The sequence below is a fragment of the Mesorhizobium sp. P3_A8 genome (assembly GCF_056402995.1).
On sequence record NZ_JBFUGI010000002.1, the window covers coordinates 617582 to 672243 of the forward strand.

Below are 54662 nucleotides of genomic sequence, written 5' to 3' on the forward strand. Positions count from 1 at the left end.
CGCGGGTCACGTCGCTGATCGAGGCCTGATAAATGATCCTCTGGGAATCGTCGGGTGCGGCAGCAGCGGCGGCGGCGTCGGCAGCGGCCTGTGCCTGCGCCTCCTGCGCCTGCTGCTCGGCTTCGGCCTGGTTCCTCGGCTTGCGCATTGGCTTGGACTTCGGCTTGGCCTTCTTGACCTCATTGACATAGGTGTTGAAGAAGGCCGTGCCGTCACGCACCGTCACCCGCGGGCAATAGGCATTCAACTGGCTGGCCAGCACCCTGGGATCCTGCGGAGGTGGCGGCGCGGTCGGATCCTTCTTGCCGCCCAAGCCGAGGTTCAGGATGCCATTGTCGCCCGATTGGCAGCCGGCGGCGGCGAGCATAAAGCCGGTGAGCGCAAGACCCGCCAAAAAGCGACCACTGAATGTACGAAACGCCATGAAACTCCCACTTCCCTCTCGCAAAGCTGGTGACGTATATCAACGGCGCGGCAAAAATGCGACTGGAGCCGGCACAGAAATTAACCACCTTGTGGTGAACGCAAAAGCCAAGCGGCAACGGAACTGAGACATGCAATATGTGAGTACGCGTGGGGAAGCACCCGCGCTTGGATTTTCCGATGCCGTGCTGGCGGGGCTGGCGCGCGATGGTGGGCTTTACGTGCCGCGCGAGTGGCCGCAGTTTTCCGCCTCCGAGATTCGCGCCATGCGTGGCCTTGCATATCCCGACCTTGCCATCCGTGTGCTGTCGCCGTTCCTTGGCGGTGAAATCGCAGCACCGGTCTTCGAACGCCTGGTCCGAGAAGCCTACGCCACCTTCCGCCACGAGGCCGTCTGCCCGCTGGTGCAGACCGGCTCCAACACCTTTGTCCTAGAACTCTTCCACGGGCCGACGCTGGCGTTCAAGGATGTGGCGATGCAGTTGCTCGCCCGGCTGATGGACCATGTACTTGCCGAACGCGACCAGCATGCCACCATCGTCGGCGCTACGTCGGGCGATACCGGCGGCGCGGCCATCGACGCCTTTGCCGGGCGCAGCCGCACCGACATCTTCATCCTGTTCCCGCATGGCCGCGTTTCGCCAGTGCAGCAGCGGCAGATGACGACGTCGAAGGCCGAGAACGTCCATGCGCTGGCGATCGAAGGCAATTTCGACGACTGTCAGGGTCTGCTCAAGGACATGTTCAACGACCACCCATTCCGGGATCGGGTGGCGCTGTCGGGGGTCAATTCGATCAACTGGGCGCGTATCATGGCCCAGATCGTCTACTATTTCTCCTCGGCGCTGTCGCTCGGCGCACCGGACAGGCCGGTGTCGTTCACCGTGCCGACCGGCAATTTCGGCGATATCTTCGCCGGCTACGCCGCCAAGAAGATGGGCCTGCCGATCGAGCGGCTGGTCATCGCCACCAACGACAACGACATATTGGCGCGCACCTTCGCGACCGGCGAATACCGTACCAAGGGTGTCTTTGCGACCACTTCGCCGTCGATGGACATCCAGGTTTCGTCGAATTTCGAGCGCCTGCTGTTCGAGGCCTCGAACCGCGACGCGGCGACCGTGCGGCGCTACATGGATGGCCTGAAGCAGTCCGGCGCCTTCACCATAGAAGCCCGCGAAATCAATGGGATGCGGTCCGAATTCGACGCCAGCCGTGCGACCATGGACGAGGTCGCCGCCACCATCCGTTCGACGCTTGCGGCCAGCAATTATCTTCTGGATCCGCATACGGCGGCAGCCGTGCATGTGGCGGCGGGCAAGGCGTCAGGCGCGGTGCCGATGGTGGTGCTAGGCACTGCCCATCCGGCAAAATTCCCGGCCGCCGTCGAGGCCGCCAGCGGGGTTTCGCCTGCCCTGCCCGCATGGCTAGGGGGATTGATGACATTTGAGGAAAAATACACGGTACTTCCATCCGACCTCAAAATGGTGGAAGATTACGTCAGCCGCCGCGCGCGGGCGGCGCGTTAGGGAGTACGAGCCATATGGGTGTTGAGGTAAGCCGTCTGTCGAACGGCCTGACAGTCGCCACCGAAACCCTTCCAAGTATCGAATCGGTTGCCTTGGGTGCCTGGGTCAAGTCTGGTGCCCGCAATGAACGTGACGACGAGCATGGCATGGCCCATCTGCTCGAGCATATGGCGTTCAAGGGCACGAAGCGGCGGACGGCCTTCGAAATCGCCTCGGAAATCGAGGATGTCGGCGGCGAGATCAATGCCGCCACAAGTGTCGAGACCACCTCCTACTATGCCAGGGTGCTCAGCGATGACGTACCGCTGGCGGTGGATATTCTCGCCGACATCCTGCAGGAATCCGAATTCGACCCGCAGGAACTCGAACGTGAACAGCACGTGATCCTGCAGGAGATCGGCGCCGCGCACGACACACCAGACGATATCGTCTTCGACCGTTTCACCGAGACGGCCTTTCGCCACCAGACAATCGGCCGCTCGATCCTGGGCACGCCGGAAACCGTCAAATCCTTCACCTCCAAGCAATTGCACGATTTCATCGAACGGCAATATGGCGCCGAGCGGATGGTGATCGTGGCTGCCGGCGACATCAAGCACGACAATTTCGTGCGCGAGGTCGAGAAGCAGCTCGGCGGTTTCCGCAGCAAGGCCGACAGCACCATCCCGCAATACGCACAATATGTCGGCGGCGATTTCCGCGAGGACCGCGACCTGATGGACGCGCAGATCGTGCTGGGCTTCGAGGGCCGTGCCTATCATGTGCGCGATTTCTACGCCTCGCAGGTGCTGTCGATGATCCTCGGCGGCGGCATGTCATCGCGCCTGTTCCAGGAAGTCCGCGAGAAACGCGGCCTGTGTTATTCGGTCTATGCCTTCCATTGGGGCTTTTCCGACACCGGCATCTTCGGCGTCCACGCCGCGACCGGGCAGAGCGACATCGCCGAACTCGTGCCTGTCATCATCGACGAGTTGCAGAAGGCCGGCGAGAACATCCTGCAGGAAGAACTGGACCGCGCGCGTGCCCAGTATCGCGCCGGGCTGATCATGTCCGCCGAAAGCCCGGCCAGCCGCGCCTCGCAGATCGCTCGGCAGCTGCTTTTGTTCGGCAGGCCGATCGCCAAGGAGGAATTGATGGAGCGCCTGTCGGCGCTGACGATCGAGCGGCTGACCGACCTGTCGTCGCGGATGTTCTCGACCAAGCCGACGCTTACCGCTGTCGGGCCTGTGGGTACGCTGGCACCATATGAGGCGATCCTCGATTCGCTTCCGGGCACGCAGACCACGGCCCGCAAGCTCGCCGTCTAAGCCCCCCAAGCGTCGTGTTCGCGCTCCCTTTCTTTCGCCGTGACCTGCCGGCGCTGAAGGGCAACCTTGTCACGCTGCGCGTGCCATTCACCAATGACTTCCGGGAATGGTCGACGCTGCGCGGCGAAAGCCGGGGCTTCCTGGAGCCGTGGGAGCCACGCTGGACCCCGGATGAACTCGACCGCACGGCATGGCGCCTGCGCATCAGCCGCTACCGCGAAGACTATGCGCAAGGGACGGCGATTGCCTTCTTCATCTTCGAGAAGTCGAGCGGCAAGCTGGCCGGCGGCATCACGCTCGGCAACATACGCCACGGTGTCTCGCAAAGTGGCCATGTCGGCTACTGGATCGGCGAGCGCTTCGGCGGGCGCGGGTTGATGACCGACGCGGTCAAGGTGGTGGCGCGCTTCGCCTTTGATACGCTGAGGTTGCACCGGATCGAAGCGGCCTGTATTCCCGACAACATCAGGTCGATCCGCGTGCTTGAAAAAGCCGGATTCCGGCGCGAAGGACTGTTAAGATCCTATCTCAGGATCAACGGCATCTGGCAGGACCACTACCTCTACGCCCGGATCGCGGACGATCCGCTGGGCGGCGCAGGAACGAAGGACTGATTTTTGACGAATTTCCTGCGAAACGGGCCGCTGTTCGCCTTTGTCCTCGCGGCAATCCTGACGCTGTGCGCGGCTTCGTCGGCCTTGGCCGTCGAACCGATCAAGATTGCCCGCGACGATGTCGCGCTCGACCTGTCGCGCGCCTTCGAGATCTACCGCAACCAGGGCGAAAACTTCCAGGTATCGACCGCGCCCGGGCCGGACGGCATCGTGCGGCGCATCGAGGTCGAGGCCAATGACGCCCGCTCGACCGGCGACTGGGCGGTGTTCGCGCTGGCCAACACCACCGACCAGCAGCTCGACAGGCTGATCGTGGCGCCGCATTTCCGACTGGTCAATTCCGGCATCTTCTGGCCCGATCTCGGCGCCACCCGCATTGCCGCGATCACGCCCAGCGAGGGCTTCGCGCTCGACCGCCAGACCAGCCCCGACGCCGATGTGTTCCGGGTGACGCTGAACCCGGGAACGGTGATCACCTTCATCGCCGAACTCGCCTCACCCAAGCTGCCGCAGGTCTATCTGTGGGAGCCGGAAGCCTACAAGGACTCGGTCAACTCCTACACACTGTTTCGCGGCATCGTCATCGGCATCGCAGGGCTTCTGGCGCTGTTCCTGACCATCCTGTTCGTCGTCAAGGGGACCTCGATGTTCCCGGCGACCGCGGCACTTGCCTGGGCAGTGCTTGCCTATATCTGCGTCGATTTCGGTTTCCTCAACAAGGTCATCGAGATTTCGCCCGGCAATGAGCAGATGTGGCGGGCGGGAACGGAGGTGGCGCTGGCAGCGACCTTCGTGGTCTTCCTGTTCGCCTATCTCAACCTCAACCGATGGCACGGCCATTTCAGCTATGGCGCCCTGGTCTGGATCCTCGGGCTGGTGCTGATCGCCGGCGTCGCCATCGTCGATCCGGCGGTCGCCGCCGGCATCGCCCGCATCTCCTTTGCCGCCACCGCGTTGACCGGGCTCGGCCTGATCATCTTCCTCGGCATACGCGGCTATGATCGCGCCATCATGCTGGTGCCCAGTTGGGTCATGGTGCTGTTGTGGCTGTGCGGGTCGTGGATGGCGATCACCGGCATGCTCGACAACGACATCGCCCAGCCGGCGCTCGGCGGCGGGCTGATCCTGATCATCCTGTTGATCGGCTTCACCGTCATGCAGCACGCCTTTGCCGGCGGCGCGCTGCACCAAGGGCTGTTCTCCGACCTTGAACGGCAGGCGCTGGCGGTTGCCGGATCGGGTGACACGGTGTGGGACTGGGACGTGCTGCGCGACCGCGTCGTCACCAAGCCAGATGTCAGCATCCAGCTCGGCCTTGCGCCCAACAGCCTTGGGGGTGCCGCGCGCAACTGGCTGCCCGTGCTGCATGCCGACGACCGCGACACGTTCCGGACGACGCTCGACGTGGTGCTGGAACACCGGCGTGGCCGGGTGTCGCAGAACTTCCGCCTGCGCGGCGCCGACGGGCATTATCACTGGTTCAACTTGCGCGCGCGGCCGGTCATCGGATCGGACGGCGAGGTCATCCGCTGCGTCGGCACCATGGTCGACGTCACCGAGCAGAAGAAGTCCGAGGAGCGGCTGCTGCACGACGCCGTGCACGACAATCTGACCGGCCTGCCGAACCGCGAATTGTACATGAACCGGCTGGAAGCGATCATCTCGATCGCCCGCACCGAGGAGAAGGTGCGTCCGACCGTCTTCGTCATCGACATCGATCGCTTCAAGCAGGTCAATGACGGGCTCGGCATCTCGGCCGGCGACACCATCCTGCTCACCATAGCGCGCCGCCTGCACCGGTTGCTCAAGCCGAAGGATTCGCTGTCGCGCTTTGCCGGCGACCAGTTCGCGCTGATGCTTTTGTCCGAACAGGACCCTGCCCGCATCGCCGGCGTCGCGGATGCCATCAAGCATGCGATCAACAACCCGATTACCTTTGCCAAGCGCGAGATCGTGCTGACCGCTTCGATCGGCCTGATCACCTGGACTTCGGCGCAGACCTCGGCCGAGGACATGGTCAAGGATGCCGAGCTCGCCATGCATCAGGCCAAGCGTTTCGGCGGCGACCGGATCGAGCCGTTCCGCCCGGCGTTCCGCACCGTTGGCACCGATCGGCTGCAGTTCGAATCCGACCTGCGGCGCGCCATCGAGCGGCGCGAATTCACCCTTGCCTACCAGCCGATCGTGCGTCTGGAAGACGGCAGCGTCGCCGGCTTCGAAGCCTTGCTGCGCTGGGACCATCCGCGCCGCGGCATGATCCCGCCGGCCGATTTCATCCCGGTCGCCGAAAGCTGCGGACTGATCGTGCAGCTTGGGCTGTTTGCCATGCAGCAGGCGGCCGAGGACCTGGCCGGATGGCAAAAGCAGATCGGCGACGCGCCGCTATCGGTCTCGGTCAACTTGTCCAGCCGCCAGCTCATCCGCCGCGACCTGGTCAGCGACGTCCGCTCGGTCATCGCGCGGGCCAATCTGAAACCGCGCTGTTTTCGGCTCGAACTCACCGAGTCCCTGGTCATGGATAATCCGGAACAGACCGCGCATGTGCTGACCAAGCTGAAGCAGCTCGGCATCGGCCTGTCGCTGGACGATTTCGGCACCGGCTATTCGTCGCTCGCCTATCTGACGCGTTTCCCGTTCGACACGATCAAGATCGACAAGAGCTTTGTCGACGACAGCACGCCCAAACGCGCCGTGCTGCTCAAATCCATGGTCAACATGGCGCATGAGCTCGGCCTGTCGGTGGTCGCCGAGGGTATTTCGGACGAGCGCGACGCGCTGGAGCTGCGCCAGATGGGCTGCGAATATGTGCAGAGCTTCATGTTCGGCGCACCGATGCCGGGCGACCAGGTGCTGAAGACGCTGAAGGAGCAATATCCGCTGACGCAGGCTTAGAGGCCGTTTCGAAACTCTACTCCTGCGGCCATCTGATGGCGCTTTCTGCGCTTCCGGTGCTCACGTACCAAAGACGCTCCGCTCCGGTTCTCGAAATCACCATCATATGACTCGCATGAGCGAGTTTCGAAACGGCCTCCGCGTCGGCTTGACGGCTCAGGCGTGTCCGGCGGCGAGGCTGAGATGGGCGAGGTCGATGCCGATCGAGGCGAGGATGCGATCGTATTTGCGCTCGATGTCGGCGTCGAACAGAAGCTCGGGGCTGGCCGGGCAGGTCAGCCAGCCATTCTCGGCGATCTCGGTTTCCAGCTGGCCCGCACCCCAGCCCGAATAGCCCAGCGCCATCAGTGCGTGACGCGGGCCGCGGCCCGACGATATGGCGCGCAAAATGTCGACGGTCGCGGTCAGGCAGATATCGTCGGAAACGGTCAGCGACGATTCCACGCGATAGTCGCCCGAATGCAGGACGAAGCCCCGGCTGCGATCGACAGGCCCGCCATTGCGAACGACGAAGTCGCGCGCCTGCGCCGGCAAGCGGATCGCCTCCTGCTCGTTCATGATGCCGAGTTGCACCAACAGGTCCGGAAACAGCATCTGCTGCGTCTGGTTGATGATCAGGCCCATCGCGCCTTCGTCGCTGTGCGCGCAGATGTAGATGACCGAGCGCGTGAAACGATCGTCCTTCATGCCGGGCATGGCAATCAGGAACTGATCGTCGAGAAAGCCGCCTCCAGCAGCCGTCTTTTTGTGGCGCAACAAATCCATGGCAGGGAAGGTACCGTGTTTCCCGGGCGCCGAAAAGATGCGCCGCGCCGGATTCGACCAAAGCCCATGAGGCCAGGCCGCGTGGCTTGCCAGCAGGGGTCACGCAAATATGATACCGGGAGGGCTATGAAATCATTGCGAAGCCACGAACGGACGATCAAATCACCGCCATGCAAAGCTTGAAAATCCTGCTGCTCGGCGCCGCCATCGGATCGACGGTCGTCCTCCCCGCCTCCGCCTCCTCGTCCGCCTGGTACAACAGTGAAGGCGGCAAGGTGCGGCTGGTGACATCAGGCAAACCCGACGAGGCCGGCCGCATCCAGGGTGTTCTCGACATCGCGCTCAAGCCCGGCTGGAAGACCTATTGGCGCGATCCGGGCGACGCCGGCGTGCCGCCACAGCTCGACATTTCGGCCAGCACCAACATCGCCGATGCCAAACTCTCGTTTCCGGCACCCCAACGCCACGACGATGGTTATGGCAAATGGGCCGGCTACAACTATCCGATTTCACTGCCGGTGACCTTCACGCTGGCGACACCGAACCAGCCGGCTGTCATCGATGCCGATATCTTTCTCGGCATTTGTGAAACGATCTGCATCCCCGTGCAGACACGGCTGACCGTCGACCCCACTTCTGATCCAGACAATGCCGACGACGCAGCCCTGGTGAAGGCTAGTTTCACGGCGTTGCCGGCGCCGGCAAAACCTGATTTCGGCATCAACGTGCTGCCGGGCGATCACGAGACGCTGGTTGTCGAGGCAAGCTTTCCCGGTGACCCGGAGGCAGCGGATTTCTTCGTCGCCGGCGAGCGGGACTACATGTTCGGCACCCCTGCCCGTAGCGAGAAGGACGGCAAGCTGATCTTCACCGTGCCGATCCTCGACCGCCCTTCGACAACGCCCACGGATGGCGGGCTTCACTACACGCTGACCAGTTCGGCGGGCGCCGTCGAAGGGCTTTTGCCTTTCCCTTGATCCAGCTTGCCCGAACGGTTGCAGGACGCCGCTGAGTTCGCTACGCAAGCATGCATCCTTCCCATTCCCCAAGCGAGGAACTCATGACCATTTCCGTTGGCGACACGCTGCCCGAGGTAACCTTCAAGACGATGACCGACGATGGCGCCAAGGCGATCACGTCTGCAGAGATCTTCCCGGGCAAGAAAGTGGTTCTGTTCGGCGTTCCCGGCGCTTTCACGCCGACCTGCAGCAACAACCATCTGCCCGGCTATCTCGAAAACCATGACGCCATCCTGGCGCGCGGCGTCGACACCATCGCCGTCGTTTCGGTCAACGACGTCCATGTCATGGGCGCCTGGGCGCGCTTCACCGGTGGTGAGGGCAAGATACTGTTCCTCGCCGACGGCAGCGGTGATTTCGCCAAGGCGGTCGGCCTCGACAACGACCTTTCCGCCGCCGGCATGGGCCTGCGCTCGAAGCGGTTTTCGATGATCATCGACGACGGCAAGGTCACCGCGGTCAATGTCGAGACCAAGCCTGGCGTCGACGAGTCCGGCGCGGCTCATATTCTCGGGCAACTCTAAGCTTCAACGGCCGTGTCGGGCGAGGCCACAACGGCTGGCCTCGCCAGACAACCGCTTGCACTCCAGAACTGCCGGCTTTCGGGGGATCCAACGATGTTTGACGTCTTCTGGCGTGCTGTCGCGATAGGCGTCGGCGCTACCGTGCTGATGGATCTCTGGGCCATCTTCCTGCACAAGGCGTTCGGCCAGCCACGGCCGAACTGGGGACCGGTCGGGCGCTGGGTCTGGCACCTCGGCGACAAGGTCTTTCATAACGATATCGGCGAGGCGGAGCCTTACGCGCATGAAGTGGCGTTGGGCTGGGCGTTTCACTATTTCGTCGGCATCGTCTACGGCATCATCCTGATCGTGGTGGCCGGCACCGGCTGGCTTGCCGCGCCGACCTTCCTGCCGGCCTTCATCCTCGGCATCGTCACCGTCGGCGCCGGCTGGTTCCTGCTGGCGCCCGGCATGGGCGCCGGGTGGGCAGCTTCGAAGCGACCCAATCCAATGCAGATCCGGGCGCTCAACCTGGTGGCGCACACAGTGTTCGCGCTCGGCCTTTGGGGCACGGCGTTACTGATCCGTTAGACAGCTAGAACAGACGGTTCAGATCCCGCCGCCCGTCCACCACACGGACGATTTCAACCCACTCAACAGGGCCATCGTCGGTGTCCGGAATCGTTTCGTAGAGCAGCACAAACGGCGCCTCCACCAGCATTCGTGCGGAAGACCTGATATCCGGTCGCCTAACGCCCATGCGCGGCTGCTCTGCAAGCTGCATAGCCCGCGCTTCCAACCGGTCATAATAGCGGTCGGCCGCGCGTATGTTTTCGCTGCCTATCATCACGTAGATGTCGATCAGGTCCGCCTTGGCTGCGGGTGACCAGACTAGCCTAACGGCCATTCGGCGGGGCTTCCGTCAGCTTTCGCCGAGCTTCCTTTCGCAACGCGTCGAAATCCACAGGCTCCGGTCTCCCGCTTGCCTTGCCCTCATCCCACAGCTGCCTCAGCCGGCGGATGTCGTCGTGCCGCAACTCGCGCTTGGCCAGCCAATCCCGCACCGCTTCACGTACAATCTCGCTTGCAGTGGCATACTCGCCCGCCTCCACAGCCTCTCGCATGACGGCTGCTTGTTGCGAGGTCACGGCCACGCTCATTTTTTCAACGTTTGCCACGCTGCTACCCTCGTCGGATTGCTCTATGGTAGGAAATATTACTCCCATCCATGTCCTTGAGCAACGATGCTGCGCATCGTAGTCGATCGGCATGACAGAGGGCTCCGTTTGGTCGAAGGCGGAGCCGGGCCTCAGTAACTCTGGGTCGAACGACGCGCCTTCGTAGCCGCCGGCTGCTGGACATCCGGCTTAGGCGCTGACACTGCTGGCTTGAAGGAGCCTTTCTTGAACGGCGCCATGCCTTCCCGTGCCAATTCGTCGGCGCGCTCGTTCTCGGTGTGGCCGGCATGGCCCTTGACCCAGTTCCAGGTGACCTTGTGGCGCCGGTTGGCTTCATCCAGCGCCTGCCAGAGCTCACCGTTCTTGACCGGCTTCTTGTCGGCGGTCTTCCAGCCGTTCTTCTTCCAGCCATGGATCCATTTGGAAATGCCATCCATGACGTATTTACTGTCGGTGTGAAGCTCGACCGTGCAAGGCTCCTTCAGCGCATTGAGCGCCGAGATGGCAGCCAGCAGTTCCATACGGTTGTTGGTCGTCTCGGCTTCGCCGCCGGAAAGCTCCCTGGTGGTGCCGTTGAAGCGCAGGATGGCACCCCAGCCACCAGGGCCTGGATTGCCCGAACAAGCGCCGTCGGTGAAGATTTCAACCTGTTTGCTCATGATACCCCATATCAGGCCAATCCATATTCCGAAGCCGATTTGATTGCCCGATGGAACCGCATCCGCCTGATATATTCGGTCGGGTCGCGTTTCATGACCAGGCCGCCATCGGGAACGGTCAGCCAGTCGTAGAGCCGGGTCAGCATGAAACGCAACGCCGAACCGCGCGCCAGCATCGGCAACGCCGCCTTTTCCTCAGCGCTCAAGGGACGCACGCTTTGATAGCCCTCAAGGAGTGCCTTGCCCTTGGTGAGATTGAAGGAAAAATCCTTCTCGAAGCACCAGGCGTTGAGACAGGTGGCGACGTCGTAGGCATAGAGGTCGTCGCACGCGAAATAGAAGTCGATCAGGCCGGAGAGCTTTTCGCCCAGGAAGAAGACGTTGTCCGGGAAAAGATCGGCATGGATGATGCCCTCGGGTAGGTTTTTCGGCCAATTGCGCTCGAAATCGGCGAAGTCGGCGTCGACCTCGGCCGCCAGTCCAGGCTCCACCTCGTCGGCCCGGGTGCGGGCTGCGTCCCAGAGCTTGCGCCAGCCGTCGATGGCGAGCGCGTTGGGACGGGTCATCGGAAAATCGGCGCCGGCCAGGTGCAGGGCGGCCAGCGCCTTGCCGACCTCGGCGCAGTGCATTGTCGTCGGCCGCCGCAGCGAAAGCCCTTCGAGGAAGGTGATGATGACCGCCGGCCGGCCGGCCAGCGTGCCGATGACGCTGCCGTCATGCGCGATCACCGGCAGCGGACAGGACACGCCTTTGTTGGCGAGATGCCCCATCAGCCCGAGGAAGAACGGCAGATCCGCTTTCTCGACCCGCTTCTCGTAAAGCGTCAGGATGTAGGAGCCACTTGAGGTGTGCAGCAAAAAATTCGAATTCTCGGTGCCCTCGGCGATGCCCTTGTAGGACAGCAGATCGCCGACCGGGTAGTGCTTCAGGAAAGCGCCGAGTTCGCCCTCCGCAACGTCGGTATAGACCGCCATCTGGCTTACGCGGCCCCATTGACGAAGGCCATGTCGGCCGGCGTCAGTTCGACATCGCGCAATACCCGCATGACCGGAAAATCCTCTGTTTCGGTGGCCGTGATGGCGAGGTCAATGGTGACATCGAAGCGCTGGCGGAACGCGTCGATGATCTCGTCGACGATGATCTCCGGCGCCGATGCCCCTGCCGACAGGCCGAGCGTCGAAATGTTGCCGATGTCATTCCACGGAATCTCGGCGGCGCGCTGTACGAGAAGCGACATGGTGGCGCCGGCACGTTCCGCCACTTCGACAAGGCGGCGCGAATTGGAGGAATTGGGAGCGCCGACGATCAGATAGAGGTCAGCGCCCGGGGCGGTGTCCTTGACCGCCTCCTGGCGGTTGGTGGTGGCGTAGCAGATCGATTCCGCCGCCGGCGCCTGCAGGGCGGGAAAGCGCTCTTTCAACGCACGGATGATGCCGGCGGTGTCCTCGACCGACAGCGTGGTCTGAGTGACGAATCCCAGCGCTTTGGGATCGACAGGTTCAAGCCTGGCGGCATCGGCCTCGGTCTCGATCAGCGTGACCGCGCCCTCCGGCAATTGCCCCATCGTGCCAATCACCTCGGGGTGCCCGGCATGGCCGATCAACAGCACGTGGCGACCAAGCCGCTGATGGCGCATCGCCTGCTTGTGGACCTTGGAGACCAGCGGACAGGTGGCGTCGAGATAGAACAGGTTGCGCGCCTGAGCATCCGCCGGCACCGATTTCGGCACGCCATGCGCCGAGAAGACGACTGGTGACTGCCGGTGTTCGGCCGGGATTTCGGAGAGCTCCTCGATGAAGACGGCGCCAAGGCTTTGCAGCCCTTCCACGACATAGCGGTTGTGGACGATCTCGTGGCGGACATAGACCGGCGCGCCATATTTTTTCAGCGCCAGCACGACGATCTGGATGGCACGGTCGACGCCGGCGCAAAAACCGCGCGGCTGGCAGAGCCGGATCGTCAGCGGAGGCTTGGCAATTGTCTGAAGCATTAAATCCTGGCCGGTTCGTCAGCGCCGAAATGAGGTGCCTACCCCTGTTCTGTCAAGAGCGGGCCCTGTCAAGGGTGTTGGTGGAAAGGCGCGCGCGTTCATTCCTCTTTCGCGGGACGGCGAAGCCGCAGGATGAGCACGGCGGCGAGTGCTGCCGCAAGCCCATACCAGGTGACGGCATATTGCAGATGGCTGTTCGGCAGGTCGATGATGGTGACGCCGCCGACCGGCAGACCGCCGGGATTCGGTGTCTTGTCGGCATCGATGAAGATCGGCACCAGCGTGAACCCGGCCGGCAGGCCGGCGCTCGCCGCCATGACGTCGCGGTCCTTCCAGTAGAAGATGTTCTTGGCCACATCATTGTCGGGAAGCATCATCGACGGCTTTGCCGGCAGCGGATTGCGGGCAAGCCCGGTGATGGTCACCTTGCCTGTGATCTGCCCCGTGGCGCGCTTGGCGGGGTCTTTCAGATCATAGGGTATGAAACCACGGTTGATCAGCACGAAGCGGCCGTCGTCGAGGGCAAGCGGCGTATAGACGTTGAACCCGGCCTCACCTTCCCAGGTCGCATAGAAATGCCGCTCGCCCGAGTGCAGGAACGTGCCGGAGACCGTGACTGGCGTGTAGTCGACATCCCCCGTCGAGGCGAAGTCCTTCTCGACCTCGGCCAACGGCTGTGGCGCCGAGTGGGTGCGCTGGTCGATGGTCTGCAGGAGACCTTCCTTCCAGTGCAGGCGCTGGACCTGCCAGGTGCCGAGCGCCAGCAAGATGAGCAGCAGCGCCAGGCCAAGGCCGAGCAGCAACGCCGATCGTGGCCGCGAACGGCCGTCACTGTTGATGGATGCCTCGCTCATTCGCCGCGGTCCAGCCGGCCTTCGGCCGCCTTGTTGGCATATTGCAGGGTGAGCAGCACGCCCTTGATCAGCCGTAGCGCCGTCAGGCACAGCACGATGGCCAGCGGGATCCATATCAGCAGATGCAGCCAGAGCGGCGGGCTCAGCGTCACTTCCACCCAGAGCGCCAGGCCGACGATGATGAAGCCGATGATCAGGATGACGAAGACCGCCGGCCCGTCGCCGGCATCGGCGAAGGAATAGTCGAGGCCGCAATTGACGCAGCGTTTGCCGACGGTGAGGAAGCCGGAAAACAGCCGCCCTTCGCCGCAGCGCGGGCAACGGCCATGCAGGCCTGCCGAAATCGGTTCGATCGGAGGCCAGATCGCCTTATCTTCAGTCATGGATAGGGCCACCACTCATCGTTATTGCTCGATCTCGATCGGTGTCCCATCGGCCACCATTGCCCAGATTTCGTCCATGTCGGAGTCCGTAACGGCAATGCAGCCATCGGTCCAGTCGACCAATTGAAGCAGCCAGCCCCACCAGCCGAAACCGTTCGGCTGGCCGTGGATCATGATCATGCCACCCGCGTCGACATTGCGCGCCATCGCGGCCGCCAGATCGCCGGCATTGGGATAGGAGATGTGGATCGATCTGTGCGCGACGCTGTCGGGGTTGCGCCAGTCGAGGACATAGCGACCCTCGGGCGTGCGCTGGTCACCCTCCTGGTGTTTGTGGCCGACGGGATCACCGCCGAGCGCAATGCTGTAGCTGCGCAGAACCTTGCCGTCGCCGATCAGTTCCAGCCGACGCTCCGCCTTGTGGACACGCACCAGATCGACCGTCTTGGTCGCATGGGCCGGGAACCCCAGGAGGATGAATGCACAAATCGCCCAGGGAATGGTCAGCCGCATGGGCAATCGATCGGCGATCATTGCGCCGAAAAGAAGAAGGCGGCCGCGTCGCCGCGGCCGCCTTCTTGAAATCAGCATTCCAGACTCTTTTCCTGGAATTGCTCCGAAGGCCGGATCAGTGGCCTTCGATCACCGCGCCGACTGATCCCCAGACATAGATCGAGGCGAACAGGAACAGCCAGACCACGTCGACGAAGTGCCAGTACCAGGCCGCCGCTTCGAAGCCGAAATGCTGCTTGGGGGTGAAGTCGCCCTTCATCGCGCGGATCAGGCAGACCAGCAGAAAGATGGTGCCGATGATGACGTGGAAGCCGTGAAAGCCGGTCGCCATGAAGAAGGTGGCGCCGTAGATGGAATCCTTGAAGCCGAACGGAGCGTGCATGTACTCGTAGGCCTGCACCATGGTGAACAGCATGCCGAGGCCGACGGTCAGCACCAGGCCGTTGATCAGGCCCTTGCGATCGCCATGGATGAGCGAATGGTGCGCCCAGGTGACCGTGGTGCCCGACAACAGAAGGATGATGGTGTTGTAGAGCGGCAAGTGGAAGGGATCGAGAACTTCCATGCCCTTCGGCGGCCAGACGCCACCGGTAAATGTGTGGCGTGCGTAGTTCTGTGCCTCGCCGGCAAAAAGGCTGGCGTCGAAATAGGCCCAGAACCAGGCGACGAAGAACATCACCTCCGAGGCGATGAACATGATCATGCCGTAGCGCAGATGCAGCGACACGACGCGCGTGTGATGGCCCTCATGCGCTTCCTTGATCGTGTCGGACCACCAGGCAAACATGGTGTAGAGCACGATCACGATGCCGATGAAGAACAGCCATGGATTGGCGATGTTGAAGCCGAAGATCGGGAAGGAGCCGCCCTTCAGGTACTCCATCAAGGCGACACCGCCAAAGGCCATGACGAGCGCCCCTATCGAGCCCAGGAAAGGCCACGGGCTCGGGTCGACGAGATGATAGTCATGCTGTGGTTTTGCGTGCGCGTCTGCCATATCAACCCCCGAGATTTGCTTCGGTATTGGAAATTGTCTTGGTGTTGCCCTGGACCGGCTCCGAAGAGGCGACGGGCTTGGTCTTCTCGACCGGGAACATCGTATAGGACAGGGTGATCGTCTTCACGTCCTTCAGTTCCGGCACATTCACGATATCGGGATCGACGTAGAACAGGACCGGCATGTCCAGCGTCTCGCCGGGCTTCAGCGACGTATCGGTGAAGCAGAAGCACTCGACCTTGTTGAAGTACGGGCCCGCCAGTTCCGGCTGCACGTTGAAGGTGGCGCGGCCGGTGACGGGGCGATCGAACTTGTTGGTCGCCTGATAATGCGCCTGCACCGTCTCGCCGATCTTCATGGTCATCGAACGCTGGACCGGCTGGAACTCCCACGGCACGCCAGCGATATTGGCGTCGAAGCGGACGGTGATCTCGCGGTCAAGCACACGGCCGGCATACTGCTTCTCGGCACGTTGCGTCGTGCCGCCATAGCCGGTCGCCTGGCAGAACATCTTGTAGAGCGGCACGGCGGCATAGGCCATGCCGATCATGCCGCTGAAGAAGGCAAGGCAGACCGCCGCGACGATGCGGTTGCTGGTCTTTCCAGGCGTCTTCTTGGGCATCTCGACGCTCATCACATCGTGCCCAGATTGTGGCCGAACTTGACGATCGTCGCGATGTAGAAAATGACGACCAGCAACGCCAGCGCCACGCCAATGGCGATAGACCGGCTGCGCTGGGCTTTTTTCTGACGATCGGTCAGCGTGACCGTCTCGAGTTTTTCCTCGGCCATGATCATGCCCCACCCATGGCAAGTGCGCGTTCGACGACGCTGTCGGCCAGGTAGGCAGCGAAGATGGCGAAGAGATAGAGCAGCGAATAGGCAAACAGCGCCTTGGCCGGCTTCATGGCGCGGTCGTCGTCGGCCATGCCGAGCACTTTCCACGCATACCAGACAAAGCCAACGCCCAGCAGGACAGAGGCCACGCCATAGATCGGCGTGGTGTAGCCGAGCAGCCACGGCAGCACGCCGACCGGGGCCAGCACCAGCGCATAGGCGAAGATTTGACGGCGGGTCGACGCCTCGCCGGCGACATTGGGCATCATAGGTATGCCGGCGCGGCCATAATCCTCGGACTTGAACAGCGCCAGCGCCCAGAAATGCGGCGGCGTCCACAGGAAGATGATCAGGAACAGGATGATGCTTTCAAGGCTGACCGACCCGGTTACAGCGGCCCAGCCGATGACGGGCGGGATGGCACCGGCAGCACCGCCGATGACGATGTTCTGCGGCGTCCAGCGCTTCAGCCACATCGTGTAGACGACCGCATAGAAGAAGATGGTGAAGGCCAGCAGGCTCGCCGACAACCAGTTGACCAGCACGCCGAGCGTCATCACCGACAGCACCGAGAGCACCAGGCCGAAGGTCAGCGCCTCGTGCGGCTGGATGCGGCCGGATGGCACCGGACGGCTGGCCGTCCTGGTCATCACCGCGTCGATATCGGCGTCATACCACATGTTGAGCGCGCCCGAGGCGCCAGCGCCGATGGCAATGGCCAGGATGGCGATCACCGCCAGCAGCGGGTTGATGGTCACGGGAGCAGCGACCAGACCGACAAAGGCGGTGAACACCACCAGCGACATGACGCGCGGCTTCAGCAGGGCGAAGAAATCGCCCGCCGTCGCTTCCGACATGCGGAAGCCCGCTTCGTCAATGCTGGTTTCGTCGACTAGGGCCATGCGTACTCAGTCCATCATTCCGTTGGCCAAAACCGCCGGCGAACCGGCGGTTTCGTATTCGAGCGGGGAGCCGCCTTACTTGATCTTCGGCAGCTGCTCCCACTGGTGGAACGGCGGCGGCGAAGGCAGCTGCCATTCGAGCGTGGTGGCGCCCTCACCCCATGGGTTGGCACCGGCGACCCGCTTCTTCTGGAAGGCTTCGAACACGCAGTAGAGGAAGATCGCCACGCCGACGGCCGAGATATAGGAGCCGATCGACGACACATAGTTCCAGCCGGCAAACGCGTCCGGATAGTCGATGGTGCGGCGCGGCATGCCAGCGAGGCCGAGGAAATGCTGCGGGAAGAAGATCAGGTTGACGCCGACGAAGGTGACCCAGAAGTGGGTGTTGGCGATGACAGGCGAGTACATGTAGCCGGTCATCTTCGGGAACCAGTAGTACCAGCCGGCAAAGATGGCGAACACCGCGCCCAGCGACAGCACGTAATGGAAGTGGGCGATGACGAAATAGGTGTCATGCAGCGAGCGGTCGAGGCCGGCATTGGCCAGCTGGACGCCGGTGACGCCGCCGATGGTGAACAGGAAGATGAAGCCCAGCGCCCACAGCATCGGCGTCTTGAACGAGATCGACCCGCCCCACATCGTCGCGATCCAGGAGAAGATCTTCACGCCCGTCGGCACCGCGATGACCATGGTGGCGAAGACGAAGTAGCGCTGCGTGTCGAGCGACAGGCCGGTCGTGTACATGTGGTGCGCCCACACGATGAAACCGACGGCGCCGATCGCCACCATCGCGTAGGCCATGCCGAGATAACCGAACACCGGCTTCTTCGAGAAGGTCGAGATGACGTGGCTGATGATGCCGAAGCCCGGCAGGATCAGGATGTAGACTTCCGGGTGACCGAAGAACCAGAACAAATGCTGGAAGAGGATCGGGTCGCCGCCGCCATCGGGAGCAAAGAAGGTGGTGCCGAAATTGCGGTCGGTGAGCAGCATGGTGATGCCACCGGCCAGAACCGGCAACGACAACAGCAGCAGGAAGGCGGTGACCAGCACCGACCAGGCAAACAACGGCATCTTGTGCAGCGTCATGCCAGGGGCGCGCATGTTGAAGATAGTGGTGATGAAGTTGATGGCGCCGAGGATCGACGAGGCACCGGCAATATGGATCGACAGGATTGCCAGATCCATGGCCGGTCCGGGCTGACCCGAGGTCGACAGCGGCGGATAGAGCGTCCAGCCGCCACCGACACCGTAGGCGCCCGGCGCGCTCGGCATGAACATCGAGGTGAGCAGCAGGATGAAGGCCGGCGGCAGCAGCCAGAAGGAGATGTTGTTCATGCGCGGGAACGCCATGTCGGGAGCACCGATCATGATCGGCACCATCCAGTTAGCGAAGCCGCCGATCAGCGCCGGCATGACCATGAAGAAGATCATGATCAGCGCATGCGCGGTGGCGAAGGCATTGTACATGCTCTTGCCGCCGTCGATCGCGGCGTCACCGTTCATGCCGTAGACCATCTGCGCCAGACCGCTGAAGATCTGGATACCAGGCTCCTGCAATTCCATGCGGATGGCAACCGACAGCGCGCCGCCGATGATACCGGCCATGATCGCGAAGATCAGGTAGAGCGTGCCGATATCCTTGTGGTTGGTCGAATAAACCCAGCGCACCCAACCGTGATAAGGTTTGTGGTCGTGCCCGTCGTGAGCTGCAGCGTCTGCCATGTTCCGCTCCGTTCCCTAAATCTTGCTAACCCGCGGCATCAGTTGCCGGCGGCCGCTACCTTGTTCTGGCCATCGACCTCGGCCATCAGCGTCTTGTTGGCGCCGGGCAGATTGGTCTTGGCTGCCGCCAGCCAGGTCTTGAACTGTGCGTCGGAGACGACACGGATGGCGATCGGCATGAAGGCATGGTCCTTGCCGCAGAGCTGCGAGCACTGGCCGTAAAAAATACCTTCCTTCTCCGCCTTGAACCAGGTCTCGTTGGTGCGCCCCGGAACGGCGTCGATCTTGATGCCGAAAGACGGCATGGCAAAAGAGTGGATCACATCCGTCGCGGTGACGAGCACGCGGGTCATCGTGTTGACCGGCACCACCAGTTCATTGTCGACGGCGAGCAGGCGCGGATAGACCTTGCGATCTTCCTTGCCGGCGGCGGCACGGTCGCCCTCCTGGAGGATGGCGGAGTTGAAGGAGAGCGTGTTGTCGGTCTGGTATTCGTAATCCCAGTTCCACTGGTTGCCGGTCGCCTTGACGGTCAGCTTGGCTTCTTCCGGCGGGGTGTACTGCGCGGTCAGCAGCTGGAACGAAGGAATGGCGATCAAGAGCAGCAAGATGACGGGGCCGACCGTCCAGATTACCTCGATCAGCGTGTTGTGGCTGGTCTTCGAAGGGACCGGATTGGCGCTCGCCCGAAACCTTATGATGCAATAGGCGAGAAGGAACAGCACCAGCAGGGTGATCGGGACGATGAACCACATCGTGTAGTTTCCGAACCACTCGATCTGCCGCATCATGTCGGTCGCCGGCGCCTGGAAGGTCGTTTCCCAGGCCACGGGCTGATCGGCATGGGCGGATGTGCCGGCGAAAAACGCGGTGGCAGCACAAGCACCCAGAAACTTGGCACTGGCTAGAAACCTGGCGTCTGCTAGGAAATTTCTCATCGCCCTCTTCGTCTCCCAGTTCCTCGCGGCCGTGCCAACGAGAATAACGAACAATGCCGGGACGGGAATCCCGACAGTCTCAAGGTGGTTCAAACCATACTCTTTTTCCCTCCGCAAGAAAGGAGCGGAGGAAACTGTGCGGCATTTTTGCGCGCAAGCTGGCGTGGCCCTTCCGGGGCAGCGGCCACGGCCTGGAATCGCGTATGTTCGGCGGGTCGCCCGCCTCATGCTGGCGGGGTGTGCGAAGCGTCGTAATTCAGGCGAATTTGGCAGGGAAAAGCGCTGTATTGCCTGTTTCGGGACAGTTCGGCCGCGGTCTCGTCCTTTACTTGGCATTGGCGCGGCTTAAAGTGCCGTGATTCGCAATGGAGCCGTCATGAACTCTTGGCTTTCGAGACTGAGGCATACGAGACAGGAGCTTTCGAGAGCACTGGCGAAGGCCGTGTTTCTCGCTATCTTGTCCGCGGCCGGTCTGTTCGTCACCGGTCAGGCCAATGCCGCCCAGCCGAGCGGCACGGTGCGCTCGACGCATGGCGCCTGGTCGATCATCTGCGACACGCCGGCCGGTGCAACCTCTGAACAATGCGTGATGATGCAGAATGTCGTCGCCGAGGACCGTCCGGAGATGGGACTGTCGGTCGTCGTGCTGCGCACCGCCGACAACAAGGCCGAAATCCTGCGCGTGCTGGCACCGCTCGGCGTGCTTTTGCCCAACGGCCTCGGCCTCAATGTCGACGGCAAGGACATCGGCCGCGCCTATTTCGTGCGCTGCTTCCAGGACGGCTGCTACGCCGAAGTCATTCTCGAAAAGCCGCTGCTCGACACATTGAAGACCGGCACGTCGGCGACGTTCATCGTCTTCCAGACGCCTGAAGAAGGCATAGGCATCCCTGTCGACCTCAAGGGGTTTGCCGACGGCTTTGCCGCCCTGCCCTGACCGCAGGACGCTTGCGAAAAACCCGCCTCTGACGCAGAATTCCTAGGGGATGCGGGTTTTTGGCGGTGGATCATTATGCGCTCGTTTTCAATGCTTCTATCGGCCGGTCTGATTTTGGCCGGCGCGGTTTCCGTTGCGTGGGCTGACGATAGCGAAATCATCACAGCGCCTGATCCGGCTGCAATTCTCGACATGGCCAAGGGCTACGGCTCGGCGAAGCTGGACAAGGACGACGGTGGCGACCCCATGATCACCGGCCGGCTCGAAGGCATGAAGTACTTGATCTACTTCTATGGCTGCGAAAACCACGAGAAGTGCAAAACCATCCAGTTTTCCTCGGGCTACACCGACGCCTTCACGGCTCAGCAGGCCAACGAGTGGAACAAGAAATATCGCTGGGTGAAGGCCTTCTCCGGCGACGGATCCAACTTCAAGATGGATATCAACTTCATCGGCGGCATCACCAAGGCCAATCTCGAGGAACAGTTCTCGAACTGGGATACGATGACCACCAACATCAAGGATTTCATCAACCAGAAGTGACGCCGGCGACCTGTCGGCGAGCGCATTTGCCCTCACATCGCGTCGGGGCGATTGTCTCGGCGCGGCTTCGCGCCTACATCGTGGGAAACCAGCTCTCTTCCCACGAACGGATGCGCCATGAACAGCCTGATCGGCCAATTCGACATTTCAGACGATCGCATCAAGCAGATCGTCGCCGACACCATCAACGGCGCCGACGACGGCGAACTGTTTCTCGAATACAGCGAGAGCGAAGCGCTGATGTTCGACAATGGCCGGCTGAAGACCGCCAATTTCAACACCGACCAGGGCTTTGGCCTGCGCGCGGTCGCGGGTGAAGCCAGCGGCTACGCCCATTCCAGCGACCTGTCCGAAGCCTCGCTGCTGCGCGCGGCCGCTGCCGTCTCGACCGTCAAGGGCGGCTACTCGGGTACGCTAGCCGCCGCACCCGCCCGCACCAACCGCCATCTCTATGGCGATGAGAATCCGATCCCCTCGCCCTCCTTCGAGGCCAAGGCAAAGCTGCTGCAGGAAATCGACGCCTGGCTGCGCGCCGAGGATCCGCGCGTGCGCCAGGTGACGGCCTCGCTTGCCGCGTCCTGGCAGCATGTCGAGATCGTGCGTGCCGACGGTCAGGTGGTGCGCGATATCAGGCCGCTGGTCCGCATCAACGTCTCAGTCGTGGTCGGCGATGGCGACCGCCAGGAAAGCGGCTCCTACGGCATGGGCGGACGCAAGGCTTTTGGCGACTTCCTGATCGAGGACAGCTGGAAGCACGCCGCCAAGGAGGCGCTCAGGCAGGCGCTGGTCAATCTCGAGGCGATCCCTGCCCCGGCGGGCACGTTCGACATCGTGCTGTCCAGCGGCTGGCCGGGCGTCATGCTGCACGAGGCCGTCGGGCATGGGCTGGAAGGCGACTTCAACCGCAAGAAGACCTCGGCCTTCGCCGGCCTGCTGGGCGAGCAGGTCGCCGCCAAGGGCGTCACCGTCGTCGACGACGGCACCATCCCCGAGCGGCGCGGCTCGCTCACTGTCGACGATGAAGGCACGCCTTCGGCCCGCAACGTGCTGATCGAGGACGGCAAACTGGTCGGCTACATGCAGGATCGGCAGAATGCCCGGCTGATGGGCATGAACGCCACCGGCAACGGAAGGCGCGAAGGCTATGCGCACCAGCCGATGCCGCGCATGACCAACACCTACATGACGTCAGGCGACATGGAGCCGGACGAGATCATCGCCTCGGTCAAGAACGGCATCTACGCCGTCTCCTTCGGCGGCGGCCAGGTCGACATCACTTCGGGGAAATTCGTGTTCGGCTGCACCGAGGCCTACATGATCGAGAACGGCAAGGTAACGCAGCCGATTAAAGGCGCCATGCTGATCGGCAACGGGCCGGATGCCATGCACCGCGTCTCGATGGTCGGCAACGACATGAAGCTCGACAATGGTATCGGCATGTGCGGCAAGGGCGGACAAGGCGTGCCGGTCGGCGTCGGCCAGCCGCATCTCAGGATGAACCAGATGACGGTCGGCGGCACGCGGGTTTGATAGGACCGCCATAGCCTTGAAATCGGCGCCATTTCCGACTATCTTACGCTTGTCTTACATCGAGGCAAGATACAAATGGCCGGCTCCGAGAAGCTCACCACCACCGTCTCGACCAAGGGGCAAGTGATCCTGCCCAGCGCGATCCGCAAGCGCAGGGAATGGGGGGCCGGTACTCGCCTGGAGGTCGAAGACACGCCGGAGGGCGTTCTTTTGAAGCCAGCACCCGCCTTTGCCGCAACCCGGCCTGAAGACGTTTTTGGTTCCCTGCCCCACAGCGGCAGACCGAAGACGCTTGAAGAGATGGATGCAGGCGTTCTCGCCGAAGCACGGCGGCGGCATGCTCGCGATTGATACCAATGTCGTCGTTCGGTATCTGACGAACGATCATCCCGAGCAATCCCCGCGCGCCCGGCGCGTGATCGATGACCACCCTGTGTTTGTCGCCGTGACGGTCATCCTGGAAGCCGAATGGGTGCTGCGAAGCGCCTACGGTTATGATCAGGCCACTATCGTCAGAGCTTTGCGGGCGTTCGGCGGCCTTCCCATGGTTGAAATCGAAGACGCGCAAATTGTCTCTTCCGCGCTCGATCTGGTCGAGACCGGTGTGGATTTCGCGGATGCGCTACACCTTGGAAAATCCGCGCATTGCACAGGATTCGCGACCTTCGACCGCAAATTGATCAGGGCCGCGCAAGCGGCGGGGCTTGGGGACGTGCAAGAAGCATAGCGATGACGGGCGTGGCGCAGTGCCTTGTGCCGGCGCCACGCCGCGTTTGCGGGCCTGAACACGAACATGTTAACGTCTTCTTAAATGTTTAATTGATCGCTCCCCATCGCCACATTACCTTTGATCAGTCCTCTCGTGCGGTGGTGTTGCCTGTGCTGCGTTCCCTCGGCGTCCTGACTTCCTCTTTCCTGATTGGCTGTGTTTCGCTAATTGGTGCGACATCGCTGCAAGTCAGCCCGGCGGCGGCACAGTCGACCTTGTTCAAGCGAATATCGACGCAACCATCCAAGGATGGGTCACTCTCCGCCGCGGTTGGCGGCTCCACCAGCGTCCCCTACGGTTGGGTCGATTTCTGCCATCGCCGGCCAAAAGAGTGCAAGGTGCCCGCTCTGCCGGCCGCCAGCGTCAAGCTGACCGCGCAGAACCTGCGCATTCTCAAGCGGATAAATCAGAAGGCGAACAGCGCCATCAAACCCGTCAGCAATTTCGATCACTGGGGCACGATGGCGGACCACTGGGATTATCCGGTTGACGGCAAGGGCGACTGCAAGATCTACGCACTCTACAAGCGCAAGCTTCTTCAGGAGGCTGGATTCCCCCGGCAGGCGCTGCTGATGACCGTGGTGCACGACCTCGACAATGAAGGCCACACCATCCTGACGGTGAAAACCGACAAAGGCGATCTGGTCCTCGACAATCTGGTCAACGAAATCAGGCCGTGGAACGCGACCGGCTACTATTTCGTGAAACGCCAGTCGCAGCAGAACCCGAATATCTGGGTTTCGATCAACAAGCGGGGCGGCACGCCGAAGCCCCTCACGAATGCTGCCAAGCTCGTCGACTGAGGAGCTTGTGTCAGAACCGCAGCGGTCCAGGCCCTGCAGACGTTCGGCGAGTTTTCAGCGGTCGGGACGGAAAGGTCCCACGACCGTCTCATCCGCTCTTGACCAGTGAAACCGGCTTCAGACGGAAACCCGGTTCATATTTTCCGCAACCGCCACCAGCCTCCCCAGCAGGGCAGGCTGGCAACAATCGCCGTGGATAGGCTCCTGATCAGGTAGCTTTGCCGCCGTTCTTCTTGCAGTCGGCCCGGAACTTCTCGCGTGCCTTGCCGTGCAGTTTCTGGGCATCGGCAAGTGCCGAACATTGCTTCGAAATCGCCGTTTTCTCAGGCGTCATGGCAGTCGTCTTTACCTTCTTCGCCGGGGCGGCCGTGGTCGTGGCCGGCGCCGTCGTCGTGGTCGCTGCTGTCGTCGCTGCCGCGGCAGCTCCCGTCGCAATGAACCCGGCCAGGGCGATGGATGTCAGAACGCTTGCAATCCTCATTATGCTTACTCCCTTGAGCGCCCCACTCAATGTCGACTGGTAACAGTGAGCCAAAGCAGCGCGCAATCTTGGCCTTGGCCAACCACGAAGTTGTGATGGGACCGTGTGTCGCGCAGCACGGCCATGCTCGCCGTCGACACTACTTCTTGCAGGCAGGTTCATTGGGATGTCCGCAAGGCGGCTTCTTGCCGACCTCCCGCTGCGGCTTTTGCTGTGCCGGCGGCTGTCGCCGCATCTGGGCGGCGTGGAAGTCCGGCTTCTGCGGTTTCGAGAGCACCTGCACCTGCTGCTTGACCTGGCGGTGCGGATTGCCGCTTAAGACCTTGTCGCCCGCCGGTCCGCCATCGGCCGGCGGCTTGTGGAACTTGGCCCCCTTGCCTTGTCCGTTAACGGCCCCATTCGTCGTGTCCGCGCCGCGCCCACCTTGACCGTGAAGCTTCTTGAGTTTGCCGTTGGCCGTGATCTGGCCATTGAGCGCCGCCGGATCGTTGGTCTTCCCTTTCAGCTGAACATTTTGCCCATTGTTGGCGGGCGTGGCACCGCCGGCCGGGAGTTTGCGGAACTTGGCGCCCTTGCCCTGTCCATTCGTAACCGGTGTGCCGCCATTGGCGGTCGCGGCAGCGTTTGCGGCTGCAACGCCCTGCTTGCGCTTGCCATACCTGTCATCGGGCAGGTTCTGACCATTGAGCACAGGCTTGCCATTGACCAGCGGCAGCGTCTTGCCGTCGGCGCCGGGCAGAGCGTGACCGGCCAGCCTGTCGGCCCGCGGCGCGACGCCGTTCTGCTGACCCGTCCGCACAAGCTTCGACGGCAGGCCGCCCGGATTGACCTTGGCGAGCGTCGCCTCCTTCTTCTGCAGGAAAGCCGGCAGCGCCACCTTGGTCGCCAATGCGGCCGCACCCAGACCCACCGCACCTGCGGTCAGCTTCTGGCCGGTGGTGAGGCCGCCCTGGTTCTCGTTGATCGTCGTGTTGTTGACGATGGTGGTGTTGTGGATGTTGTTGAAGATGACGTCGTTCGGCGGCGGGAAGATGTCGTGCGGCGGGTTCACCCAGGCCGGCACTGGCACAAAGGCAGGCGTAGGCAGAAGGAAGATACCGACTGGCTGCGGTGGTGGCGGCAGCTCAATGAAGTCGCGCGGCCGCGGTTGCAGGAAGACCACCGCCACGGGCGGCGGCGGATCGAAGTCGAACTCGGGGTCGTCGAAATAGAGCACGGGCCGGTCGACATAGACGATCTCTTCCGGCGGTGGCGGCGGTACCTCGTAGGCATAGACGGCAAAACCCTGCGGCGGCTCAAGCGCGGCGTCGAAATGCTCGAGCCGGCGGCGGGCATCCCAGGCATGCGGGCCATGTGGATAGCGATCGAGATAGGACCAATAGGCTTCGGGCGTATCCCTGAGCCAGGTCTGGCGCCAGGTGATCGCCTCGCGCCGCGCCGCCAGAATGGCGCGCACACGCTTGGCCATCGGGTCGTGCGGGTAGGCGACGATGAAATCCTCGTAGCCGCGCATCGTGTCGCGATCGAGAGCCGCGATATAGGCGTCTTGCGCATCGAAATCGCGTATTTCCTTGGTCCGGTTTGTCCGCACCTCGGCGGCCGAAACCTGCGGCGCCGGAGCATCCGGGCCACGGTCGAAGAAGACGAAGGGATCGCTGATCTTGGAGGCGTTCCAGGGCACCTCCGCGCCCTGCGTCACCTCGTTGACGCGCAGCCGCGTGCGATCAAAGACGTCACCAAGCTGCAGGCCGCCATCCCGGATCATTTCGGCGAGCGCCTGGGCATAGGCGCCGTACGGGCCCTTGCCTTCCGGAGCGACCGTGCCCGGGGCAGCGTTGAAGGCGACCAGCATGTTCGGATCGGGATCGACCAGTGCGAGGCCGCCGGCCAGCGGCTGGTTCGACTTGGCGAAGGAATTGGGCCGTGCCGCGTCGAGCACGACGATATTGACCTTGGTGGGCAGCGCGGCAAGCGGCTTGGTGAGGTCGGAAACCCGCACCGCGGCCATCGGTACATCGGCGGCATTGGATATCTGGGCATCGACGGGCACGAAATAGTTCTCGCCCCCGAATTGCAGTCCCTGCCCGGCCAGATAGACGAACACCACCGCGTCGGGACCGGCGGCCGTCACCTTGGCGAGGAAATCGCGATAGGCGCCACGCAGCGATTCCTGGTCGACATCGCGCGCGCCGACCACGTCGAACCCGGCGGCCTGCAATGTCTGGGCAATCAGGCCTGCGTCGTTGGCCGGCGTCGCCAGCGCGCCGGCCGGATAGGCGGCGTTGCCGATGACGAAGGCAAGGCGCTTTTGGCTTTGCGCCAGCGCCCCGGCCGTCGACGCAAACGCGAAAATGGAGAGGGCAAGGAAGAAGGCAAGGAATTTCGAGACCGTCCGCATTACGATCATCCGTCAGGTGAGAGTGCCGATGCTTCCGCCCAAGAGCCCGGACTAGGCCGGTGCAAAAAGGCGGCTTTGCGGCGTCAATCCGGCGGATTGCCCGGTCTCAACCAAACGTGATCATTGTCCGACTCAGCCGCGCCTTCTCCTGGGCTTTTCCAGCAGAGCGACGGCTTCGACATGGGGCGACCACAGGAACTGGTCGATCGGCGTTACGCTTTTCAGTTGATAGCCGCCATCGATGAGGATGCGCAGGTCGCGCGCCAGTGTCACCGGGTTGCAGGACACCGCGGCAACCAAGGGAACATCCGAGCGGGCGATCTGCTTCGACTGGTCCTCGGCGCCCGCGCGCGGCGGATCGAAGACAAGCCCGTCAAAGGCGTTCAACTCCTTGAACGTCAGCGGCCGGCGGAACAGGTCGCGGCGTTCGCCCGTCACCCGCTTCAGGCCGGTTGCGAAGCGTGATCCCTTGTCCAGCGCTGAAAGTGCCGCCGCATCGCCCTCCACGGCATGCACTTCCGACTTCGCGGCCAACCGCAAGGCAAAGCTACCGCAACCGGCGAAAAGATCAGCGACCTTCTTGGCGCGCTTCAGATGTCCCCCGACGATGTCGGCCATGGTCTGTTCGGCGACCTCGGTCGCCTGCAGGAAGGCACCCGGCGGCACGGCGACAGCGACGCTGCCGAACATGACCACAGGCTTCCTCGGCTCGATGACAATCTCATCGTCGATGGACAGTCTGGCAAAGCCTTGCGCAAGGACAAAATTGGAGGCGATGCGGCGCTGGTGTTCGCCGAGTTTGCCGGATTCATGTACCGCGACATCAAGGCCCGAACCCGTCACAGTGACCGCCATCCGGAACGATTTGGTGGTGGCGCATATCAGGTCGGCGAGCGCCCGCAACCGGTCGAGTGCGGCAACGATCTCGGGCAGCGAGATCGGGCATTCGGATATGGAGATGATTTCCGGCGATAGATGGCGGTTGAAGCCAAGCAACATACCCTTATCGCCGCGCCGGGCGGCAAGCACGACACGGCGGCGCGTGTGCGGTGCGCAGGCGACCAGCGGATCAATGTCGCAATCGAAGCCCTTCAGGGCGTGCACCACCTTGTCGCGTTTCCACTGGCGATAGGCTTCGGCCTCGAAATGCTGGAGGGCACAGCCGCCACATTCGGTGAAATGGCGGCAGGCGGGTTCGATGCGCAGCGGCGAGGCCTCCAGCACGGCCATCAACGTGGCGCGGTCCCTTTCGCGCGCGGCGGTGACGGTCTCGCCCGGCAGCGTGAAGGGGATGAACAGATCGCCGCTTTCAGTCTCGGCAATGCCATCGCCTTGGGCGCCCAGCTTTTTGATGGTGAAGCGCGTACTCATCGATCCTTGATCCCACCGAGCAGGAATTCACGATTGCCGTCGCCGCCATCGATCGGCGACAGATGCAAACCGAGCGAGCGCCAGCCTGGAACGGCGTCCAGCCAATCCTGCAGCAGGCCGGCGACACGGGCGGCATCGAAGGGATCTTTCAGCAGACCGCCCTTGCCGATCGCCTCGCGACCCGCCTCGAATTGCGGCTTGACCAGAAAGACCGCTGCAGCCCCAGGTTCTGCAAGGGCGAGCGCCGGCGGCAGCGCCAGTTTGAGCGAGATGAAGCTGACGTCGGAAACGATGAAATCCGGAACACGGCCGGCAAGATCGGCGATGGTGAGATCGCGTGCATTCAGCCCCTCGACGACCGTCACGCGCGGATCCTTGCCGACATCGGGGTGCATCTGGCCGTGTCCGACATCGATTGCCGTGACATGGGACGCACCACGTTCGAGCAGCACCTGAGTAAACCCACCGGTCGAGGCTCCAATGTCGAGCGCTTCGCGGCCGGCTGGGTCGAGACTAAAATGGTCAAGCCCGCCGATCAGCTTCAGCGCCGCGCGCGAGACATAGCCCTGTGCCGGATCGTCGATGGCAACAAGGCATTGCGGCGAAACGTTCTGACCGGGCTTGCGGGCAATGGCGCCGTCAACCGTCACGGTGCCACGCTCGACCGCGTCGCGGGCACGCGAGCGACTGGCAAACAGGCCGCGCTGGACGAGCAAATCGTCGAGCCGCTGGCGTGTGCTGGCTGGCAAAGGCAAGTTCATCGGCCTTCATGGCGAAAGCCGGCAGTGAAGGCAAGGACATTGGGGCGGAACATGGAAACAGCGGCGAACGGACCGAACCGCACAACCGCTTGCGCGCATCGCAGCGGGTCCGGCAAGATAGTGGTCAAGGGAGAGCCCTCTATCGTCAAAACCCGGGGGAGAGAGAATGCTGACGGGAACCTGCCACTGTGGTGCAACCCACTGGACCCTGGAGGGCGATCCTGGGCCGATCACAGCCTGCAACTGCACGCTTTGCCGGCGCTATGGCACGCTCTGGGCCTATGATTATGTTGACGAACGCATCCGTGTTGCAGGCCCGACGGGCAGTTATACGCGCGCCGGAAAGGACACGCCGTCGCTCGAAATCCTGTTCTGCCCGACCTGCGCTTGCGTGCTGGCCTGGCGCGGCCTGCGCGCCGGTGCCTCCGGTCGCATACGCATCGCCGTCAATGTACGGCTGGCGCCGCCGGAGGCCGTCGCCGATCTGCCGATCGACCATTTCGATGGCCTCGAGACATACGACGACCTGCCGCGCGACGGCCGTTGCGTGCGCGATATGTGGTTCTAGAAAATGGTGCGGGACACCTGGCGCTCGACGGCGGGAGACAGACCGTCATGCCGATCCCCTGAAGCTTGCTCATTTGGATGCTCAGACGCAACCGCTGACGCAGGCACGGGATCGGGCAGGACCACAAGCTGCGGCACCTGCTTGTAGGAAAAGCCGCCCCTGATATCGCCCATCTTGCTGGCGACGATGCCCACCGCCGCCTTTTCGAGATTGCGGTCAAAGCGTGTTTCGGCGGCGGCCGGTGCCGCGATGGCGGCTGAAAGCGCCACGCCATACAGAAGCGTTCTCATTGTTATTGTCTCCCTGCCTGAACACGATCTAGCAGGGCGCCGTTGAAAAACGGCCAAGAGACACGGTAAGCAAAGCGCCAAACGGCAGCGTAAACAATGCGTTAAGAAATCAAGCCGGCAAACTGATTCAAGCGCTTGAGATTTTGATTCAGGCGCGTTGAGCGCGTGTGCTGTGCCCGAGCGCGACGAAGACCGTGCGCACGATGCCGGCGGCATCGAGACCGGCATCGGCGTACATCTTTTCCGGCTTGGCGTGGTCGGCGAAGATATCGGGCAGCACCAGCGGGCGTACCTTCAGGCCGCTTTCCAGCAGTCCTTCATGAGCAAGGAACTGCAGCACGTGGCTGGCGAAGCCGCCAATGGCGCCCTCCTCCACCGTCACCAGAACCTCGTGCGAGCGGGCCAGCCGCCGGATCAGATCCTCGTCGAGCGGCTTGGCGAAGCGTGCATCGGCGACGGTGGTCGAAAGCCCGGCCGCGCCGAGTTCCTCGGCAGCGATCAGGCAATCCTGCAGCCGTGTGCCGAAGGACAGCAGCGCCACCTTGCTGCCTTCCCGGACGATGCGGCCCTTGCCGATGTCGAGGACCGAGCCGCGCTCCGGCATGTCGACGCCGACGCCGTTGCCGCGCGGGTAGCGGAAGGCGATCGGGCCGTCATCATAGCTTGCCGCGGTGCGCACCATGTGGCGCAGTTCCGCCTCGTCGGCTGCGGCCATCACGACAAAGCCCGGCAGGCTTGCCAAGAAAGTGGTGTCGAAGGCGCCGCAATGGGTGGCGCCATCGGCGCCGACGAAACCGGCGCGATCAATTGGGAAGCGCACCGGCAGTTTCTGGATCGCGACGTCGTGCACGACCTGATCGTAGGCGCGCTGCAGGAAAGTCGAATAGATCGCCGCGAACGGCTTGTAGCCTTCGGTCGCGAGGCCAGCGGCGAAGGTCACCGCATGCTGTTCGGCGATGCCGACATCGAAGGTCCGAGATGGGAACACTTCGCCGAACAGGTCAAGCCCGGTGCCGTTCGGCATGGCGGCGGTGACGGCGACGATACGGTCGTCCTCGCGGGCCTCCTGGATCAGGCTTTCGGCGAACAGCTTTGTGTAGGCCGGCGCGTTGGCCGGCGCCTTGGCCTGCGCGCCGGTGATGACGTCGAACTTGTTGACGCCGTGATATTTGTCGGCGGCGGCTTCCGCCGGCGCATAGCCCTTGCCCTTCTGGGTGACGACATGGATCAGCACCGGGCCTTCACCATTGTCGCGGACGTTCTTCAGAACCGGGATCAGATGTTCGAGATTGTGACCGTCGATCGGGCCGATGTGATAGAAGCCGAGTTCCTCGAACAAAGTGCCGCCGGTGACATAGCCGCGCGCATGCTCGACCGCCCTAGTGATCGCCCGATCGGCACGCTTGCCGAGGTAAGACGTCAGCTTCTTGCCGAAGTCGCGCAGGCCGGCATAGGCCTTGCCGGAGGCCAGGCGCGCCAGATAGGCACTCATGGCGCCGGTCGGCGGCGCGATCGACATGTCGTTGTCGTTGAGGATGACGATGAGCCGGGCATCGAGCGCGCCGGCATTGTTCATCGCCTCATAGGCCATGCCGGCCGACATGGCGCCGTCGCCGATGACGGCAATGACATTATTGCGGCCACCGGAGAGGTCGCGGGCGGCGGCCATGCCGAGGCCGGCCGAGATCGACGTCGAGGAATGGGCCGCACCGAACGGATCGTATTCGCTCTCCGCACGGCGGGTGAAGCCGGACAGGCCGCCTTCCTGGCGCAGCGTGCGGATGCGGTCGCGGCGGCCGGTCAGGATCTTGTGCGGATAAGCCTGGTGGCCGACATCCCAGATCAGCCGGTCGTCCGGCGTGTTGAAGACATAGTGCAGCGCCACCGTCAGCTCGACCACACCAAGGCCGGCGCCGAGATGACCGCCGGTGCGGGACACCGCATCGACCAGTTCGAGCCGCAGCTCGGACGCCAGTTGCGGCAATGCGCTTTCGTCAAGCGCGCGCAAATCCGCCGGGATGCGGACCTTGTCGAGAAGCGGCGTATGCGGCGTTGCGTTCACGGGTCTCAGGCTTTCTGTTCAACGGCGGGATAGGCCGCCGGCCTGCGAAAGTAAATGCGTGTCAGTGACGCGGGCCTGCTCCCGAAAGGACAGCGCGTCGAAACAGCTTATGCCCGCGCTTTCAAGTCCTTGTTTTCATGCCTATCGTGGTCCCGAAACCGGGCCGCTTTTGGGCGATATTCCTTAGTTTTCCGGCAGCGGGATGAACTCTTCCTCATCTCCGGGAACGATATCGAAGCGGCCCGTCTTCCATTCCTGCTTGGCCTGTTCGATGCGTTCCTTCGACGAGGAAACGAAATTCCACCAGATGTAGCGCTGCGAGCCGAGCGAGGCACCGCCGAACAGCATGAAATGCGCGCCGGTATCCGAGGATACGACGATCTCGTCACCGGGCCGGAACACCAGCAGCCGTTCGGCCGGAAAGACGTCGCCGGAAATCGCGACCTCACCTTCCAGCGTATAGATGGCGCGCTCTTCCGCATCGGCCGGGATCTTCACGCTGGCGCCCGGCGCCAGTCTGAGATCGGCATAGAGCGTCTCGGTATCGGCCCGCACCGGGGAGCGCAGCCCCTGGAAGTCACCGATGACGACACGGCCGCGGACGCCTTCGGCGTCGATCTCGGGCAGCCGCAACGCGGCCGTGTTCTCGAACAACGGCGCCACTTCCTCCTTGCCGTCCGGCAAGGCCAGCCATGTCTGCAGGCCGGAGATCGACATCGGCGCACCACGCAATTCCTCGGGCGTACGCTCGGAGTGGACGATGCCGCGGCCGGCGGTCATCAAATTCACATCGCCGGGCTGGATGACCATTTCGGTGCCCAGCGAATCGCGATGCCGGATCTTGCCGTCGAACAGATAGGTCACCGTCGACAGGCCGATATGGGGATGCGGGCGGACATCCATCGCCTGGCCGCCGCGCAGGATCGCCGGGCCCATGCGGTCGAAGAAGATGAACGGCCCGACCAGCCGCCTCTTGGCGGTCGGCAAGGCGCGGCGCACCTGAAAACCGCCAATGTCCTTGGCGTTCGGGATGACCATCAGCTCGATCTGGTCGCTGGCAAAGGCATCGCCTGCTTCAGGGTCTTTCCCGGGGAAGAAGCTCATGAACTCTCCTTGTCAACGCTCAGTGGCCGCTTTGGCCGCGTCAGGCAAAGCGGATCGCCGCCTTTGCCTTCAGCTTGGCCGCCACCTCTTCGCGATTGCGGGGATGCTGATGGGTTTCGAGCGAATCGAGAAGTTCGCGCGCGGATGCCGCGATGGCTTCGACCGCGTGGTCGAACGCGTGCTGGTTCTGCTTCGACGGCCGCGTCGTTCCGCTCAGCTTGCGGACGAACTGAAGGGCCGCGTCGCGCACTTCGTCACTGGTTGCCGGTGGATCAAAATTGAACAGGGTCTTGATGTTTCTGCACATCGCTTCCGTATCTCCTCTTGTCCTGGAGCCGTTTCAATCGGGACGAGCTTAATCCTCAACCAAGATCGTGTCCAAAAGCGGTAAGGCTGTTCGTGCCTCAGTCCGCGTCGAGCGGCTCGGTGCCGACCGGCTTGCCGTCGCGCGACAGCCTGATCTTTTCGACCTTGTCCTCGGCGGCCTTCAGCAGCCGGTCGCAATGCGCCTTCAGCGCCTCGCCGCGCTCATAGATCCGGATCGACTGGTCGAGCGGCACGTCGCCACGCTCCAGATCATCGACGATCTTCTCCAGCGCGTCGAGTGCCTGCTCGAAGCTCATCGCCTTGACGTCTTCGTTGGTCTCAGCAGCCATCGTTCATCCTTTCATCAGTCGGCCGACATGGGCGGCGACCGAAAATGCCAGTCCCTGCAGATCGTAGCCGCCCTCGAGCAGGCTGACGAGCCGGTTGCCGCTGTGGCGGGCGGCGCGTTGCATCAGCTGGCCGGTCGCCCAGTCGAAATCATCCTCGGTCAGATTGATCTCGGCCAGCGGGTCGCGATGGTGCGCGTCGAAGCCGGCCGAAATGATGATCAGATCGGGCGCGAAATTGTCGAGCGCCGGCAGCACGCGCGACAGGAAGGCATCGCGAAACACCTCGCTGCCGGTCTGCGGCGCCAAAGGCGCGTTGACGATGTTGCCGGCGCCGGTCTCGCTCTTCGCGCCGGTGCCAGGATAAAGCGGCATCTGGTGCGTCGAGCAATAGAGCACCGACGGATCGTCCCAGAAAATATCCTGCGTGCCGTTACCGTGGTGGACGTCCCAATCGACGACGGCAACACGCTCGACGCCATGCTTCTTCTGCGCATAGCGCGCGGCGATCGCCGCCGTGTTGAAGAAGCAGAAGCCCATCGCCGTGTTCTTTTCGGCATGGTGGCCGGGCGGCCGCGCGGCAACGAAGACATTGTCGGCACGGCCGGTAAAGACATCGTCGACAGCGGCGTTGGCGGCACCGATCGCGGTGATCACTGCCTGCCAGCTTTTCGGGCTGGCGGTGGTGTCGGCATCGACGCGGGCAAGGCCCTCTTCGGGAATGGCGGCGCGGATGCGCGCGACGAAATCGGCGGGATGGGCGTAGAGGATCGTGGCCTCGTCGCCCTCCGGCGCCTTGACGCGGTCAAGTGCGGCGAAGGCCTCGTCATCGAGCACGCGCTCAATGGCGCGCAAGCGATCCGGCCGCTCGGGATGGCCGGGCGGCGTGATGTGCTCAAGAAAGATCGGGTGGGTGTAAAGACGGGTTGTCATGCCCCCTATCTAGTGCCCCGGCGCCACGATGGCCATGCGTTGCCGCTTGATGGCTGGGGAAAATCATGCCTGCGTCCATTGGCGTCGCTGCGGGGATTGGCGCTGCCGGCGCTTCGGCGTAAGGTCGCGGCCACTGCCTGGTGCCCGCGCAAGCGGGAGAATCGGGAACACGGTTGAATTCCGTGGCGTGCCCAACGCTGTGAGGGGGACCGCGCCGGTAAATGCCACTGTCGATGACGGGAAGGCACCGGACGCGGGTTGATCCCAAGCCAGAAGACCGGCCTGGCAGGCATCGTCATCCGCATGGTCAGGCGGAGGACATGGATTGCAATCGCAAGGGGACAAGCGATGCCGGAAACCATGACCGCTCCTATGGGCGACGGATTTGACCAGATGGCGCGCGACGCGGTCTACCGCGCCATGTTCACTCGGCGCGACGTGCGCAGCCATTTCCTGCCCACTGCACTCGACGACGAGGTGCTGGCGCGCTTGCTGCTTGCCGCCCATCACGCACCGTCTGTCGGCTTCATGCAGCCGTGGAATTTCATCGTCATTCGCGATGCCGCGCGACGGGCGGAGGTACGTGACCTGTTCCTGGCCGCCCGCGAGCAGGAATTGCCCGCGATCGAGGCCGAAAGACAGGCGCTCTACCGCAAACTCAAGCTGGAAGGCATCTGCGAAAGCGCGCTCAACATCTGCATCACTTGCGACCGCCAGCGCTCACTGGGCTCACCGCTGGGACGCTGGCACAATCCGGAGATGGATCTCTACAGCACGGTCTGTGCGGTGCAGAATTTCTGGCTGGCGGCGCGCGCCGAAGGCGTCGGCGTTGGTTGGGTCAGCATCATCGAGCCGCAAGCGCTGAAGAGCCTGCTGGCCATTCCCGAGCACGTGACGCCGATCGCCTATCTCTGCGTCGGTCGCGTTTCCGAGTTCGCGCCGAAACCGGACCTCGAGACGCATGGCTGGGGCAGGCGGCTGCCGCTGCCTGAACTGATCATGAGCGAGACGTTTTGCGGGCAAGGCGAGGCGCGGCTCAAGTCAGCGGTGGCGGACCTCAACACCGCTGTTATTGCGCCGGCGCAGCCCGCCGATCAGCGTGTCGCGCCGGCCGTGCCCCAGCGCGAGCCGCCAAAGGAGGCCAGTGCCTTGTCCTTGAGTTCCCTGAACTTCGACGACGCCTCGGCCAGCCGGGCGTCCCAGGCCGGATCGGGCACCTGGCCGGCGATGGTCTTGAAATAGACCTGCATCAGGCAAGCGATGGCGAAAGGTTCGATGAAAGCCGCCTTGAAGGCCCAGGCGAAGACGATGGCGAGCACGAAGGCCCAGCCGGCGAGCTGCCCTGGCATCATGAACAGAATGGCGGCGGCCGGAGCCAGCATCAGCAGAAAGATGACGAACGACACCCCCCACATGATGACCGCCAGCCAGACGGCGTTCTTGACCATGGTCTTGCCGTTCTGGGCATAGAGCACGACGCCTTGCCGCGCYGTCTCGAAGGGCGAGGACGAATTGATGCGGATGTTGTAGCCGAGGATGATCTCGTCGACATAGGTCAGCGACAGACGGATCACCGTGTTGATGAAAGAGACAAGGCCGCTCAGGCCTGGAATGGGCAGGAAAGCGGCGATGCCGCCGAGCAGGCCGGTGATGGCGCGGATAGCGCCCTTGACCAGTTGGTCGACGACGAAAAGGATGTTGGCCTCGGCAAAACGCTCGGTGACGACCTGCTTTGCGTAGGCGATCTGGTTCTGGCCGTCGGGAACATCCCGGCCGTCGATCAGATGGACCATGACGGCGATATGGCCGGCCTTGACGACGTAGAGGATGTATTCGCGGATCCAGTAGACGGCGATCGAGACGATGCCGAAACCGACCACGCCACCCCACAGGGCAAAGGACATTGGGCCGTCGGGATCGGTGGAGATATGGCCGACGCCGTAGCCGACAGAGGCGCCGGTGCCGGTCGCCATGATGTAAGCCAGGGTGATGCCGAAATAGACGATCATGCGAAAGACAATGAACGGCCAGGTCCTGATCATGATGGACACCGACCGGCCGATCTCGAAATCCCACATGGCTCCGAATCTCCCCTCAGAGATGGCTGCGGAGGATGCGCTCTGCCTGAAGATTGTCAATCGGGGCGGTGGCCAGCGAGGCGCCCAACGGGGGATTTGGGTCTGTTATGAAGCTGGTTTTCTGAGCAGGCCTTCAAGCAGCTGCTTGAACGCCGCCACCACCATCTTCGATGTCGCTTCGGGATCGTTCGAATTGGCGATCCGCTGCGCCGCCTGGCTGCTGGCGCCGTTGATCAGCCGTGCGGCGGTCTCGGGGTCGACGCTGCGGACGACCACCCCTTCCCCCTGCAGCGCGGTCAGATGATCGGTCATTGAGCCGACGCAGGCATTGGCATTGGACCATTGCGCCGGATCGCCCAGCACGGCCGGGCCATCGCGGAACATGATGCGCTGGATTTCCGGCTCCAGCGCCATCTCGATATAGGTCGTACATTCGTCGACGAAGTGTTGCCAGCGAGTCGGCGCTTTCGAGGCGACCTCATTCACCCTGGCCGCCATCTCGCCGTCGATTTCGGCGATAACCGCCTCCAGAAGCCCCTTCTTGTCGCCAAAATGATGATAGAGCGCGCCGCGCGTCAGTCCGGCGGATGCGGTGAAATCATCCATCGAGGCCTCGGCATAGCCTGTCGTGCCGAAGGCCTGGCGGGCCGCGGCGATCAGCTTGGCGCGCGTCTCTGCGATCATCTCCTTGCGGGGTCTGTGCATTCTGTCTGGCCTTATCCACATACGTTCCGTATGCCAATTGACATACGTCGCGTATGGCTTATCTAACCCTCATACGCTCCGTATGTAATTGTCAGATCGCCCTTTGTCGAGGAACCCATGCAAAACCCCTATGCTGCAATCTTTCGTGCTCCGGGAGCCAAGGGCTTCGCGATCGCCGGCTTCATCGCGCGCCTGCCGATCGCCATGGCGCCGATCGGCATTGTGGCCATGCTGTCGCAGACGCGCGGCGAATACTGGTTGGCCGGCGCGGTCTCGGCGACATTCGCTCTCGGCAACGCATTCGTTTCGCCGCAGACGTCGAGGCTGGTGGATCGCCTTGGACAGACGCGGGTTGCGGTCCCCACCACCCTCATCACATTTATCGCCTTTGCGGTGCTGATTGTTGCGGCCAATCAGGATTGGCCGGTATGGACGCTGTTCGTGTCGGCGCTGGCGGCAGCCGCCATGCCCAGCATGCCGGCAATGGTTCGCGCGCGCTGGACCGAGCTTTTTCGCGGACGTCCGCAAATGAACACTGCATTCGCCTTCGAGTCGGTCGCGGACGAACTGGTCTATATTCTCGGCGCATCACTTTCGGTGGGCCTCAGCGCCGCACTGTTTCCGGAAGCCGGCGTCCTGGCAAGCACGCTGTTTCTTGCCGTTGGCTGGGCCGCGTTCATCCTGCAGCGTTCGAGCGAACCACAAGTGCGGCCGGTTGGTCATGGCTCCGCCGGCTCGGCAATCCGTCTGCGGCCGGTGCAGATCATCACCTTCGCCATAATCTTCGTTGGCGCGACCTTCGCGACGACGGAGGTCAGCACGATAGCGCTTACCAAGGAACTCGGGCGGCCCGGTGCCGCCAGCCTCGTCATCGGCGTCTATGCAGTGGGATCGTTCGCGCTCGGCATTGTGGTCGGCGCGCTCAACCTGAAGGCGCCGCTGCAGCGGCAACTCGCCATTGCCGTCGCCGTCCTGGCGCTCAGCACATTGCTGCCGCTCACCGCCGGCTCAGTGCCGCTGCTGGCCCTGACCGTGTTCCTCAGCGGCGTGGCGATCTCGCCGACCTTCATTACGGCGTTCGGCCTGATCGAGCGGCATGTGCCGGAAGCGATGCTGACCGAGGGCATCACCTGGGTGACAACAGGGATCGGTATCGGCATGGCGCTGGGCGCGTTCGTCGCCGGCGCGGTGGTGGATGCGTTTGGCGCCCAGAGCGGATTCTGGGTCTCCGTTGCATCAGGCACGATTGCGTTGGCCACAGTGCTGCTTGGCCAGCGCAGTCTGGCCACCCGCGAATGCCACCTGGATGGGTGTGAGGCTGCCGCCGTTCCCGCGGAATAGCGCGCTCGGCCTTGGTGGGCCGGGCCGTCCTATGTGGCGGGACCTGAAATCCAGCGCGGTCGTGCCAGCGCAAAAAGCATTGTTGGCGCGCCGTGCAGCATCACCTCCTGCTCGAAGGCGAAGCCGCATTTCTCCAGCACCCGCCTTGATGCCGGATTGGCGGCACGGGCAAGGCCAATGACCCGGTCGGCACGGAGAGGGCCGAACGCGGCCTGCAGCGCCGCGGTGACCAGTTCCGTGGCATAGCCATGGCCCCAGCTCTGGGGATGAAGATGGTAGGACAGGTTCAGGCCGTCAAAGTCAGCCGATACGGTGACACCGCCGAAGCCGACCAGCTTGCCATCGGCTTCGACCGCCCAGCGGCCAAAGCCATGCTTGTCCCAATGGCCGATGTCGCGCGCCAGCCTGGCGGCGCTCTGCTGAGGCGTGTCCGCAACCGGATCGGGGCGATGGGCGACAAGTTGATAGCGCGAGAAGAGGTCGATCAGGAAATCCAGATCAGCCTGCGCCGGGCGGCGCAGCAAAAGCCGCTCGCTGCGCTGGCTCAGAGGCAATGACGCGTTCATGCCATCATCTCCCGGCAAAGGGATCGGTTACCCCTTCACAGGATCTCGGTCTTGGCGATGTGGATGCCAAAGCCTTCGAGACCGACATAGTGGCGCTCGCGTGAGGCAATCAGGTTGATCGAGGAAATGCCGAGATCCTTCAGGATCTGCGCGCCGAGGCCGATCTCGCGCCATTCGTTCTCGCGGCGGCGGGCCTCTTCGTGATCCTCGCGATCGCCGCTCAGCGGGCGCTTGCGCTGCTGATGCGCGACACCGACCGAGCCTTCTCTGAGATAGACGATGACGCCGCGCTTGCGCTCGCCCATCGTTTTCATGATGGCGTCGAGCCGATGGCTGGTGCCGAAGACGTCGGTCACCACATCCTCGGAATGCAGCCGCACCGGCACGTCCTCGCCATCGCGGATATCGCCGAAGACGATAGCGACGTGATGCATGGTGTCCCAGGGAAGCGTGTAGGTGAAGACCTGAGCCTTGCCGCCAAGCGTGTCGATATCGGAGCAGGCGACGCGCTCGACCAGCGTTTCCTTGCGCTGACGGTAAGCGATGAGGTCGGCGACCGAAACCTGCTTCAGACCATGCTCCTCGGCGAAAGCCTGCACCTGCGGCCCCCGCTTGACGGTGCCGTCGTCATTGACCAGTTCGGAAATGACGCCGATCAGCGGCAGGCCGGCGAGCTTGCAGAGATCGACCGCGGCTTCAGTATGGCCCGAACGCATCAGCACGCCGCCTTCGCGCGCGATCAGCGGAAAGATGTGGCCGGGGCGGACAAAATCGGAAGCGCCGACATTGCCATTGGCAAGGTTGCGCACGGTCAGCGTGCGGTCGTCGGCCGAAATGCCAGTCGTCGTGCCATGTTTGAAATCGACGCTGACGGTGAATGCGGTGGTGTGGGCGGAATCGTTGTCGGCGACCATCGGCTGCAGGTTGAGCCGCTTGGCTTCCTCACGCGGCATCGGCGTACAGACGATGCCCGAGGTGTTGCGGATGATGAAGGCCATCTTTTCCGGCGTGCAGTGAACAGCGGCGACGATCAGGTCGCCCTCGTTCTCGCGCCCGTCATCGTCCATGACGACGACGATCTCGCCGCGCTCGAAAGCGCGGATGGCTTCGACGATCTTCTTCTGGTCGTAAGGCATGGACGCTCGCTTTGCTCGCAGGGCAGTAGGGGAATAGGGCAGTAAGGCAGCAGGGGAAAGCAAAAATTTGGCTGTCTGAGCGCTGGGCGTAGCATACTGCCCTACTGCCCTACTGCCTTACTCCCCCACTCACCTCCCGGTCTGTCCCCGATGCCGCAGATAGTGATCGGCAATGGCGCAGGCAACCATGGCTTCACCAATCGGTACGGCGCGGATGCCGACGCAGGGATCGTGGCGGCCCTTGGTCATCACCTCGACGTCATTGCCGTCCTTGTCGATCGACTTGCGCGGCGTCAGGATCGACGAGGTCGGCTTGACGGCGAAGCGCGCGATGATCGCTTGGCCGGTCGAGATGCCGCCAAGGATGCCGCCGGCATTGTTGGAGAGAAACACCGGCTTGCCGTCATTGCCCATACGCATCTCGTCGGCATTCTGTTCGCCGGTGATGCGCGCGGCCTCGAAACCATTGCCGATCTCGACGCCCTTGACGGCGTTGATCGACATCAGGCCCGACGCGATGTCCTGGTCGAGCTTGGCATAGATCGGCGCGCCGAGGCCTGGCGGAACACCGTCGGCGACAATCTCGATCACCGCACCGACCGAGGAGCCGGCCTTGCGGATGCCATCGAGGTATTTGGTGAAGACGGGAACGGAAGCGGGATCGGGCGTGAAGAACGGGTTCTCGGCATCACCGATGAAATTCCAGTTCCAGTTGGCGCGGTCGATCGACTTTTCGCCCATCGACACCAGCGCGCCGCGCACCACCATGCCCGGCACCACCTTGCGGGCGAGCGCGCCTGCCGCCACCCGCGCCGCTGTTTCGCGAGCCGAGGAGCGGCCACCGCCGCGATAGTCGCGTATGCCGTATTTGACATCGTAGGTGTAGTCGGCATGGCCCGGCCGGAACTGGCGAGCGATCTCGCCATAGTCCTTCGAACGCTGGTCGACATTTTCGATCAGCATCGAGACCGGCGTGCCGGTGGTGATCATCGTCTCGCCGTCCTCGTCGAGCACGAAGCCCGACAGCACTTTCACCTCGTCCGGCTCGCGGCGCTGGGTGACGAAACGCGACTGGCCCGGCCGGCGCTTGTCGAGTTCAGCCTGGATCTCGTCGCGCGTGAAGCGGATGCCGGGCGGACAGCCGTCGACCACGCAGCCCAGTGCTGCGCCATGGCTTTCGCCCCAGGTGGTGACGCGGAAAAGATGGCCGAACGTGTTGTGAGACATGGAAAAGTGCCCTGCCCGGCAGCCGAGCCGGTTGAAGCCTGCCTTCTATTGGCGTTTTTTGCAGTGGTCAAACTGTCATCCCCGCCGTTTAAGTTTTGACACATTCGGCTGGTTTCTGCTTTCTTCCATCCGCCGTTGAGGATCCGCCGCCACAGTGCCGGCGCAATGACCAAAGAGGACGATCATGCGTACCCTGATTGGCACTGTTGTCGCCACGCTGCTTTATGCCACCGCTGCTTTCGCCGGCCAGACCGAAGGCCTGATCAAGAAGGTCGACAAGGACGCGCTGACCCTGACGCTGGACGACGGCAAATCCTACAAGCTGAATGCCGAGACCGATCTCGACGCGCTGAAGCCGGGCATGGACATCGTCATCGCTTACGACGTGACCAATGGCGAGAACGTCATCACTGACATGCAGTTGCCGGACGGCGACACGAACTAAAGCTTCCGACCCAAGTTGGATGCGTGCCGTCGGTTCGACATTCCGCCGAGCCGGCCCAAACGTGTCTTACGCGATTGCGGCGGCAAACTGCCGCGTCATTTCCTCGGCCATTTTAGACCGCCTAAAGCCATTCCAGGCTCTTGCCTTCAAGCTTGAGCACGCGATCCTGCGGTATCTCCAGGTTCGCGGCCTCGTCTTCGGCCATATCAAGCACGAAGCGGAACAGCGTGCGCATGACGCCACCGTGCGTCACACAGACCGTCTTGCGGTCCATCTCGTCGAAGCAGGGCTTCACCCGTTCGAGCAGCATCTGGTAGCTTTCCGCCCCGTCGCCGGGCGGCTGGAAGTTCCATTTGTCCAGCGCGCGGGACCGGCTTGCTCCAGGTGACTGCGTCTCGAGTTCGGCAAAGGTAAAACTCTGCCAGTCACCGAAATTGACTTCAATGAGGCGTGCATCGGTTCGATAGGCGAGCGGATCGAGTTTCATCGCGGAGCGGATGCGTTCCATCGTTTCGCGCGTTCGCCGCATCGGGCTGGCGGCGAAATCGAAATCGTGGGGATCGCCGACAAGTTCGGCCAGCCGATGCCCGTTCCCGGTCGCCTGTTCGCGGCCTAGCACATTGAGATCGGTGTCGGCCTGGCCCTGAAGCCGGAACTCGGCGTTCCACGCGGTCTGGCCGTGGCGCACGATATAAACCAGCGGGTACATCAGGTCTTCCGGAGGTCGGGCCTGGGCCTGGGCGGAGGATAGGCGGAGGGAGTTAGTCCTTGACCGTCGAAATATCAGGCGCGTCGACCGCCTTCATGCCGACCACGTGGTAGCCGGAATCGACATGATGCACTTCGCCGGTGACGCCACGCGACAGGTCGGACAGGAAATAGACGCCGGAATCGCCGACCTCTTCCTGGGTGACCGTCCGCTTCAGCGGCGAATTGTATTCGTTCCACTTCAGGATGTAGCGGAAGTCGCCGATGCCGGATGCGGCCAGCGTCTTGATCGGGCCGGCGGAGATGGCGTTGACGCGGATCTTCTTGGCGCCGAGATCGACGGCGAGGTAGCGCACGCTGGCCTCGAGCGCGGCCTTGGCGACACCCATGACGTTGTAATGCGGCATCACCTTCTCGGCACCGTAATAGGTCAGCGTCAGAAGTGAACCGCCATCGGTCATCAGCGCCTCGGCGCGCTTGGCAATGGTGGTGAAGGAATAGACCGAAATGTCCATGGTGCGCAGGAAGTTGTCGCGCGTGGTCTCGACATAGCGGCCGGTCAGCTCATCCTTGTCGGAAAAAGCGATGGCATGGACGAGGAAATCGAGCTTGCCACCCCAATGCCTGGCGACATTGGCGAAAACCTCGTCGAGGGTCGCCGGATCAGTGACGTCGCAATGGCCGGCGACAAAGGCGCCAAGTTCCGCCGCCAGCGGCTCGACGCGCTTCTTGAACGCCTCGCCCTGATAGGTCAACGCGATCTCGGCGCCATGATCAACACAGGCCTTGGCTATGCCATAGGCAATCGACCTGTTGTTCGCGACGCCAAGAATCAGGCCGCGCTTGCCGGCCATCAGGCCCTGTCCACCCGCCATGTGAGCGCTCTCCGCAAGGTTTCTGGTTTGTGGAGTGCCTATCGCACAGGCACACAGCCCCTTCAAGCGCTCAAACCGGACAGTTCGGGGGACAAAAGCGCTGGATCAGCCTTTTTGGCTACGCAGCAGGGCCTCGAGTGCAGAATCCCCGCCCTCCGGCAGCATGATGCGCACATGGACGTAGAGATCGCCATGGCCGCCGGCTTTCTCCGGCAAGCCCCTGCCCTTGAGCCGCAGGACCTTGTCCGAGCTCGACCAGGCGGGCACATTGACCGCAAGCCTGCCGGTTGGCGTCTCGACCGGCACCTTGGCGCCCAGCACCGCATCCGCCAGCGACACCGGCAGATCGGCATGCAGGTCGCGGCCTTCGACGCGGTAGCGCGAATGCCGGCGGATATGGATCTTGACCAGCGCGTCACCGGGCTGGCCAGGGCCCTGCTCGCCCTGCCCCTTCAGCCGGATGGTCTGGCCATCCTCGACAAAGGCCGGCAGTTTGACCGCCACCTTGCGACCATCGGGGAACATCGCCGTCACCTTTTCGGCGGTCGCGGCTTCCTCGATGGTGACGTCGAGCGTGACGTTCAGATCGGCCGCCGTCGCCGGCTGACGACGGTCGCCAGCGCCGGCGCCGCGCGCGCCGGAAAAGGCGTCGCCGAAAATCTGGCTGAAAATATCGCTGTTGCCGTCGAACGGATCACCGCCCGGGCGCCCAGACCTGAATTCGAATCGCGAACCACCGGCCCCTTGCTGGCGGCGAAACCCGCCGAACGGATCGCCGCCACCGGCGGCGCCTTCAAATCCCTGGAAGCGCGGTTTTCCGTCGGCGTCGATCTCGCCGCGATCGAAGGCGGCACGGTTCTTCTCGTCGCCAACGATCTCATAGGCCTGGTTGGCCTGGGCAAAACGGTCCTTCGCCTTGGGATCATCCGGATTCTGGTCCGGATGATGTTTCTTGGCGAGTTTCCGATACGCCGATTTTATGTCCTTGGCCGATGCGTTCTTTGCAACGCCCAGGACCTCATACGGGTCGCGCATGCTTCCTGCCCTGGAAATGAGTTGAGTCCATACTTGCCCTCTATATGCGCTCGCATAGGAAGAAATTCCAGTAGCGGGTCACCATATCGGAAGCGGAAAATCAGAGCCTGATCCGAAAGTCGGCGGCTGAGGATCGGTGAGGGATTTTTGTCGATCCGGAAGGAGCCGATCGCAGCCGATATCGCGATATCGGCAAGATTGGCGACGCACCGGGCGACGAAAAGACCCGCCGAGCCGACCCGATCTTTCGAGTCCGGCTCAGAGCGCTTTGAAGCCCTGCATGCGCCAGCCGCCGGCACTGGCGAGGCACAGTTCGCCCTCGAACATGGCAACGCCATCAAAGCTCTCGCGCGAGGCCTTGAAGCGGCGGCAGGTCTGGCCCCTGTCCTTCAATTCCGCCAGCTCGGTGATCGAGCCGCGTGAGCCGGTGCCGGTATTCGCCCACGGCACGGCCTGGCCGCCGAGTTGCTCGATGTCGGCGGAGGACACTGCATTGCCGATCGTCGTCTGGTCGGAATCACGATCCGAATCGGTCGACGCGGCCGAAGCCTGCGTGCTGCTGGTCAGGATCGAGCGGTCCACTTCGGCCTTTTCCAGGCTGAAGCCACCTGCGCCACAGCCAACAAGCGGCAGGGCGATTGACACGATCGCCGCTTTCGCGCTGGCCGAAGCGATAACGCCCCATTGCCTGCTGTCAAAAGCTTGCGCGATACGCGACAATCGGCAACCTCCCTGATCTCGTGACAATTTGAGAAAAACTATGAGTGACACAGAGTTAACAACCAGTGACTTTACCGAAGCGGCCGAGCCGTTTCGCCTTTTTGCCGCCTGGCTGGACGATGCCACCAAGAGCGAGATCAACGACGCCAATGGTGTCGCACTTGCGACCGTCGATGCCGAAGGCATGCCGGATGTGCGGATGGTGCTGCTCAAGGGGTTCGATGAGGGTGGCTTTGTTTTCTACACGAATTTCGAGAGCGCGAAGGGCCAGGAGATTCTTGGCAGCATGAAGGCGGCGATGTGTTTCCACTGGAAATCGCTGCGCCGGCAGGTGCGCATTCGCGGTCCGGTGGAGATCGTCAGCGAGGCCGATGCCGACAGCTATTATGCGACGCGCCCGCGCGGCAGCCGCATCGGCGCCTGGGCGTCGAAGCAGTCGCGGCCGCTGGAGAGCCGCTTCGCGCTCGAGAAGGCAGTCGCCGAATACACAGCCCGTTACGCCATCGGCGAGATTCCGCGGCCAAAGCACTGGTCAGGCTTCCGCATCGTGCCGAAGGTGATCGAGTTCTGGCATGACAGGCCGTTCCGACTGCACGACCGGATGGTCTTTTCCCGCAATGCCAAGGGCGGTTGGGACAAGACGCGGCTTTATCCCTGAAAGGTCTCAGCTCTTCTTTCTGGTCATAAACGCAGTGAGCGCCGCGCGAGCCTCATCCGACTTCAGCCGCTCGCGGAAATGCTCGCTTTCCTCGCCGATGCGGGCGACGAGGTCATCGCGCGAGCCGCGCATCAAATCACGCGCGATCTTCAGCGCCTGCGGCGGCTTGGCGGCGATCTGGCCGGCGGCCGCCAGCACCGAGGCTTCAAGTGCACCCTCTTCGACCACTTCATAGATCAAGCCAGCGGCCTTCGCGCGCTCGGCGGAAAAACCCTCGCCAAGACCGAGCAGTGCGAAGGCGCCTTGCTGGCCCAGGATGCGCGGCGCCAGCAGGCTTGAGCCCGCCTCGGGCACCAGGCCGAGGTCGACAAAAGGCGTCCTGAACAGGGTGCGCGGCGTGGCGAAGGTCAGGTCGCAATGCAGGTTGAGCGTGGTGCCGATGCCGACCGCGATGCCGTCGACGCCGGAGACGATGGGTTTTTCGACCCTGGCCAGCGCCATCAGAAAATCCCAGACTTCCGTGCCGCCATCGCCGCCGGTGGCCACGACCATGAAATCGGCAAGGTCATTGCCGGAAGAGAAAGCGCCGGGCACGCCGAAGAAGACATGGACGCGGATCGCCGGATCGGCGTCACCTTCGGCAAGAGCCGTCGACATCTTTGCGTACATGGCGCGGGTCAGCGCGTTCTTCTTGTCCGGGCGGTTCATGCGGATGATCTGGATCGCGCCCTGGCGCTCGACGAGGATGTGGTCTGTCACGGTCTTTTTTCCCTGGTGAGCGCTTTGAGAATTCAGGCTGATATCAGCGTCTTGCCGGCGGCAACGAGGCTCTCTGCGCCATCGACAACACGCCCTTTCAAGGCACTCGCCTCGCCGAGCAGGTTTTCCGCGAAGAAGCGGCAAAGGGCGATGCGGCCTTGGTCGGCAAGACCGCCGCGCGCCAGATAGGCGCCGCCGGCGGCAAGCGAGATCAGCCGCAGATACGGCGTCGCGCCCGCCAGCGCCTCTTCCACCCGGCCGTCGGCCGACAGTTTTTGCAGAAAGCGCGTCGTTTGTGTCAGATCGCCGAGTGCAGCATCGAGCGCATCGGCGGTGCGACCGAAACCTTGCAGGTTGGAGGTCCGCACGGCGTTGGCGACAGTGGCCAATTCGCCGATGAAGCCATGCACATGCTCGCCGCCGCCAAGCGGCAGTTTGCGGGTGACCAGATCGATCGCCTGGATGCCATTGGTGCCCTCGTAGATCGGCGCGATGCGCGCGTCGCGGTAGAAGGCTGCCGCCCCCGTTTCCTCGATGAAGCCCATGCCGCCATGCACCTGGACGCCGAGCGAGGCGACGTCGACGCCGACATCGGTCGAGAACGCCTTGGCCAGCGGTGTCAAAAGATTGGCACGGTCGCGCCAATGCGCAGCCTCGTCACCGTCCGAGACCCGCGCCATGTCGATGGCGTGGGCACAGGAATAGCTGATCGCCCGCGCGATCTGCGTCAGCGCCTTCATGGTCAGGAGATTGCGCTGTACGTCGGGGTGATGGACGATCGGCGCCATGCCGGCGCCGGCGTAATCCGCCGCTTTGCCCTGGCGGCGGTCGTTGGCATAGGCGATTGCCTTCTGGGTGGCGGCTTCCGCGACCGCGACACCCTGCATGCCGACGCAAAGCCGCGCATTGTTCATCATAGTGAACATGCAGGCGAGGCCCTTGTTCTCCTCGCCGATCAGCCAGCCAATGGCGCCCGGCTTGGTGCCCTGGAACCCGTCACCATAGATCATGGTGCAGGTCGGCGAGGCATGGATGCCGAGCTTGTGTTCAAGGCCCGAACAGAAGACGTCGTTGCGCAACCCTAGCGATCCATCGTCGCCGACCAGGAATTTCGGCACCAGGAACAGCGAGATGCCGCGCGTGCCGGCAGGCGCATCCGGCAGCCGCGCCAGCACCAGATGGATGATGTTGTCGGTAAAATCGTGCTCGCCATAGGTGATGAATATCTTCTGGCCGAAGATGCGGTAGGTGCCGTCGCCGGCCGGTTCGGCGCGGGCGCGCAAGGCGGCGAGATCGGAGCCGGCCTGCGGTTCGGTCAGGTTCATCGTGCCCATCCACTCGCCGGACACGAGCTTGGCAAGGTACTTCGCCTTGAGCTCTTCGGAAGCATGCTTGTCCAGCGCTTCGACAGCGCCCATGGTCAGCGTCGGGCCGATGCCAAAGGCCATGGCGGCGGAGTTCCACATTTCGAGCGCGGCGACGCCGAGCATGGTCGGCAGCGCCTGGCCGCCATACTCTTCCGGTCCGGAGAGCGCGTTCCAGCCGCCATCGATCCAGCGGCGATAGAGGTCCTTCCAGCCCGGCGGCGTGGTGACGGCAGCGTCTTTCAGCACCGCACCGCGTTCGTCGCCAATCTTGTAGAGCGGCGCCACCTCCTCGGTGGCGAACCGGCCGGCCTCGCCAAGGACGGCATCGACCAGATCCTCGCCAAGATCGCCAAACGCGCCGGCATCCAGGGCCGGCTTCATGCCCGCCACATGCTTGAGCGTGAACGCAATATCCTCGACCGGTGCCCGATACATGCCGCTTTCCTCCTCAGCTTCCGCCTGCCGACCCTATGGCTGACGGAGCCGCAAAACCATCCGCCTTTGGGCGCTCTCCCATCTTCTTTTTACGTAAACGTCAAATTTTGTCACGTGGATTTTGCAATCGCGCCGGCCTGTATTAAATTCGATGGACGCCGCATCAAGTCGAACGTCGACAGCCAGAACCAGCCGACCGGAACCAGCCCATGCTCGCCAGACCCGACGCCTATCGCTGCATCGAATGCGGCTTGCCCTATCGCGCAACGGGGTTCTGGTACCATGAGGGCAAATTGGAGCACGGTGCGGCCTACTGGTCGGATCGCGGCATTTTGTGCTCGCCACAATGTTCGCTCGCCCATCATCGCAAGCGCGCCGCCGAGGGCACGCTGCAGCAAGAGCCCGCGCCCGACCCGTTCGGATTTCCGCCGGTCGGCCGGCGCTAACTTCGCCGCGCCTCAGCCTCGGGAAGCACTTTCTTAACCATACCGGCTCACCATCGGTGTTTAATCAACGGGGACCCCCTGTTTGAAAACGCCGGCGCATCCTCTTCGCCGCTCAGCGATCGCTCTTGCGGCGATGGTGGCGCTGATATCAGCGGCAAAGGCCTCGGACTTTTCCGAGCCGTGGAAGAGTGCCGACCGGGCTCTGGTGGTCGACGCTTACGAGTATAATTCCATCGACTGGGCGCAGCTTGCCACCGACAAGCGCATCGCCGGTTTCATCAACAAGGCGTCGGACGGCATGCCGCCGCCCTATTTCTGTTTCGGCAACGACACCGAGGTGAAGCTCTGCAAGGCGCTGTGGAAACGCCACGCGGTGACGCGCGAACTGTTCCAGACGCGCAGGGTTGTGGCCAAGGCGCTCGGCATGAAATGGGGCGCCTATCACCTCGCCCGCCCCGGCAACCCGGTCGAGCAGGCCAACAACTTCCTCGATTTCGCCGACCCCGCGCCGGACGATCTCATGGCGCTCGATATCGAAGGCATCGATCCCTCGCAGTGGATGTCGCTCGACGATGCCGAGGAGTTCGTGCGCCAGGTGCATCGGCGCATGGGACGCTTCCCGGTGCTCTACACCAACGGCAAGACCGCGCAGTACATCGCCGACAACCGCTATAAATACCGGCTCCTGTCACGGCTGCCGCTTTGGTACGCACGCTACAAGCCTGACATCGACGTGCATTTTCCGATGGGCAACTGGCAGGGCTACGCGCTCTGGCAATTCTCGGCGCAGGCCAATTGCGGCCGCTTCCGCTGCCCTTACAGGGTTGCCGGCACGCCTAACGATATCGACGTCAACGTCGCACCGACTGATGCCGTCACGCTGCGCCAGCAATGGCCCTTTGGCGGGCTGATCGACGTGCCATCAGACTATCTTGCCAGCGTGCCGGTACCGCTCTCGCGCGAAGCGGCGCTCGCCGGCAAGGCCACCCTCATCTATGCCGATGTGGCAACACCACCGACCGTCGAGGAAATGGTCGCGGTGCTCGGTTCGCGCTGGTCCAAATTCAGCGACGGATTCCGCATGCCGGTCGTGAAGACGGTGCCACGGCGGCCGAGCTTCGGCATCGTCCAATATGTCGCCTGGAAGCGGACTGAACAGCGGTCACCCGAGCAACTCGATGCCGCCTTTGCCGCAGCCGACCCGCTCAGCACCGCTTCGACAACGCTCGACCGCGATCAGCGCTGATATCGGCGGAGGCAGACGTCCCCAGCCGCATTCAGCCGACTTACCCAGGCCACGCGCTCGATCCTGCCGACCCTCGCCGTGGCCTTGCCGGTGCTGGCGTGCAAGCCGAAGAAAGATCAGCATTGTACGATCGCGGTGTCAGCGCCACAACACCCATAGAAGCACAAGACAGCAATCAGCGGTCGTCTTGCAAGTTACAGGGCCTTAACGGCTCTGCGCCAAAGTGTTTCTATGAAACTTCCTTTTTTTGGCCGCAAACCATCATCGTCAGCAAAGACACCTCCGTCTCCGCCAGCAGGTGACGGAAATGGCGAAGCTGGGCATCGCGCCGTGCTCGGTCATCTGCGCAGAACCGAAGGTGAGCAGCCTCTTGCGCGTCCACAACTCGTCGGGCGTTTGCTGTTCGACATGATCTGCAAAATGATCGCCAATGATCGCGGCGTGCGCATGGAAGATCTCCTTGCGATCCTCGCCTCGACCGGCGGTTTCTCATGCCTCGTGGCCGCATTGAGCGAGGTCGGCCGGAACCCGCTAACCGGCAACAGCCTGACGATAGTGACCGGGAAAGACCAACATCGCTACTTCTTCGGTGATCTCCCCAACCGTTATCTGATTGAAAGCGAATTCGCATTGCTGAGTCTGGCCTTGGGCGCGGCGCAGGCCTGTGGTGGCACTGTCTCGTTGGACATGGTGCATCAAGCCATGCGCCACGTCGCGGGCACGGTAGGCGGTGAGAGTTTCGGGCAGCCGCAGCTTCCCGCGGAACATCGCCCCGGCGATCTCCCATTCAACTACGTCAAATTCCTGTGGCCAAGAGTTCTCGAAGCGCTAAAGCTCTATGAAGTGTCGCCAACGCAGGCGCCGATCGCGCTCGGCTTTGCACTTCAGCGTGCGATCGAGGCAGGCAAGGATGCCATCGATCCGACGTTGGCGGCGCGAATCGCGATCGAGTGCGCCGTTCCTATGGCCAAGGTCGATCCGAAGCGAATTGTCTAAGGACCGCGTCCCGAAGGGTTCATGATGATGGCCTCGAACTCGTTGCGCTCGATCAGCATGATTCAGGCGCCGGTCTTCTCGCGCGCCACGGCCTGCCAGCCGATGTCGCGGCGGCAGAATCCATCCGGCCAGTCGATCCGGTCGAGCGCCGCATAGGCCCGCGCCTGCGCCTCGCCGACCGTGGCACCGGTCGCGGTCACATTGAGGACGCGGCCGCCATTGGCGACCAGTGCACCGCCATTGATGGCGGTTCCGGCATGGAATATCTGGACGCCGTCGCCCGCCGCGCCTTCGACGCCACGGATGACGGAGCCTTTTTCCGGCGTGCCGGGATAGCCCCTCGCCGCCATCACCACGGTGAGTGCCGCTTCATCGCGCCAGCGTATGGACGTGTGCGCGAGCTGGCCGTCCACGGCGGCGTTGAGCAGCACCAGCAGATCGTCCTTCAGCCGCATCATCAGCACCTGGCACTCAGGATCGCCGAAACGCGTATTGTATTCGATCAGCTTGGGACCCTTGTCCGTGATCATCAGCCCAGCGAAGAGAATACCGGCAAAGGGCGCGCCGAGCTCCGCCATGCCGCGCATCGTCGGCTCGATGATTTCGCGCATGGTGCGCTCGGTCATTTCCGGCGTCATCACCGGGGCCGGCGAATAGGCGCCCATGCCGCCGGTGTTGGGGCCGACATCGCCGTCGCCGACGCGCTTGTGGTCCTGCGCCGTGCCGAAGGGCAGTGCCGTGGTGCCGTCGCAGAGACAGAAAAAACTCGCCTCCTCGCCGGTCATGAATTCCTCGACCACCACTTCCGCGCCGGCGGCGCCGAAGGAGCCCTCAAAACAGGCATCGAGTGCTGCCCGCGCCTCGTCCAGCGTCATTGCGACGGTGACGCCCTTGCCGGCGGCGAGCCCGTCGGCCTTGATGACGATCGGCGCGCCCGTCTTTTCGACATAGGCTTTCGCCGAGGCCAGATCGCCGAAACGTCCGTAGGCGGCGGTCGGGATGTTGTATCGGGCGCAGAGGTCCTTGGTGAAACCCTTCGACCCCTCCAGGCGCGCGGCGGCCTTGGAAGGCCCGAAGACGCGGATGTTTTCGGCGCGCAGATCGTCGGCAATGCCGGCGACGAGCGGCCCTTCCGGACCGACCACGACGAGATCGATTTTTTTCTCCCGGCAGAAAGCGGCGACGGCGGCATGGTCGGTGATATCAAGCTTCACCAGTTCGGCCTCGCTGCCGATGCCCGGATTGCCGGGAGCCGCGTAGAGCTTGGTCAGCAGCGGCGAAGCGGCAATCTTCCAGGCCAGCGCATGTTCGCGGCCGCCGGAGCCTAGAAGAAGAACGTTCATGGCCACCTCTTGATGCTATCCCTTGGAGCAACCCGCTATTGCTCTACAGGCGACGGGTCAAGGCATCAGGGTGTTTTGATCCGATTTGCGCACGGGAACGTTATCCCAGCCGAATATGGGCGCCGAATTCCGGCGCCCATATTCTGGCCCGCTTCAGCCCTGGAAAACGACCGGGAACCAGTCCTCGCGCAATTTCTGACCCGGCTGCATGCCGTGGCCTTGATAGGGCGGCGATGTACGGCCGGGCCGCTCGACATAATGGGCATCGTCGCCGACCCAGCGCAGCGAAAGCGCCCGGCGCCGTGCCGCAGTCGGGTTGCCGCGCGCGCCATGCGCGGTGCGGAAGTCGAACAGGATGGCGTCACCCGGCTCCATCTCCCATTCGAGAACCTTCATCGACGGGTCCTTGTCGGGATCCGGCACCGGCAGATAGTCGCCTTCGCCGGCGTAGAAATTGCTGTCGTCGAGCCAGCGCACCGGCAGGATCATCTTGTCCCATTTGTGCGAGCCGGCGATCAGGCGCAGCGTCGCCTCCTTCACCGGGTCGATGGGGATCCAGAAGCTGACCGTCTGCTGGCCATCGACGAAATAATAGGGAATGTCCTGATGCCAGGGCGTCGGTTTCTGCGTGCCGGGTTCCTTGACCAACACGTGATCGTGGAAGAACTGCGCGGTCCGCGACTGCATCACCGCCGCCGCGATTTGCGCCGCCGGCGATTTCCGCACCACCTCGACGAATTCGGGAATGCGCTCCCAATTGCAGTAGTCGTCGAAGAAACTGCCGCGCCCATTGGCGATGTCCGATGCCGTGGCACTGCGGTTCTGCATGTTGCGCTCGATGCCGGCGGCGATCGTGTCGACCCAGCCTTTGAAGGCGCCGCGGATGCAAACCGCGCCGTCACGCTGGTAGTCGGCAATCGTGTCCGCGTCGATCACGGGGGCGTCGGCAGTGTGGGTGGCAGCTTGGGAAGCCATGGTGTTCTCCTCTTGGAATGAACCGACTATCGCAATCCTCTCTCATTCAGTAAAATAATAACTTTCCATCTGATATATAGAGTAGGCCTATGAACGTCACCCTCACGCAATTGCGCTATCTCGTCGCCGTGGCGCGCCATGGCAGCGTCACCGGCGCGGCAAAGATGCTGAACGTCTCACAGCCTTCAATTTCGGTGGCGATTGACGCGGTCGAAAAGAATTTCGGCCAGAAGCTGTTCGTCCGCCAGCGGGGAAGCGGCGTGTCGCCGACATCGTTCGGTCGCGCTTTCGTGGCCAAGGCGAGACAGGTTCTCACCGAAACGGACGAACTCGTCGGCCTGGGTTCGAGCAAATCGGCTGTCGGCGG

60 protein-coding genes, 1 pseudogene and 1 riboswitch (2 of these 62 running past the window's edge) are annotated in these 54662 nt (G+C 63.0%); of the genes and pseudogenes, 22 read left to right on the top strand and 39 right to left on the bottom strand.

Annotation, left to right across the window (positions count from 1 at the left end; all coding sequences use genetic code 11):
• A protein-coding gene (locus tag AC1DX4_RS07100) for a hypothetical protein (RefSeq protein ID WP_477219631.1) crosses the window boundary here: on the bottom strand, positions 1-424 show its 5' portion. The gene continues 338 nt to the left of window position 1, outside the view; the window shows 424 of its 762 coding nt (coding positions 1-424); its start codon is at positions 422-424; its stop codon lies off the left edge, out of view.
• A gap of 130 nt (positions 425-554) precedes the next feature.
• Between AC1DX4_RS07100 and thrC the strand changes: the two genes are divergently transcribed.
• The 4 genes from thrC to AC1DX4_RS07120 are packed head-to-tail and all read left to right on the top strand — an operon-like array spanning position 555 to position 6765.
• Positions 555-1952 carry a threonine synthase gene (gene thrC / locus AC1DX4_RS07105; protein WP_477219632.1) on the top strand — a complete coding sequence of 466 codons (1398 nt, stop codon included), beginning with the start codon at positions 555-557 and terminating at the stop codon, positions 1950-1952.
• 14 nt (positions 1953-1966) lie between these two features.
• Positions 1967-3259, top strand: a complete 1293-nt coding sequence (locus tag AC1DX4_RS07110) for a M16 family metallopeptidase (protein WP_027041484.1) — start codon at positions 1967-1969, stop codon at positions 3257-3259.
• 14 nt (positions 3260-3273) lie between these two features.
• Positions 3274-3873: a GNAT family N-acetyltransferase gene (locus tag AC1DX4_RS07115; protein ID WP_477219633.1), complete on the top strand. Its 600-nt coding sequence runs from the start codon at positions 3274-3276 to the stop codon at positions 3871-3873.
• A 3-nt stretch (positions 3874-3876) separates the two neighbouring features.
• Entirely contained in the window at positions 3877-6765 is a 2889-nt protein-coding gene (locus AC1DX4_RS07120) for an EAL domain-containing protein (RefSeq protein ID WP_477219634.1), read from the top strand.
• A gap of 156 nt (positions 6766-6921) precedes the next feature.
• Here the strand turns inward: AC1DX4_RS07120 and AC1DX4_RS07125 are convergent, their stop codons facing one another.
• Positions 6922-7530, bottom strand: coding sequence for a YqgE/AlgH family protein (locus AC1DX4_RS07125; RefSeq protein WP_199645022.1), 609 nt, complete (start codon positions 7528-7530; stop codon positions 6922-6924).
• Positions 7531-7700: 170 nt separating this feature from the next.
• Between AC1DX4_RS07125 and AC1DX4_RS07130 the strand changes: the two genes are divergently transcribed.
• From AC1DX4_RS07130 to AC1DX4_RS07140, 3 genes are all read left to right on the top strand, one after another.
• Positions 7701-8507 (top strand): protein-disulfide reductase DsbD domain-containing protein, encoded by an 807-nt coding sequence (locus tag AC1DX4_RS07130; protein ID WP_477219635.1) that lies wholly within the window; start codon positions 7701-7703, stop codon positions 8505-8507.
• An 83-nt stretch (positions 8508-8590) separates the two neighbouring features.
• A complete protein-coding gene (locus AC1DX4_RS07135; protein ID WP_477219636.1) occupies positions 8591-9073 on the top strand; it encodes a redoxin family protein in 483 nt (160 codons plus the stop codon).
• A 93-nt stretch (positions 9074-9166) separates the two neighbouring features.
• Positions 9167-9643 carry a DUF2938 domain-containing protein gene (locus tag AC1DX4_RS07140; protein ID WP_477219637.1) on the top strand — a complete coding sequence of 159 codons (477 nt, stop codon included), beginning with the start codon at positions 9167-9169 and terminating at the stop codon, positions 9641-9643.
• Between the two features lie 4 nt (positions 9644-9647).
• Here AC1DX4_RS07140 and AC1DX4_RS07145 read toward each other — a convergent pair whose 3' ends face one another.
• The 14 genes from AC1DX4_RS07145 to coxB form a co-directional block, all read right to left on the bottom strand.
• On the bottom strand, positions 9648-9959 hold the full coding sequence (locus tag AC1DX4_RS07145) for a type II toxin-antitoxin system RelE/ParE family toxin (protein WP_477219638.1): 312 nt from the start codon (positions 9957-9959) through the stop codon (positions 9648-9650).
• Positions 9949-10323 (bottom strand): ribbon-helix-helix domain-containing protein, encoded by a 375-nt coding sequence (locus AC1DX4_RS07150; protein ID WP_477219639.1) that lies wholly within the window; start codon positions 10321-10323, stop codon positions 9949-9951. The genes AC1DX4_RS07145 and AC1DX4_RS07150 overlap by 11 nt, the downstream gene beginning before the upstream one ends.
• Before the next feature lie 38 nt (positions 10324-10361).
• Positions 10362-10889 carry a ribonuclease HI gene (gene rnhA, locus AC1DX4_RS07155; RefSeq protein WP_477219640.1) on the bottom strand — a complete coding sequence of 176 codons (528 nt, stop codon included), beginning with the start codon at positions 10887-10889 and terminating at the stop codon, positions 10362-10364.
• An 11-nt stretch (positions 10890-10900) separates the two neighbouring features.
• Entirely contained in the window at positions 10901-11863 is a 963-nt protein-coding gene (locus AC1DX4_RS07160) for a homoserine kinase (protein WP_477219641.1), read from the bottom strand.
• Positions 11864-11868: 5 nt separating this feature from the next.
• Complete coding sequence (gene ispH / locus AC1DX4_RS07165) at positions 11869-12879, bottom strand: 4-hydroxy-3-methylbut-2-enyl diphosphate reductase (RefSeq protein WP_477219642.1); 1011 nt, start codon at positions 12877-12879, stop codon at positions 11869-11871.
• Positions 12880-12977: 98 nt separating this feature from the next.
• Positions 12978-13733, bottom strand: coding sequence for an SURF1 family protein (locus AC1DX4_RS07170; RefSeq protein WP_477219643.1), 756 nt, complete (start codon positions 13731-13733; stop codon positions 12978-12980).
• On the bottom strand, positions 13730-14116 hold the full coding sequence (locus AC1DX4_RS07175; protein WP_477219644.1) for a DUF983 domain-containing protein: 387 nt from the start codon (positions 14114-14116) through the stop codon (positions 13730-13732). Before AC1DX4_RS07175 ends, AC1DX4_RS07170 begins: the two co-directional genes overlap by 4 nt.
• 21 nt (positions 14117-14137) lie before the next feature.
• Complete coding sequence (locus AC1DX4_RS07180) at positions 14138-14629, bottom strand: L,D-transpeptidase family protein (protein WP_477219645.1); 492 nt, start codon at positions 14627-14629, stop codon at positions 14138-14140.
• A gap of 115 nt (positions 14630-14744) precedes the next feature.
• Positions 14745-15626: a cytochrome c oxidase subunit 3 gene (locus tag AC1DX4_RS07185; RefSeq protein ID WP_477219646.1), complete on the bottom strand. Its 882-nt coding sequence runs from the start codon at positions 15624-15626 to the stop codon at positions 14745-14747.
• Position 15627: 1 nt separating this feature from the next.
• Entirely contained in the window at positions 15628-16260 is a 633-nt protein-coding gene (locus tag AC1DX4_RS07190) for a cytochrome c oxidase assembly protein (RefSeq protein ID WP_477219647.1), read from the bottom strand.
• A complete protein-coding gene (locus AC1DX4_RS07195) occupies positions 16260-16418 on the bottom strand; it encodes a hypothetical protein (RefSeq protein ID WP_477219801.1) in 159 nt (52 codons plus the stop codon). Before AC1DX4_RS07195 ends, AC1DX4_RS07190 begins: the two co-directional genes overlap by 1 nt.
• 2 nt (positions 16419-16420) lie before the next feature.
• Entirely contained in the window at positions 16421-17365 is a 945-nt protein-coding gene (locus AC1DX4_RS07200; RefSeq protein ID WP_027041466.1) for a heme o synthase, read from the bottom strand.
• Positions 17366-17440: 75 nt separating this feature from the next.
• Positions 17441-19093 (bottom strand): cytochrome c oxidase subunit I, encoded by a 1653-nt coding sequence (ctaD, locus tag AC1DX4_RS07205; protein WP_475451835.1) that lies wholly within the window; start codon positions 19091-19093, stop codon positions 17441-17443.
• Positions 19094-19131: 38 nt separating this feature from the next.
• Positions 19132-20031 carry a cytochrome c oxidase subunit II gene (coxB, locus tag AC1DX4_RS07210; RefSeq protein ID WP_477219648.1) on the bottom strand — a complete coding sequence of 300 codons (900 nt, stop codon included), beginning with the start codon at positions 20029-20031 and terminating at the stop codon, positions 19132-19134.
• A 376-nt stretch (positions 20032-20407) separates the two neighbouring features.
• On the opposite strand from coxB, the gene AC1DX4_RS07215 reads away from it, so the two are divergent.
• From AC1DX4_RS07215 to AC1DX4_RS07240, 6 genes are all read left to right on the top strand, one after another.
• A complete protein-coding gene (locus AC1DX4_RS07215) occupies positions 20408-20968 on the top strand; it encodes an invasion associated locus B family protein (RefSeq protein ID WP_477219649.1) in 561 nt (186 codons plus the stop codon).
• Positions 20969-21043: 75 nt separating this feature from the next.
• Positions 21044-21511 carry a YbjN domain-containing protein gene (locus tag AC1DX4_RS07220; RefSeq protein WP_477219650.1) on the top strand — a complete coding sequence of 156 codons (468 nt, stop codon included), beginning with the start codon at positions 21044-21046 and terminating at the stop codon, positions 21509-21511.
• A 117-nt stretch (positions 21512-21628) separates the two neighbouring features.
• Positions 21629-23041, top strand: a complete 1413-nt coding sequence (gene tldD / locus AC1DX4_RS07225; RefSeq protein WP_477219651.1) for a metalloprotease TldD — start codon at positions 21629-21631, stop codon at positions 23039-23041.
• A gap of 75 nt (positions 23042-23116) precedes the next feature.
• Positions 23117-23392: an AbrB/MazE/SpoVT family DNA-binding domain-containing protein gene (locus AC1DX4_RS07230; RefSeq protein ID WP_477219652.1), complete on the top strand. Its 276-nt coding sequence runs from the start codon at positions 23117-23119 to the stop codon at positions 23390-23392.
• Positions 23379-23768, top strand: a complete 390-nt coding sequence (locus AC1DX4_RS07235; protein WP_477219791.1) for a type II toxin-antitoxin system VapC family toxin — start codon at positions 23379-23381, stop codon at positions 23766-23768. Before AC1DX4_RS07230 ends, AC1DX4_RS07235 begins: the two co-directional genes overlap by 14 nt.
• 152 nt (positions 23769-23920) lie before the next feature.
• Positions 23921-24613 (top strand): transglutaminase-like cysteine peptidase, encoded by a 693-nt coding sequence (locus tag AC1DX4_RS07240; protein ID WP_477219792.1) that lies wholly within the window; start codon positions 23921-23923, stop codon positions 24611-24613.
• A 208-nt stretch (positions 24614-24821) separates the two neighbouring features.
• On the opposite strand, the gene AC1DX4_RS07245 is transcribed toward AC1DX4_RS07240, so the two are convergent.
• The 4 genes from AC1DX4_RS07245 to AC1DX4_RS07260 all read right to left on the bottom strand — a co-directional run bounded on the left by AC1DX4_RS07245 (position 24822) and on the right by AC1DX4_RS07260 (position 29624).
• A complete protein-coding gene (locus tag AC1DX4_RS07245; RefSeq protein ID WP_477219653.1) occupies positions 24822-25094 on the bottom strand; it encodes a PsiF family protein in 273 nt (90 codons plus the stop codon).
• A gap of 139 nt (positions 25095-25233) precedes the next feature.
• On the bottom strand, positions 25234-27501 hold the full coding sequence (locus AC1DX4_RS07250; RefSeq protein ID WP_477219654.1) for a caspase family protein: 2268 nt from the start codon (positions 27499-27501) through the stop codon (positions 25234-25236).
• Between the two features lie 123 nt (positions 27502-27624).
• Positions 27625-28863, bottom strand: coding sequence for a class I SAM-dependent RNA methyltransferase (locus AC1DX4_RS07255; protein WP_477219655.1), 1239 nt, complete (start codon positions 28861-28863; stop codon positions 27625-27627).
• Positions 28860-29624: a TlyA family RNA methyltransferase gene (locus tag AC1DX4_RS07260; protein WP_477219656.1), complete on the bottom strand. Its 765-nt coding sequence runs from the start codon at positions 29622-29624 to the stop codon at positions 28860-28862. The genes AC1DX4_RS07255 and AC1DX4_RS07260 overlap by 4 nt, the downstream gene beginning before the upstream one ends.
• Before the next feature lie 166 nt (positions 29625-29790).
• On the opposite strand from AC1DX4_RS07260, the gene AC1DX4_RS07265 reads away from it, so the two are divergent.
• Positions 29791-30192 carry a GFA family protein gene (locus tag AC1DX4_RS07265; protein WP_477219657.1) on the top strand — a complete coding sequence of 134 codons (402 nt, stop codon included), beginning with the start codon at positions 29791-29793 and terminating at the stop codon, positions 30190-30192.
• On the opposite strand, the gene AC1DX4_RS07270 is transcribed toward AC1DX4_RS07265, so the two are convergent.
• The 6 genes from AC1DX4_RS07270 to AC1DX4_RS07295 form a co-directional block, all read right to left on the bottom strand.
• Positions 30189-30482: a hypothetical protein gene (locus AC1DX4_RS07270; protein WP_477219658.1), complete on the bottom strand. Its 294-nt coding sequence runs from the start codon at positions 30480-30482 to the stop codon at positions 30189-30191. The genes AC1DX4_RS07265 and AC1DX4_RS07270 overlap by 4 nt on opposite strands.
• Positions 30483-30630: 148 nt before the next feature.
• Positions 30631-32544: a 1-deoxy-D-xylulose-5-phosphate synthase gene (gene dxs, locus AC1DX4_RS07275; RefSeq protein ID WP_477219659.1), complete on the bottom strand. Its 1914-nt coding sequence runs from the start codon at positions 32542-32544 to the stop codon at positions 30631-30633.
• Between the two features lie 183 nt (positions 32545-32727).
• Entirely contained in the window at positions 32728-33648 is a 921-nt protein-coding gene (locus AC1DX4_RS07280) for a pirin family protein (RefSeq protein WP_477219660.1), read from the bottom strand.
• Between the two features lie 40 nt (positions 33649-33688).
• Positions 33689-33955, bottom strand: coding sequence for a DUF2277 domain-containing protein (locus AC1DX4_RS07285; protein WP_477219661.1), 267 nt, complete (start codon positions 33953-33955; stop codon positions 33689-33691).
• A gap of 97 nt (positions 33956-34052) precedes the next feature.
• On the bottom strand, positions 34053-34304 hold the full coding sequence (locus AC1DX4_RS07290; protein WP_056565628.1) for an exodeoxyribonuclease VII small subunit: 252 nt from the start codon (positions 34302-34304) through the stop codon (positions 34053-34055).
• A gap of 3 nt (positions 34305-34307) precedes the next feature.
• The gene (locus AC1DX4_RS07295) at positions 34308-35234 is read right to left on the bottom strand and encodes a histone deacetylase family protein (protein ID WP_477219662.1); all 927 of its coding nucleotides are present in this window, start codon (positions 35232-35234) and stop codon (positions 34308-34310) included.
• A gap of 121 nt (positions 35235-35355) precedes the next feature.
• A riboswitch (cobalamin riboswitch) is annotated at positions 35356-35534 on the top strand.
• 93 nt (positions 35535-35627) lie between these two features.
• Between AC1DX4_RS07295 and bluB the strand changes: the two are divergent.
• Positions 35628-36212: pseudogene (gene bluB, locus AC1DX4_RS07300) on the top strand (5,6-dimethylbenzimidazole synthase); the annotation flags it as partial.
• 116 nt (positions 36213-36328) lie between these two features.
• Here bluB and AC1DX4_RS07305 read toward each other — a convergent pair.
• On the bottom strand, positions 36329-37312 hold the full coding sequence (locus AC1DX4_RS07305) for a hypothetical protein (protein ID WP_477219663.1): 984 nt from the start codon (positions 37310-37312) through the stop codon (positions 36329-36331).
• 105 nt (positions 37313-37417) lie between these two features.
• Entirely contained in the window at positions 37418-38017 is a 600-nt protein-coding gene (locus AC1DX4_RS07310) for a TetR/AcrR family transcriptional regulator (protein WP_477219664.1), read from the bottom strand.
• Between the two features lie 117 nt (positions 38018-38134).
• Here AC1DX4_RS07310 and AC1DX4_RS07315 point away from each other — a divergent pair, with 117 nt between their 5' ends.
• Entirely contained in the window at positions 38135-39358 is a 1224-nt protein-coding gene (locus AC1DX4_RS07315; protein ID WP_477219665.1) for an MFS transporter, read from the top strand.
• Between the two features lie 29 nt (positions 39359-39387).
• On the opposite strand, the gene AC1DX4_RS07320 is transcribed toward AC1DX4_RS07315, so the two are convergent.
• The 3 genes from AC1DX4_RS07320 to aroC form a co-directional block, all read right to left on the bottom strand.
• Positions 39388-39924 (bottom strand): GNAT family N-acetyltransferase, encoded by a 537-nt coding sequence (locus tag AC1DX4_RS07320; protein ID WP_477219666.1) that lies wholly within the window; start codon positions 39922-39924, stop codon positions 39388-39390.
• Positions 39925-39959: 35 nt separating this feature from the next.
• The gene (gene ribB / locus AC1DX4_RS07325; protein ID WP_477219667.1) at positions 39960-41060 is read right to left on the bottom strand and encodes a 3,4-dihydroxy-2-butanone-4-phosphate synthase; all 1101 of its coding nucleotides are present in this window, start codon (positions 41058-41060) and stop codon (positions 39960-39962) included.
• A 129-nt stretch (positions 41061-41189) separates the two neighbouring features.
• Complete coding sequence (gene aroC, locus AC1DX4_RS07330; protein WP_477219668.1) at positions 41190-42287, bottom strand: chorismate synthase; 1098 nt, start codon at positions 42285-42287, stop codon at positions 41190-41192.
• 184 nt (positions 42288-42471) lie between these two features.
• Between aroC and AC1DX4_RS07335 the strand changes: the two genes are divergently transcribed.
• Positions 42472-42732, top strand: coding sequence for a DUF1344 domain-containing protein (locus AC1DX4_RS07335; protein WP_477219669.1), 261 nt, complete (start codon positions 42472-42474; stop codon positions 42730-42732).
• 121 nt (positions 42733-42853) lie between these two features.
• Here AC1DX4_RS07335 and AC1DX4_RS07340 read toward each other — a convergent pair whose 3' ends face one another.
• From AC1DX4_RS07340 to AC1DX4_RS07355, 4 genes are all read right to left on the bottom strand, one after another.
• Entirely contained in the window at positions 42854-43441 is a 588-nt protein-coding gene (locus AC1DX4_RS07340; RefSeq protein ID WP_477219670.1) for a histidine phosphatase family protein, read from the bottom strand.
• Positions 43442-43493: 52 nt separating this feature from the next.
• Positions 43494-44315, bottom strand: a complete 822-nt coding sequence (gene fabI, locus AC1DX4_RS07345; RefSeq protein ID WP_477219671.1) for an enoyl-ACP reductase FabI — start codon at positions 44313-44315, stop codon at positions 43494-43496.
• Between the two features lie 105 nt (positions 44316-44420).
• On the bottom strand, positions 44421-45350 hold the full coding sequence (locus AC1DX4_RS07350) for a DnaJ C-terminal domain-containing protein (protein WP_477219672.1): 930 nt from the start codon (positions 45348-45350) through the stop codon (positions 44421-44423).
• A 258-nt stretch (positions 45351-45608) separates the two neighbouring features.
• On the bottom strand, positions 45609-46070 hold the full coding sequence (locus tag AC1DX4_RS07355) for an RT0821/Lpp0805 family surface protein (protein WP_477219673.1): 462 nt from the start codon (positions 46068-46070) through the stop codon (positions 45609-45611).
• Positions 46071-46110: 40 nt separating this feature from the next.
• On the opposite strand from AC1DX4_RS07355, the gene pdxH reads away from it, so the two are divergent.
• Positions 46111-46728, top strand: coding sequence for a pyridoxamine 5'-phosphate oxidase (pdxH, locus tag AC1DX4_RS07360; RefSeq protein WP_477219674.1), 618 nt, complete (start codon positions 46111-46113; stop codon positions 46726-46728).
• A gap of 6 nt (positions 46729-46734) precedes the next feature.
• Here the strand turns inward: pdxH and AC1DX4_RS07365 are convergent, their stop codons facing one another.
• Both AC1DX4_RS07365 and AC1DX4_RS07370 read right to left on the bottom strand, forming a co-directional pair.
• Positions 46735-47487 carry a crotonase/enoyl-CoA hydratase family protein gene (locus AC1DX4_RS07365; protein WP_477219675.1) on the bottom strand — a complete coding sequence of 251 codons (753 nt, stop codon included), beginning with the start codon at positions 47485-47487 and terminating at the stop codon, positions 46735-46737.
• 32 nt (positions 47488-47519) lie between these two features.
• Positions 47520-49289, bottom strand: coding sequence for an acyl-CoA dehydrogenase (locus AC1DX4_RS07370; protein ID WP_477219676.1), 1770 nt, complete (start codon positions 49287-49289; stop codon positions 47520-47522).
• A gap of 209 nt (positions 49290-49498) precedes the next feature.
• On the opposite strand from AC1DX4_RS07370, the gene AC1DX4_RS07375 reads away from it, so the two are divergent.
• From AC1DX4_RS07375 to AC1DX4_RS07385, 3 genes are all read left to right on the top strand, one after another.
• On the top strand, positions 49499-49735 hold the full coding sequence (locus AC1DX4_RS07375) for a hypothetical protein (RefSeq protein ID WP_477219677.1): 237 nt from the start codon (positions 49499-49501) through the stop codon (positions 49733-49735).
• Between the two features lie 133 nt (positions 49736-49868).
• Entirely contained in the window at positions 49869-50981 is a 1113-nt protein-coding gene (locus tag AC1DX4_RS07380; protein ID WP_477219793.1) for a glycoside hydrolase family 25 protein, read from the top strand.
• Positions 50982-51212: 231 nt separating this feature from the next.
• Positions 51213-51977 (top strand): hypothetical protein, encoded by a 765-nt coding sequence (locus tag AC1DX4_RS07385; protein WP_477219678.1) that lies wholly within the window; start codon positions 51213-51215, stop codon positions 51975-51977.
• Between the two features lie 62 nt (positions 51978-52039).
• Here the strand turns inward: AC1DX4_RS07385 and purD are convergent, their stop codons facing one another.
• Together purD and AC1DX4_RS07395 are read right to left on the bottom strand one after the other, a co-directional pair.
• Entirely contained in the window at positions 52040-53320 is a 1281-nt protein-coding gene (gene purD, locus AC1DX4_RS07390; protein WP_477219679.1) for a phosphoribosylamine--glycine ligase, read from the bottom strand.
• 153 nt (positions 53321-53473) lie between these two features.
• Positions 53474-54295, bottom strand: coding sequence for a phytanoyl-CoA dioxygenase family protein (locus AC1DX4_RS07395; RefSeq protein ID WP_477219680.1), 822 nt, complete (start codon positions 54293-54295; stop codon positions 53474-53476).
• An 89-nt stretch (positions 54296-54384) separates the two neighbouring features.
• On the opposite strand from AC1DX4_RS07395, the gene AC1DX4_RS07400 reads away from it, so the two are divergent.
• On the top strand, positions 54385-54662 hold the beginning of the coding sequence (locus AC1DX4_RS07400) for a LysR family transcriptional regulator (RefSeq protein ID WP_477219681.1). The gene runs 634 nt beyond the window's last position; only the first 278 of its 912 coding nucleotides appear in the window; it begins with the start codon at positions 54385-54387; the stop codon falls past the right edge of the window.

Bases quoted from the DNA above. Each gene is read 5' to 3' on its own strand.
- thrC (WP_477219632.1), top strand. From the start codon at position 555: ATGCAATATGTGAGTACGCGTGGGGAAGCACCCGCGCTTGGATTTTCC.
- AC1DX4_RS07110 (WP_027041484.1), top strand. From the start codon at position 1,967: ATGGGTGTTGAGGTAAGCCGTCTGTCGAACGGCCTGACAGTCGCCACC.
- AC1DX4_RS07125 (WP_199645022.1), bottom strand. From the start codon at position 7,530: ATGGATTTGTTGCGCCACAAAAAGACGGCTGCTGGAGGCGGCTTTCTC.
- AC1DX4_RS07130 (WP_477219635.1), top strand. From the start codon at position 7,701: ATGCAAAGCTTGAAAATCCTGCTGCTCGGCGCCGCCATCGGATCGACG.
- AC1DX4_RS07135 (WP_477219636.1), top strand. From the start codon at position 8,591: ATGACCATTTCCGTTGGCGACACGCTGCCCGAGGTAACCTTCAAGACG.
- AC1DX4_RS07140 (WP_477219637.1), top strand. From the start codon at position 9,167: ATGTTTGACGTCTTCTGGCGTGCTGTCGCGATAGGCGTCGGCGCTACC.
- AC1DX4_RS07145 (WP_477219638.1), bottom strand. From the start codon at position 9,959: ATGGCCGTTAGGCTAGTCTGGTCACCCGCAGCCAAGGCGGACCTGATC.
- AC1DX4_RS07150 (WP_477219639.1), bottom strand. From the start codon at position 10,323: ATGCCGATCGACTACGATGCGCAGCATCGTTGCTCAAGGACATGGATG.
- rnhA (WP_477219640.1), bottom strand. From the start codon at position 10,889: ATGAGCAAACAGGTTGAAATCTTCACCGACGGCGCTTGTTCGGGCAAT.
- AC1DX4_RS07160 (WP_477219641.1), bottom strand. From the start codon at position 11,863: ATGGCGGTCTATACCGACGTTGCGGAGGGCGAACTCGGCGCTTTCCTG.
- ispH (WP_477219642.1), bottom strand. From the start codon at position 12,879: ATGCTTCAGACAATTGCCAAGCCTCCGCTGACGATCCGGCTCTGCCAG.
- AC1DX4_RS07170 (WP_477219643.1), bottom strand. From the start codon at position 13,733: ATGAGCGAGGCATCCATCAACAGTGACGGCCGTTCGCGGCCACGATCG.
- AC1DX4_RS07175 (WP_477219644.1), bottom strand. From the start codon at position 14,116: ATGACTGAAGATAAGGCGATCTGGCCTCCGATCGAACCGATTTCGGCA.
- AC1DX4_RS07180 (WP_477219645.1), bottom strand. From the start codon at position 14,629: ATGCGGCTGACCATTCCCTGGGCGATTTGTGCATTCATCCTCCTGGGG.
- AC1DX4_RS07185 (WP_477219646.1), bottom strand. From the start codon at position 15,626: ATGGCAGACGCGCACGCAAAACCACAGCATGACTATCATCTCGTCGAC.
- AC1DX4_RS07190 (WP_477219647.1), bottom strand. From the start codon at position 16,260: ATGAGCGTCGAGATGCCCAAGAAGACGCCTGGAAAGACCAGCAACCGC.
- AC1DX4_RS07195 (WP_477219801.1), bottom strand. From the start codon at position 16,418: ATGGCCGAGGAAAAACTCGAGACGGTCACGCTGACCGATCGTCAGAAA.
- AC1DX4_RS07200 (WP_027041466.1), bottom strand. From the start codon at position 17,365: ATGGCCCTAGTCGACGAAACCAGCATTGACGAAGCGGGCTTCCGCATG.
- ctaD (WP_475451835.1), bottom strand. From the start codon at position 19,093: ATGGCAGACGCTGCAGCTCACGACGGGCACGACCACAAACCTTATCAC.
- coxB (WP_477219648.1), bottom strand. From the start codon at position 20,031: ATGAGAAATTTCCTAGCAGACGCCAGGTTTCTAGCCAGTGCCAAGTTT.
- AC1DX4_RS07215 (WP_477219649.1), top strand. From the start codon at position 20,408: ATGAACTCTTGGCTTTCGAGACTGAGGCATACGAGACAGGAGCTTTCG.
- AC1DX4_RS07220 (WP_477219650.1), top strand. From the start codon at position 21,044: ATGCGCTCGTTTTCAATGCTTCTATCGGCCGGTCTGATTTTGGCCGGC.
- tldD (WP_477219651.1), top strand. From the start codon at position 21,629: ATGAACAGCCTGATCGGCCAATTCGACATTTCAGACGATCGCATCAAG.
- AC1DX4_RS07230 (WP_477219652.1), top strand. From the start codon at position 23,117: ATGGCCGGCTCCGAGAAGCTCACCACCACCGTCTCGACCAAGGGGCAA.
- AC1DX4_RS07235 (WP_477219791.1), top strand. From the start codon at position 23,379: ATGCTCGCGATTGATACCAATGTCGTCGTTCGGTATCTGACGAACGAT.
- AC1DX4_RS07245 (WP_477219653.1), bottom strand. From the start codon at position 25,094: ATGAGGATTGCAAGCGTTCTGACATCCATCGCCCTGGCCGGGTTCATT.
- AC1DX4_RS07250 (WP_477219654.1), bottom strand. From the start codon at position 27,501: ATGATCGTAATGCGGACGGTCTCGAAATTCCTTGCCTTCTTCCTTGCC.
- AC1DX4_RS07255 (WP_477219655.1), bottom strand. From the start codon at position 28,863: ATGAGTACGCGCTTCACCATCAAAAAGCTGGGCGCCCAAGGCGATGGC.
- AC1DX4_RS07260 (WP_477219656.1), bottom strand. From the start codon at position 29,624: ATGAACTTGCCTTTGCCAGCCAGCACACGCCAGCGGCTCGACGATTTG.
- AC1DX4_RS07265 (WP_477219657.1), top strand. From the start codon at position 29,791: ATGCTGACGGGAACCTGCCACTGTGGTGCAACCCACTGGACCCTGGAG.
- AC1DX4_RS07270 (WP_477219658.1), bottom strand. From the start codon at position 30,482: ATGAGAACGCTTCTGTATGGCGTGGCGCTTTCAGCCGCCATCGCGGCA.
- AC1DX4_RS07280 (WP_477219660.1), bottom strand. From the start codon at position 33,648: ATGAGCTTCTTCCCCGGGAAAGACCCTGAAGCAGGCGATGCCTTTGCC.
- AC1DX4_RS07285 (WP_477219661.1), bottom strand. From the start codon at position 33,955: ATGTGCAGAAACATCAAGACCCTGTTCAATTTTGATCCACCGGCAACC.
- AC1DX4_RS07290 (WP_056565628.1), bottom strand. From the start codon at position 34,304: ATGGCTGCTGAGACCAACGAAGACGTCAAGGCGATGAGCTTCGAGCAG.
- AC1DX4_RS07295 (WP_477219662.1), bottom strand. From the start codon at position 35,234: ATGACAACCCGTCTTTACACCCACCCGATCTTTCTTGAGCACATCACG.
- AC1DX4_RS07310 (WP_477219664.1), bottom strand. From the start codon at position 38,017: ATGCACAGACCCCGCAAGGAGATGATCGCAGAGACGCGCGCCAAGCTG.
- AC1DX4_RS07315 (WP_477219665.1), top strand. From the start codon at position 38,135: ATGCAAAACCCCTATGCTGCAATCTTTCGTGCTCCGGGAGCCAAGGGC.
- AC1DX4_RS07320 (WP_477219666.1), bottom strand. From the start codon at position 39,924: ATGAACGCGTCATTGCCTCTGAGCCAGCGCAGCGAGCGGCTTTTGCTG.
- ribB (WP_477219667.1), bottom strand. From the start codon at position 41,060: ATGCCTTACGACCAGAAGAAGATCGTCGAAGCCATCCGCGCTTTCGAG.
- aroC (WP_477219668.1), bottom strand. From the start codon at position 42,287: ATGTCTCACAACACGTTCGGCCATCTTTTCCGCGTCACCACCTGGGGC.
- AC1DX4_RS07335 (WP_477219669.1), top strand. From the start codon at position 42,472: ATGCGTACCCTGATTGGCACTGTTGTCGCCACGCTGCTTTATGCCACC.
- AC1DX4_RS07340 (WP_477219670.1), bottom strand. From the start codon at position 43,441: ATGTACCCGCTGGTTTATATCGTGCGCCACGGCCAGACCGCGTGGAAC.
- fabI (WP_477219671.1), bottom strand. From the start codon at position 44,315: ATGGCGGGTGGACAGGGCCTGATGGCCGGCAAGCGCGGCCTGATTCTT.
- AC1DX4_RS07350 (WP_477219672.1), bottom strand. From the start codon at position 45,350: ATGCGCGACCCGTATGAGGTCCTGGGCGTTGCAAAGAACGCATCGGCC.
- pdxH (WP_477219674.1), top strand. From the start codon at position 46,111: ATGAGTGACACAGAGTTAACAACCAGTGACTTTACCGAAGCGGCCGAG.
- AC1DX4_RS07370 (WP_477219676.1), bottom strand. From the start codon at position 49,289: ATGTATCGGGCACCGGTCGAGGATATTGCGTTCACGCTCAAGCATGTG.
- AC1DX4_RS07375 (WP_477219677.1), top strand. From the start codon at position 49,499: ATGCTCGCCAGACCCGACGCCTATCGCTGCATCGAATGCGGCTTGCCC.
- AC1DX4_RS07380 (WP_477219793.1), top strand. From the start codon at position 49,869: ATGGTGGCGCTGATATCAGCGGCAAAGGCCTCGGACTTTTCCGAGCCG.
- AC1DX4_RS07385 (WP_477219678.1), top strand. From the start codon at position 51,213: ATGAAACTTCCTTTTTTTGGCCGCAAACCATCATCGTCAGCAAAGACA.
- purD (WP_477219679.1), bottom strand. From the start codon at position 53,320: ATGAACGTTCTTCTTCTAGGCTCCGGCGGCCGCGAACATGCGCTGGCC.
- AC1DX4_RS07395 (WP_477219680.1), bottom strand. From the start codon at position 54,295: ATGGCTTCCCAAGCTGCCACCCACACTGCCGACGCCCCCGTGATCGAC.